This is a genomic window from Achromobacter maghribensis (assembly GCF_057334215.1).
Window position 1 is genome coordinate 64,903 of the sequence record NZ_JBHFII010000014.1, and the last position, 57,525, is coordinate 122,427.

Here is a 57,525-nt window from a genome sequence, read left to right on the forward strand (position 1 = left end):
CCCCCCCCCCCCCCCCCCCCCCCGGCACGATCAGGTCCGCCGCTTACTTGCGGTTGATCGTGCCCATGTAACTGTCGTAGCTGCCTTCGGCGACGCGGAACCAGGGCAGTTCGTTGTCGCGGAAGTTCTTCATGCTTTCGTAGACTTTCTTGAACACCGGGCTCTTGGCGCTCATTTCGTCGTACAGCTTGACCGATTCCGCGAAGCACGCATCCATGACGGGCTTGGGGAACGATTGCAGCTTGGCGCCCTGGGCGATCAGGCGGCGCAGCGCGGCCGGGTTCTCGGCATCGTACTTGGCGATCATGTCGTTGGTCGCCGCGGCCGATGCTTGCGCCAGGATGGCCTGGTAGTGCTTGGGCAGCTTGTTGTAGGCGTCCTGGTTGACGTACAGGGACACTTGCAGCGTGCCTTCCCACCAGCCCGGGTAGTAGTAGTGCGGAGCCACCTTGTTGAAGCCCAGCTTTTCGTCGTCATAGGGGCCGATCCACTCGGCCGCGTCGATGGTGCCCTTTTCAAGCGCCGGGTAGATATCGCCGCCGGCGATCTGCTGCGGCACGACGCCCAGACGCGACAGCACCGCGCCCGCGAAGGCGCTGACGCGGAATTTCAGACCCTTCAGGTCGTCGACGGTTTTGATTTCCTTGCGGAACCAGCCGCCCATTTGCGTGCCGGTGTAGCCGCAGGGGAAGTTGACGATGTTGTAGGTCTTGAAGACCTCGCGCAGCAACGACAGGCCGTCGCCGTGGCGCATCCACGAATTCATCTGGCGCGTGTTCAGGCCAAACGGAACGGCGGCGTCGAAGCTCAGGACCGGGTCCTTGCCGTAGTAGTAGTACGACGCGCTGTGGCCGCATTCGATCGTGCCGTTCTGCACGCCATCCAGCACTTGCAAGGCCGGGACGATTTCGCCGGCCGGGAACACGCGGATGGAAAACTTGCCGCCCGTTGCCTCCGACACGTACTTGGCGACGCTTTCACCGCCCGAAAAGATGGCATCGGCGCTACGCGGGAAACTGGACGCCAGGCGCCAGCTCAGCGTGGGGGCCTCTTGGGCGATGGCGGGCACCGCCAGGGTGGCGCCGCCTGCTGCGGCCCCCAAGGTGGCTTTCTTCAAAAACGAACGGCGTTGCATGCAAGTCTCCCAACTTTGGATAAAGTTTGTGCTGGTCCCGGGGCGATTTGGTGGAGCCCCTGGCGCGATCCAGTGGGTAACAAATGGTCGCGCTTTATGATTTTGGGGGCGATGCTATCGGCAAATTTATGCCGGGACGTAGCGGGAAAACCCTTGCCGTAAGTTTCGTGAAATCTTTCTCGTGGGTGTCGCTGGTATGACCAGCGCATGCCAGAAGCACCATCTGCTCTGCTTAAGAGACCATATCAGCTGGCATTCCGGGGGCCGGGTCGCCCGAATAAGCGGCCGCCCCTATATAACTAGAAAATATTTAGCACAGGGGTGCCGGCGCCGGGCAAGCGGCGGCCCCCTGCCCGGCCTCAGGCCTTGGTCATCAGCTTCTTCCAGCCTTCCAGACCCAGCTTGTTCATCGTCTCGATGTTCTTTTCGTAGATCTCGGAGGCGTCCGGGAAGGACTCCACCGCGCGATCAATGCTGTCTTCGCGCAGCAGGTGCAAGATGGGATATGGCGACCGGTTCGTGTAGTTCTCGATATCGTCCGGCTGCGTCTCGGCAAACTGGAACTGCGGGTGGAAGGTTGCCACCTGCAGCTCGCCCACCAGGCGCATGCGCTTGAGCAGGCGATCGGACAACTCTTCGAAATCGTTGAAATCCAGAAAGTCGTCCAGCGCGTCGGGAATGATCAGCAAGGTCGTGTCGACCTTTTCGGGGTCGGTCTCGGCCAGTAGCGCCAGTTCGTCCTGCAGGTCGGTCAACACCCCTTCGGCATCGGTGGCGTCGCTGACGGCAAAGCGGATCTGGTCTTTGACCTGAACCGCCTTGGCGAACGGACAGAGGTTCAGGCCGATCACGGCCTTGGTCAGCCAATCGCGGGTTTCGGCCACTACATTGGCGTAAGCGTCGGAAGTGGAAATCATGCCGGCATCGCCGCCATGGTCTGGGCGACGGCAGCCGTCAGCTTCTTGCCGTAAGGCACGTGCAGGAATTCATTAGGGCCGTGGGCGTTGGACTTGGGGCCCAACACGCCGCAGACCATGAACTGCGCCTTGGGGAAGCCCTTTTGCAGGATGCTCATCAGCGGAATCGTGCCGCCTTGACCGATGTAGCCGCACGGCTGGCCGTAATACTGCTGCGATGCCGCGTCCAGGGCCTGGGTCAGCCACGGCACGGTAGCCGGGGCGTTCCAGCCGGTGGCGGCGCCGTCATTGGCCTTGAAGATCACCTTGGCGTTGTAGGGCGCGTCGGCTTCCAGCAATTCCTTGATTTCCTGCGACGCGGCCACGGCGTCCACCAGCGGCGGCAGGCGCAACGACAGCTTGAAGGCGGTGCGCGGGCGCAGCACGTTGCCGGCGCTGGACAGCGGCGGCAGGCCTTCCGCGCCAGTCACCGACAAGGTCGGACGCCAGGTGCGGTTCAGCAGCGCCTGCTCGGGCTCGGTGGTCATCGGCAGCACGAAGCCGCCTTCGGCGCCGCAGCTCCAGGGGAAACGGCGCCAGACTTCGTCGCCCAGGATGCGCGCGGTGGCGGAAACCTGTTCGATGCGTTCGGCGGGGATCTCGCAGTGCAGGCTTTGCGGCAGCAGGCGGCCGGTGCCGCTGTCTTCCAGGCGGTCCAGCAGATGGCGCAGGATGCGGAACGACGACGGCACGACGCCGCTGGAGTCGCCCGAGTGCACGCCTTCATCCAGCACCTGGACTTCCAGCGTGCCAGACACCATGCCGCGCAGCGACGTCGTCATCCACAGCTGATCGTAGTTGCCGGCGCCCGAATCCAGGCACACCACCAGCGCCACGTTGCCCAGGCGGTCGCGCAGCGCGTCCACATAGGGCAGCAGGTCGTAGCTGCCGGATTCTTCACAGGTCTCGACGATGCCCACGCAGCGCGGGCGGGGAATGCCCTGCTTGTCCAGCGCCATGATGGCGGTCAGCGAGGCGTATACGGCATAGCCGTCATCCGCGCCGCCACGGCCGTACAGCTTGCCGTCTTCGTATTTGGGGGTCCACGGCCCCAGGCCCGCGCGCCAGCCCGAGAATTCCGGCTGCTTGTCCAGGTGGCCATACAGCAGCACGGTGTCGCCGTTATCGCTGCGGGTAGCGGGCGCATCAAAGAAGATGACGGGCGTGCGGCCCGGCAGACGCACCACTTCCAGCACCAGGCCTGACACCTTCTGCGCTTCGACCCACTGCGCCGCATCGCGCACCACGCGTTCAATGAACGCGTTCTTTTCCCAGTCGGCGTCAAACGCCGGGCTCTTGGCCGGCACGGCGATGTAGTCGGTCAGGGCGGGGATGATCTCGTTGTCCCATTTGTCGTCGACAAATTCCTGGAGGGCCTTCGGGTCCAGGGTGGGCGGCAATGCGTCTTCGGGGATACGTGCGTTCATGGCGCGGGATCCTGTATGTGCGTGGTCGGGCGGGGATGGGGTAATCCGGCATTTTATGCCTGCGCGGGCCCGCTGGCACCTTTTGTCCCCGTTTGAAGTTCGCAGGCGTGAATTCGGTGTCGCTATCTGGCCGCGTACGCTTCGATTCGGCTCCATACCTGACGGGCCAGCGGTTTGGCATTGTCGACCGACTGGTACAGCCGGATCTCCATATGGATGTCGTTGCGGGCGCTGTCGGCGCGCACCAGCGCGCCCGTCCGCAAGTCGGCTTCGATCAGCGTGTGCGGCAGCCAGGCCAGGCCGAAGCCCTGCCGCGCCATCGCGTGCAAGGCATCGGCCAAATCCGATTCATACATGGTGTGCAGCAGCGGCACCACGCAAAGCCCGCGCAGGCGGTCATGCAGGATGCGGCCCAGCGACATGCTGTCGGCGTACGCCAGGAACGGCACGGCAGGGTCCGAGGCCAGCTTGGGCACGGCATGGCGTGGATGGCGTCCGCCTGGCGACACCGGCGCGCTGACTGCCACCAGCTTGTCGGCCCCGACGCGCCGGCACCGATACCCCGGGTTGTCGATCTTGGCGTACAGCGGCTCGTGCGCGTGGCACAGCAGGAAATCCACCTCGCCATCCGCCAGCATGTCCACGCCGTAGTTCAGCGTGGTGGTGATGACCTTCAACTGGAACGCCGGCATGCCCTGCTGCACGCTGGCCATCACGCCCGGCAGCACGGAATGCGCCAGGGTCTTGCCCGACGCGATGGTGATCTTGCGATTGCGCTCCTGCTCGGGCTTTTGCAGCGCCTGGCGGGTGTCGCGCAGGATATCCAGCACGTCGATGGCGGCAGCCAGCATGCTGCGCCCGGCCGGGTTCAGGGTCGTGGCCTGATGGCCGCGCTCAACCAGCGGCACGCCCGCCCATTCCTCCAGCGCCTTGATGCGGCGCCCGAACGCCGGATGCGTCACGCTACGCGCCTCGGCCGCCTGGAACATGTTGCGCGACTTCGATAAGGCGACAAGGTCTTCCAGCCATTTGGTGTCCATATCTCTTCCAGAACGGGTGCAGCGTGGAGGTTCAACGCCTGTGCCGATCTGGCACAAGGGATGCTCATTTTGCACAACCCAGATACATCTGGCAACTAACATCCCGGCGTCCACTCCTTGGTAACGCCGATGTCCGACACCCCTGTCCTGCTCAAATCCCTCCGCAGTCATTTCCTGGGCGGCAGCGAAGCCGTGGCCGGCGGCGTGCCGATGCTGCAGAAAAAGGTGGTGGACAACGCGTCGCCCCGATTGATCGACATGAACGGCGGCTACAGCGTCGGGCAGCTCTACGTGCAGGAATACCGGTTGGCGCAACCGCGGCATCCCTACCCGGTGTTGCTATGGCATGGCGGCGGCATGACGGGCGCGCAATGGGAAAGCACGCCCGACGGCCGCCAAGGCTGGCTGTGGCGCCTGCTGCAAGCCGGTTATGACGTGTTTGTCTCGGATGCGCCCGAACGCGGCCGCGCGTCGTGGGCGATGTACCCGCAGGTCTATGACAGCGCGCCAATCTTCCGCTCAAAGGAAGAGGCGTGGCGCCTGTTCCGCATCGGCCCGGGCTCGGGCTACGCGCCTGCCGGTGAACCGCGCCAAGCCTATCCGGGGCAGCAATTCCCCACCGAATCCTTCGACACCTTCGCCAAACAGTTCGTGCCGCGCTGGCTCACCCATGGCGACATGGCGCTGGACGCCTACCGGCAGCTACTGGAACTGGCCGGCCCCTGCATCGTCTTCGGCCACAGCCAGGGTGGCGGTTTCGCCACGCTGCTGGCGCACGAATACGCCGCCACCGTGCGCGCCGTGGTCGCGCTGGAACCCACCGGCACCCCGGCCTGCGTGCCCTGCCAGTTGCCACCGCATCTGCTGGTGTGGGGCGACCACTTTCAGGCGGACGACACCTGGCTGCGCTACCGCGGCCAGACGGACGCCTATTGGCGCGCGCTACGCGCGGCCGGCGTTTGCACGCAGGTGTTGGACCTGCCCGCCGCGGGCATCGCCGGCAATTCCCATTTCTGCATGCTGGACCGCAATAGCGACCAGATAGCGGGATTGATCCTCGATTGGCTCGACCGCAGCCTCGACTAACCTTCACCTGGAGACACAGATGAATTTCAAGAAATCCACCATCGCGCTGGCGCTGCTGACCGGCGCCACGCTGGCCGCCGGCGCCGCTTCGGCGCAGCAAGCCGCGGACTACCCCTCCAAGCCCGTGCGCCTGATCGTGCCGTTCGCCCCGGGCGGCACCGCCGACATCATCGGCCGCGTCTTCGCCGCGCAATTGGGCACCGAACTGGGCGCCACCGTGGTCGTCGAGAACAAGGCGGGCGCAGGCGGCTCCATCGGCACCCGCTTCGTGGCCGACTCCGCCCCCGACGGCTACATCCTGCTGCTGGCCTCGTCCAGCACGCACGGCACCAATCCGGCCGTATACAAGTCGCTGACTTATGACGCCACGCAGGACTTCACCGCGATCACGCAACTGGTGACCGTGCCGGGCGTGCTGAGCGTCACGAAGGATTTCCCGGCGGCCGACCTGAATGCGCTGATCGCAACGTCCAAGGCGAATCCGGACCGCTACACCTACGCCTCGTCAGGCGCGGGCGGCCTGGGCAACCTGGCCATGGAATTGATGAAGTCGATGACGGGCGCCAAGCTCATGCACATCGCCTACCGCGGCGCGGGCCCGGCGTTCACCGACGTCATCAGCGGCCAGGTCTCGATGATCTGGGAACCGGTGCCGGCATCGCTGCCCTACATCAAGGGCGGTCAGATCCGCCCCATCGCCATCGCCGCCGATACGCGTTCGCCCGAACTGCCCGACACGCCGACCTTCAAGGAAGCCGGCCTGGCGCGCTATGAGGCCAACGCGTGGAACGGCCTGCTGGCGCCCAAGGGCTTGCCGGAAGACGTGAAGAAGAAGCTGCACGACGCCTCGGTCAAGGCGCTGAACGCCCCGGACGTGAAGGCCAAGATGGCCAGCCTGGGCGGCACGGTCGTGGCGGGCACCTCGGACGCGTTCCAGCAAGTGATTGCCAGCGACGTGAAGAAATGGAAGAACGTGGCCGCCGACGCCAAGATTCAACTGGACCAGTAAGCAGGACGAAGCGGAGTAACGCATGTGCCCGATCCGGGCAGCGTGCTCCGCGCCCCCTGCGGCGATAAGACGGCCACCGGCAATGTGCCGATGGCCGTTGCCGTCAGGCGCCGATCAGCGCCGGTTCCTGGCCGCGTCCCAACGCGGGAGCATCGGCGTCGATCACCTGGCCGCCGGCTTGCAGCTTGAACACCGCCACGGCCTCGCGCAGCCGCTGCGCCTGCGTCTCCAGCGACGCCGCAGAGGCCGCGGCCTGCTCAACCAGCGCCGCGTTCTGCTGCGTCACGCTATCCATTTGCGACACGGCCTGATTCACCTGCTGGATGCCTTGCGACTGCTCTTCGGACGCGCTTGAGATCTCGTTGATGATGTCCGTCACGCGGCGCACCGACACGACGATCTCCTGCATGGTGGCGCCAGCGGCTTCCACCTGGTCCGATCCAATCGACACCTTCTGCACGGACTCGTCGATCAGCCCCTTGATTTCCTTCGCCGCCTGACCGCTGCGTTGCGCCAGCGCGCGCACTTCGCTGGCCACCACAGCAAAGCCCTTGCCTTGCTCACCCGCGCGCGCCGCTTCCACCGCGGCGTTCAGCGCCAGGATGTTGGTCTGGAACGCGATGCCGTCGATCACGCCGACGATGTCGGCAATGCGTTTGGAACTGTCGGCGATGCCGCGCATCGTGCCCACCACGTCGCCCACCGCCCTGCCGCCCCGCGTGGCCACTTCCGAGGCCGCCGTGGCCAATTGCGATGCGCTGCGCGAACTGTCCGCATTGTTCTTCACGGTGGACGACAGTTCGTCCATGCTGGCCGCGGTTTCCTCCAGCGAGGCCGCCTGCTGCTCGGTGCGGGAAGACAGGTCGATGTTGCCCGCCGCGATTTCGCGCGAACCGGTGTGGATCTCTTCCACGCCCAATCGCACGGCCGATACCGTGCGGGCCAGGCTGTCCTGCATGCGCTTGACCGCGGCATACAACACGCCGATCTCGTTGTTGCCACGCTGTTCGATGCGGTTGCTGAGGTCGCCCGCGGCGATGCGGTCGAACAAACGGCCGGCGTCGTGCATGGGGCGGAACACCGAGCGCGCGAAAATCACGTACAGGCTGACCACCAGCACGGCCACCACCGCCAGCAGACCGACAAGCAGCACGATCGCCCCGTTGATGCGCGCGGACGTGTCGCGCGCAACGCGCTGGCCCACTTCGTCGGCATAGTCCACATACTTCTGGATGGCCTGCGTGAACGCGATGCCCAGCGGCGTGACCTTTTCAAGGTTCAACCGGCTGGCGTCCTGCGGCTTGCCGGCACGGATGGCGGCCACCATGGGCGCGATGGCATCCCGCTGGTAGACGTCGTAGGCAGCCAGCGCGGCGGTGAACAAGGGCTTGCCCTCGGCGGACGTCTCGGGCTGCTTGCGGGCGATATCGACCAGGTCGGACGCCTTTTTGGTGTAACCGTCCAGTCGCTGCATGCTGGCCATACTGTCGATGCTCTTGCCTTCCAGCAGCGCGCTTTGCGCCGCCAGCAGCACCAGGCGCGCGCGCAGCAATTCGGCGGCCGCCGAGTCCACGGCGTTGGCGCGGACCAGATTCGTGTCCAGCAGCAGCTCAATGGACGTGCGGTTGGACGTCAGTTGCTGATACACGGCGACGCCGGTTACCAGGAAGAGCGCAAAGAAGACGCCCAGGGCGGACGTGAGGATTGCTCGGATACTTAAATTCTTGAACATGAAAGGCCACTCCGGAGTTGCATAACGCTTGTCCGGTTAACGGCTCAATGCAATGAAAAGTTAAATATCTCATTGGGTTACATCTGTTTGACATCGGTCAACCGCTGCCCGGCCCAAGGTTGCCGGGCACGGGTTAATGGACTACGGTCATTCACCCCATAACAGGCGGCGTGGGGCCCGCTCAGAACAGGCACACCGAGTGATCCCGGGGAGACATCAAGATGAAGCTGCAGCAGGTATTCGATTTCCTTGCCGTCACGCAACACGGCAGCGTGCATGCGGCGGCGCGCGCCACCGGACAGACCCAGCCCGCCATGACCAAATCCCTGCGCAGGCTGGAAAACACGCTGGGGTTGCCGCTCTTCGAGCGTCACGCCAAAGGCATGCGCCCCAACGACTATGGCAAACGCTTTCTGCCGCACGCGCAGCATCTGGTGCACGAAACCAAGCGCGCGCGCGACACCATGGCGCAAATGCGCGGCGACCGCAGCGGCAAGGTGCAATACGGCATTTCCGCGGTGGCTTCCATGCTGCTGGCGCCGTCGGCTATCCACCGATTCCGTCTGATTTATCCCGACGTGGAACTCAGCAGCCGCAGCGGGCTCTGCCATACGTTGACGCCGTTGCTGCGGGACGGGCTGCTGGACTTCGCCATCTGCCCGCTTGGCCACGACCTGTCCGACGCGCAGGTGAAGGCGCGCACGCTGATGAACAGCCCGATGGCCGTCGCCGCGCGCCGCGGCCATCCCATGCGGCATGCGCGGTCCCTGAAGGCGTTGCAGGACGAGCTCTTCGCGGTGGCCGGCCCGCCCGGCCAGCCGGGCGCATCCGTGTATCAGGTGTTCGAGCAGGCGCGGCTGGGCTCGCCCCGCGTGGACATGCATACGGACGGACTGATCGACGCCGCCGCGCTGGTGGCCAACAGCGACCGCATGGCGCTGCTGCCCACCGCGCTGATCACAACCGGATTGCTGCGCGAGCAACTGGAAATCGTGCCGGTCGAAGAGCCGCTGCCCGCCTATGTCATCAGTCTGCTTCAGCGCGCCGGGCAACCACTGACGCCCGCCGCGGAGGAACTGGCCATGCAGTTCGCCGGCCAGGCATCATCCCTGCACGGCGCCCTGCCCTGATCCAGGTGCATCCCAGCCACACGCCAATCGCGACGATAAAAAAACGGGCCGAAGCCCGTTTTCTGCCTGAGCCCGGTTAGCGGGTCAGAGTTGGCCGCAGCCGGGCTTTACTTCAGCCAGACGCGCGCGTTGCGGAAGATGCGCATCCACGGGCTGTATGCACCGCCCTTGTCGGCGTTGCCCCATTGCTCGGGTGCCCACGACATCATGACGTTGCGGGTCACGCGTTCCGGGTGCGGCATCATGACCGTGAAGCGGCCATCGGCGGTGGTAACGGACGTCAGGCCGCCCGGGCTGCCGTTCGGGTTGAACGGATAGGCCTCGGTGGCTTGGCCACGATTGTCGATGTAGCGCGCGGCGGTCAGCACACGGCTGGCGTCGCCTTGCTGCGAGAAATCGGCAAAGCCTTCGCCATGGGCCACGGCGACCGGGATGCGGGCGCCTTCCATGCCGGCGAAGAAGATGGACGGCGACTTGGCCAGTTCCACCATCGACAGGCGCGCTTCGTACTTTTCCGACTGGTTGCGCGTGAAACGCGGCCAGTGTTCGGCGCCCGGAATCATGGGGGCCAACGCCGCCATCATCTGGCAGCCGTTGCACACGCCCAGCGCGAACGTATCCGGACGCGCGAAGTACGCGGCGAATTGGTCCGACAACTGGTTGTTGAAGCGGATGGTCCGCGCCCAGCCTTCGCCGGCGCCCAGCACGTCGCCGTAGCTGAAACCGCCCACCGCCACCAGGCCTTGCATCTGCGCCAGGTCCACGCGGCCGGCCAGCAGGTCGGTCATGTGGACGTCGATGGCTTCGAAGCCCGAGGTGTCGAACGCCCAGGCCATTTCCACCTGGCTGTTGCAGCCCTGCTCGCGCAGGATCGCCACGCGCGGACGCTTGCCGGTGTTGATGAAGGGCGCCGCGATATCTTCTTGCGGGTCGAACGACACGTTCGGGCTCATGCCCGGGTCGGTCGTATCGTTCCAGACGTCCAGTTCGGCTTGGGCGCAGGCGGGGTTGTCGCGGCGCGCCATGATGCGGTAGGACACTTCGCTCCAGGCGCGGCCCAGGTCAGCACGCGGCTGGCCCCAGACCTTCTTGCCGTCGCGGTAGAACTCGACTTCGTCGGCGCCGTTCAGGCCGCCGATGACGTGCGAGTGGGCCGACAGGCCCGCGCCGCGCAGCACTTGCATGACCGCGTCGCGCTGCGATGCCGGCACCTGGATGACGGCGCCGGCTTCTTCCGAGAACAGCGCCTTCAGCGTCAGTTCTTCGCGCTGCACCTTTACCTGGTCCGGGCGGATCTTGTAGTCGCCCCAGTCCGCCGATTGCGGATCGAACGTCAGCATGTCCAGGTTCACGGAAATACCGGTGCGGCCGGCGAAGGCCATTTCGGTCAGCGTGGCGAACAGGCCGCCGTCGGAACGGTCGTGATAGGCCAGGATGGTGCCGGCTTCGGCCAGCGTGCGGATGGTGATGAAGAACGCGCGCAGGTCTTGCGGCGCGTCGATGTCCGGCACGGTTTCGCCGATCTGGTTGTACGTCTGCGCCAGGATCGAACCGCCCATGCGGTGACGGCCGCGGCCCAGGTCGATCAGGATCAGCACGCTGTCGCCGGCGTCGGTACGCAGTTGCGGGGTCAGGCTGGCGCGCACGTCGGCCACGGGCGCGAACGCCGTGACCACCAGCGACACCGGCGCCACCACCTGGCGCTGCTCGCCGTCCTGTTCCCAGGACGTTTTCATGGACAGGGAATCCTTGCCCACGGGGATGGACAGGCCGGTGGCCTGGCACAGTTCGCTGACGGCGGACACGGTGTCATACAGGGCGGCGTCCTGGCCGTCCACGCCGCAAGCGGCCATCCAGTTGGCGGACAGCTTGATATCTTCCAGGCGCGCCACGTCGGCGGCGGCCAGGTTGGTCAGGGCTTCGGCCACGGCCATGCGGCCGGACGCCGGGGCGTCGAGCATGGCGATGGGGGTGCGTTCGCCCATCGACATCGCTTCGCCACGGAAGCCTTCGTAGTCGGCCAAGGTAACTGCGCAGTCCGCCACCGGCACTTGCCACGGGCCAACCATCTGGTCGCGGCTGGACAACCCGCCCACGGTGCGGTCGCCGATGGTGATCAGGAAGGACTTGTTGGCGACGGTGGGGTGACGCAGCACGCGGTAGGCGGCTTCCGTCAGGTCGATGCCCGCCAGGTCCAGCGGCGCGGACACGCCCGGCAGGCGGCGCACGTCGCGCGTCATGCGCGGCGGCTTGCCCAGGATGACGTCGATCGGCACATCCACGGGGCGCACTTCGACCTCGCCTTGCGGGCGAATGGTATCCAGGCCGGGCAGGCCCTCGCCATCCACCACGCGCAGCTGGCGTTCTTCGGTGGCCACGCCCACCACCGCATACGGGCAGCGTTCGCGGCGGGCGATGGCGTCAAAGCGTTCCAGGTCTTTGGGCAGGATCGACAGGACGTAGCGTTCCTGCGATTCATTGCTCCAGACTTCAGCGGGCGACAGGCCGGACTCTTCCAGCGGCACGCGCTTCAAGTCGAAGATGGCACCGCGGCCGGCGTCGTTGACCAATTCCGGGAAGGCATTGGACAAGCCGCCCGCGCCCACGTCGTGGATGGCGATGATGGGGTTGTTTTCGGCCTGCTGCCAGCAGCGGTCGATGACTTCTTGCGCGCGGCGTTCGATTTCCGGGTTGCCGCGCTGGACGGAATCAAAGTCCAGTTCGGCCGAGTTGCTGCCCATGCTGATGCTGGACGCGGCGCCGCCACCCATGCCGATACGGAAGCCCGGGCCGCCCAGCTGGATCAGCAGCGCGCCGGGGGGAATCACGTCTTTGTGGGTCAGACCGGCGTCGATGCTGCCCAGACCGCCCGCGATCATGATGGGCTTGTGATAGCCCCAGCGCGTGCCGCCCGCCGTCTGCTCGAACGAACGGAAGTAGCCCAGCAGGTTGGGACGGCCGAATTCGTTGTTGAACGCCGCGCCGCCGATGGGGCCGTCGATCATGATGGACAGCGGCGAGGCGATGCGCTCGGGCAGGCCGTGGTGGTCGGCTTCCCAGGGTTGCAGCGCGTCATCGAAACGCAGGTGCGACACGGTGAAGCCGGTCAGGCCGGCCTTGGGCTTGGAGCCACGGCCGGTGGCGCCTTCGTCGCGGATTTCGCCGCCCGCGCCGGTCGACGCGCCCGGGAACGGGGCGATCGCGGTCGGGTGGTTGTGGGTTTCCACCTTCATCAAGGTGTGCACGGTGGTGTCGCGGCGGATGTACTTGGCGCCGTCGGCGCCCTGCCCCGTGACGCCGGGCACCCCGGCCTGGAAGCGCTGCGCGGGGCCACCGGCCATGATGGCGGCGTTGTCCGAATAGGCCACGACCGTGCCTTCCGGCTGCGCCTTGTGCGTGGCGCGGATCATGCCGAACAGCGTGTTGGGCTGTTCCTGGCCGTCGATCACCCATTCGGCGTTGAAGATCTTGTGGCGGCAGTGTTCGCTGTTGGCCTGCGCGAACATCATCAGTTCCACGTCGGTGGGGTCGCGCCCCAGGTCCGTGAACGACTTGGCCAGGTATTCGATTTCGTCTTCGGACAAGGCCAGGCCCAGCGACACATTGGCTTCGGCCAGCGCCTTGACGCCGTCAGCCTGGACGCCGACGGTGCGCATCGGCTTGCCAGCCAGCGCCTGGAACAGCGCCTGGCCGTCAAAGCTGGCGTCGACCACGGTTTCGGTCATGCGGTCGTGCAGGCAATCCGCCGCGCGCGCCAGCATGGCGTCGTCGAAAGACTTGGTGCCCAACAGGCCGCGTTCCGGAGTAATCACGTAGCGCACGCCGCGTTCGATGCGGTGCACCGACGACAGGCCGCAATTGTGGGCGATGTCGGTGGCCTTGCTGGCCCACGGGGAAATGGTGCCCAGGCGCGGAATGACCAGCAGGGACAAGCTCTTGGCGGGCGTTTCAGCCGTGCTGGGGGTGCCGTAATCCAGCAGTTGGGTCAGGTGTTGCTGCTGTTCGGCCGTCAGGGCGGCGTCGGTGCTGACGAAGTGCTCGTAGCGAGCGGAGATGTCGGCCACCGGCAGGCCGGCTTCCTTTAGTTGCGCCAGCAGGCGATCGCGACGAAAGGAGGACAGGACAGAGGAACCAGGCAGATGCTGAACTAGGGACACGATGCGGGCGCCGTATAAGGATGGGTGCAAAAAGTGATTTTACCTGTTTAGGGGGTTTTCCCGGAGCGCTTGTTCAAGAAGCGTTCGAACCCCCTGCTTTCCCTATTGTTACAAAAGAATTCCAGCGGATACGCACCGGAATGGTGCGCAGCAATATCCGAACAAAGGCACGCCCCCGGTGTGGTTTATCCGGCGGCTTCGCGCGCAACATTGCCATTCCCTGCTGCGACGCAGCATGTTGTTGCCGCCCCGCACCACGGGAAAACACGAACTACCGCGTCCGCAGGGCAACGGTAGGATGCAGCGACTTATTCATAGAACGCGCGTCAAGCGCCGAAGCCGTCGCCTCACCCCATGTCCCGCCCCGAAGCCCCCGTCGAGCCTGTCGAACCGATCATCCCCGTTGAAGCAGATCCCGCCGTAAAGGTGCCCCTGGCCATCGAAGACTGGCTGGCGGTGATCCTGCTGGCCACGCTGGCCCTGATCACCTTCATGAACGTGCTGGTGCGCTATTTCACCGACCAGTCTTTCGCCTGGACGGAAGAGATCTCGGTGTTCCTCTTGATTGTGCTGACGATGGCGGGCGGCAGCGTGGCCTTTGTTCGCAACCACCATATCCGCATCGAAATCCTGGCCGACAACGGTTCACCGCGCCGCCAGCGCATCATGGCGCTGATTTCGAACAGCTGCGTGCTGGCGTTCTTCCTGCTGCTGACCGTACTGTCGGTGAAGCTGGTGTCGGACGAATTCATCTATGAAGAGACGTCCCCGGCGATCGGCGTGCCAACCTGGTGGTATTCGATCTGGCTGCCCGTGATGGCCGCGGCGATCTCGCTGCGCACCATCGGCATCATTCGACGCATCGCACGCGGCGCCCGGAGCGACGCCAAATGATCGCCACCATCCTCTTCGTCGTCTTCATCGTCCTGATGCTGATCGGGGTGCCGGTCGGCGTGGCGCTGGGTATCGGCGGCACCGTCGCCATCGTGCTGTCGAACCTGGACACGCCCTGGTATGGCCTGTTGACCGTGCCGCAGAACTTCTACGCCGGCCTGGCCAAGTATCCGCTGCTGGCCATCCCCATGTTCGTGCTGGTCGGCTCCATTTTCGACCGGTCCGGCGTGGCCAAACGGCTGGTGGACTTTGCCATTGCCATCGTCGGCCGCGGTCCGGGCATGTTGCCGCTGGTATCCATCGCGGTGGCCATGTTCCTGGGCGGCATTTCGGGTTCGGGTCCGGCTTGCGCGGCGGCCGTGGGCGCCGTGATGATCACGGCCATGTCGCGCGCGGGCTACCCCGGTTCGTTCTCGGCCTCGGTCGTGGCCGCGGGCGCCGCCACCGACATCCTGATCCCGCCGTCGGTCGCCTTCATCATCTATTCGGTGCTGGTGCCGGGCGCCTCGGTGCCCGCGCTGTTCGCCGCCGGCATGATCCCCGGCATTATGGCGGGCCTGGCGCTGATCGTCCCGGCCGTCTGGCTGTCGCGCAAATACAAAATGGGCGCGCTGGAAGCGCACTTGCCGCGCCCGCCCTTCTGGGCAAGCCTGCGCGAAGCGTCTTGGGGCCTCGCCGCCCCCGTGCTGATCCTGGGCGGCATGCGCTTGGGTTGGTTCACGCCCACCGAGGCGGCGGTGGTCGCGGTGTTCTACGGCTTGTTCGTCGGCGGCTTCATCCATCGCACCATCAAGTTCCGCGACCTGTACACCATCCTGCGCGAAGCCGCGGAGCTATCCGCCGTCATCATGCTGGTGGTGACCCTGGCCGGCATCTTCGCCTGGGCGCTGTCCACGCTTAGCGTGATCGACCCGATCACCAACGCCATCGTCAACTCCGGCCTGGGCGAATGGGGCGTGCTGTCGCTGCTGATTCTGCTGCTGATGACGGTGGGCATGTTCCTGGACGGGATTTCCATCTTTTTGATCTTCGTGCCGTTGCTGATGCCGATCGCCAATGCCTATGGCTGGGATCCGGTGTGGTTCGGCGTGATCCTGACGTTGAAGGTGGCGCTGGGCCAGTTCACCCCGCCGCTTGCCGTGAACCTGATGGTGTCGTGCCGCATCGCGCGCGTGCCGATGGAGTCCACGGTGCGCTGGGTGGTGTGGCTGCTGGGCGCCATGTTCCTGGTGCTGGTGGCGGTGCTGGTGTTCCCGCAGCTGGCGCTGTGGCTGCCGCACAAGTTGGGCTATTGACGCTGGGTTATTGACGCTGAGTTATTGACGCTGCTGGGCTATTGCAGCGGGGTTATTGAAGTGCTGGATCTCAAGACAACAACAGACACACTCGCAGAGAGAGGAGACATCGCATGAACTTCCGCAACCTGATCGGCGCCGCGCTGTGCGCCGCCGCCGTGGTCGGCACGGCGCCCGCCATCGCGCAGAACTACAAACCCGAATACAAGCTGTCCATCGTGGTGGGCACCACCTTCCCGTGGGGCCAGGGCGCCGAAATCTGGTCCAACCTGGTGCGCGAGCGCACCCAGGGCCGCATCAATATCAAGGTCTACCCCGGCACGTCGCTGGTCCAGGGCGACCAGACTCGCGAATTCACCGCGATCCGCCAGGGCGTGATCGACATGGCGGTGGGGTCCACCATCAACTGGTCGCCCCAGGTCAAGCAGCTGAACCTGTTTTCGCTGCCGTTCCTGATGCCCGACTACGCCGCCATCGACGCGCTGGTGCAAGGCGACGTGGGCCGCGAGATGTTCAAGCTGATCGAAAAGGCCGGCGTGGTGCCGCTGGCCTGGGGCGAAAACGGCTATCGCCAGCTTAGCAACTCGAAGCGCGACATCAAGAAGCCCGAAGACATGAAGGGCATGAAGCTGCGCGTGGTGGGTTCGCCGCTGTACATCGACACGTTCACGGCGCTGGGCGCCAACCCCACGCAGATGAGCTGGGCCGATGCGCAGCCGGCGCTGGCCAGCGGCGCGGTGGACGGCCAGGAAAACCCCCTGTCCATCTACACGGGTTCCAAGCTGTACACCGTGGGCCAGAAGTACCTGACCTTGTGGAACTACGTGGCCGACCCGCTGATCTTCGTGGTCAACCGCGAGGTCTGGAATTCGTGGTCGGAAAAAGACCGCGACATCGTGCGCCAGGCCGCGCTTGACGCGGGCAAACAGCAGATCGTGATCGCACGCAAGGGCGTGACGCCGGAAGACCCGTCGCTGCTGAAAGAAATTGCAGGCCATGGCGTCACCGTGACGTCGCTGTCTCCGGCCGAGCACGACGCCTTCGCCAAGGTCACCCAGCCCGTCTATGACAAGTGGAAGAAGCAGATCGGCGAAGACCTGGTCAACATGGCCGAAAAGTCGATCGCGGCGCGCAAGAAATAAGCGGCGCGGATCAGCGGAATTGAATTAGCAGCAAGCCCCAGGGGAACGGCGGCGAAAGCCGCCACAGACCGAGGCAGGGACGTCAGAGCCCTCCCAACCAAACAGGCGCCAGCCACAAGCTGGCGCCTGTTTCCTTTTGGGCTACGGGTAGCGGACTTCCAGGATATCCAGCTCTTCGATTCCGCCCGGCGTGCGAAGCACGACGGTGTCGCCTTCACGGGCCTTGATCAGCGCGCGCGCCACCGGGGAAATCCAGCTGATCTTGCCGGCTAGCGGTTCGGCTTCGTCCACGCCCACGATGGTGACGGTGTGCGCTTCGCCGGCCTTGTCCGAGTAGGACACGGTGGCGCCGAAGAATACCTGGTCGCGGTTGGGCTGCGCGGCAGGGTCGACCACTTCGGCGATGTCCAGCCGCTTGGTCAGAAAACGCATGCGGCGGTCGATCTCGCGCAGGCGCTTCTTCCCGTACAGGTAGTCGCCATTCTCGGACCGGTCACCATTGGATGCCGCCCAGGACACCACTTGCACGACGGAGGGGCGCTCGACGTTCATCAGATGCGTCAATTCGCCGCGAAGGCGCTCATAGCCTTCCGGGGTCATGTAGTTCTTGGTGCCCGCCGGCAACGCCTGGGTTTGCGGCAGATCGTCGTCGTCCTCGTTGTCGGACTCTTTAACAAAGGCTTTGTTCATGGCGGATGCGCCGCAGGGGCGCGCTCAAAATCGGTGGCTTGCAAGATGGGCGGCGATGGCCGCCCGCGTCAGAACCAGTCGTGCCAGACCGGCTTCAAGTCGGAGGGCAGCGGGGGCAGACGGCCCAGGTCCATCCGGCTTTCCTTGGGGCTATGGAAATCCGACCCGCGCGATGCCAGGAACCCGTAGCGTCGCGCGACGCCGGCGTATTGGCGGGCTTCTTCGGCGGTGTGGCTGCCGGTGTTGACCTCGATGCCCAGCCCGCCCAGTTGCAGGAATTCGTCGAACAGGGCGGCGAATTGCAGCGGGGTGTACTTATAGCGGCCGGGGTGGGCGATGACGGCCACGCCGCCCGCGCCACGGATCCAGCCCACCGCTTCGGCCAGGCTGGCCCATTGCATGGGCACATGGCCGGGGCGGTCGTCGCCCAGGTGCTTGGTAAACACGGTTTGCACGTCGGGGCAGTAGCCGGCTTCAACCAGATAGCGGGCAAAATGGGTGCGGCTGATCAGTTCCGGGTTGCCGGCGAACGGCAGCGCGCCTTCATAAGCGCCGGGCATGCCCATGTCCGCCAGACGTTCGCCGATGCGCTTGGCGCGTTCGGCCCGGCCCGACCGGGTCTTGCGCAGGCCTTCGACCAGCGCGGTGTTTTCAGGGTCGAAGCGCAAGCCCACGATATGCACGGTGAGGCCGGCCCAGGTCACTGAAATCTCGACGCCGGTGGCAAAACGCATGCCCAGGTCCTTGGCCGCGCTGGCGGCTTCGGCCAGGCCGCCCACTTCGTCGTGGTCGGTCAATGCCCAGACATCCACGCCATTGGCATGTGCGCGCTGCGCCACGTCGCGGGGCGCAAGCGCGCCGTCCGAGACGGTGGAATGGCAGTGCAGATCGATGTTCAGGGTGGGCGATGTCATGGGGCTATTGTAAAGAAGGCCCGGCAGCATGGATAGCGCCGGGCTGTCCCCTTCATCGCAGGGCGGACGGTCAGGCCAGCAGAAAGGCCGCGACCGGGTCCACCTGGCTGTCGGCGATCAGCGTGGGCGCATGCCCCACGCCCGGCACTACCAGCGCCTGGGCGCGCGGATTGCGCTTGAGCATTTCTTCAACGGTGGCGGGCGTCAGCAGGTCGGACAGCGCACCGCGCACGATCAGCATCGGGCAGGTCACCGCATCATAGGAACGCCACAGGATCTGTTCGCCAGCCGCCAGTTCTTCGGGCGTCTGGGCCGCCAGCGGCTGCGCCAGCGCCAGGTCATAGTGCTTGACCCATTTGCCGCCATATTCCGGATACAGGTATTGGGCCAGGTCCGCCCATTGCGCGTCCGTGTGCGGCCCGAACGTCCCGGAATTGGCGCGCATGGTCGCCACGGCCTCTTCGAACGTGGCGAATTCGCCCGGCTCGCCCACATATTGGCCGATGCGCGACAGCGCCCCGGTTTCCAGGCGGGGGCCCACGTCATTCAGCACCAGCTTGTCCAGCCGGATGCCCTGCCCCGGCGGCAGCATGCCCGCGTGCGGACGCATGAGCTGGAGGGCGCCGGCGAACGCGGCGGCGCCCGACAACGCCAGGCCGACCAACCCGCCCATCGACGTGCCGACCCAAGCCAGCCGGGCCGGCCGCAGGCGCGCGATCAGCGTGACCATGTCGGACACGTATTGGGGCACGGTATAGAACGCCGGGTTGGCCAGCCAGTCCGACCGGCCGCGGCCCACCACGTCGGGGCAGACGACTCGGTACTGGTCGGCCAACCGGCGCGCCAGCGCGTCGAAATCCCGGCCGCTGCGCGTCAGGCCGTGGACGCAGACCAACACCCGGTCATTGGCGGGGTCGCCCCATTCCCAGTACGCCATGCGGTGCAAGCCGGCCGGACTGGCGCAGGTGACGAATTCCAAACGGGGTTGCAGGCTGGCGTCCACCATCAAAACACTCCACGAGTCGGCGCAAGCCGACACGGCGGCGCACTGGGCGGACTAGTGTAATCGCGCCGGTCGAACAATCACATGAACGGCAGGGACTGGCGCCGCCCCGCCGCCCGTGCTGGACACCCGGCCCGCGCCTCGCTACGATCAAGCCCATCCTCTTCGAAGCACTCCCCGGCGCGGTGGGAAATTGCCGTTTCCTATCGGGGCGATCCAATCATTAAATTGGAGTTGCCCGCCCGTTGGGGCGAGAGTAATGAGCTTCAGGCGTTGCCAGATCAGTCATCCCAAAATTGATATGGAGTCCGTATGCAGCAAAGCAGTCCTGTCTCTCCGCTGACCACCGACCATTCTTCCCCCGCCGTCAGCCCCCCTCCCCCCGAACCGCCCAAAGTGCTCCAGGACGTGCTGTCCCGAGCCGATGTCCTGATCAACGGCACGCGCCCCTGGGACATCCAGGTACACGACAAGCACATGTACGAGCGCGTCTTCGCCAGCTGGTCGCTGGGGCTGGGCGAGTCCTATATGGACGGAGAATGGGATTGCGAGCAACTGGACGAGCTTTTCACGCGCCTGCTGCGCGCGGACATGGGATCGGCGGCGCTGGGCGTTGCCCGCATCAAGCTGATCGCCGAACACTTGCGGCACAAGCTCTTCAACCTGCAGTCCAAGCACCGCGCCTTTGAAGTCGGCGAGCAGCACTACGATGCTGGCAACGACGTGTTCGAGGCCATGTTGGACAGCCGGATGATCTATTCCTGCGCCTACTGGGAAAACGCCCAGACCCTGGAAGACGCCCAGCTTGCCAAGCTGGACATGATCTGCCGCAAGCTGCAGTTGAAGCCCGGCGAAACGCTGCTGGATATCGGCTGCGGCTGGGGCGGCCTGGCCAAGTTCGCCGCCGAGAACTATGGCGTCACGGTCACCGGCGTGACCGTATCGAAAGAACAGCTGGCATTGGCGCAGGAACGGGTCAAGGGCCTGCCGGTGCAGTTGCTGCTGCAAGACTACCGCGACCTGCAAGGCAGTTTCGATAAAGTGGTGTCGGTCGGCATGTTCGAGCACGTGGGACCGAAGAACTACGACACCTACTTCTCCAATGTGCAGCGCCTGATGGCGCCGGACGGCATCTTCCTGCTGCATACCATCGGCATCGCCGCCACCAGCCAGAGCACCGACCCCTGGATCGACCGTTACGTGTTCCCGAACGGCAAGCTGCCGTCTGCCCGCGAAATCGCGGCGGCCGTCGAACACCGCTTCATCATTGAAGACTGGCACAACTTCGGCGCCGACTACGACCGCACGCTGATGGCCTGGTGGGACCGCTTCGAACGCGCGTGGCCCGCGTTGCAGGAACGCTATGGCACACGTTTCTACCGCATGTGGAAATACTATCTGATGTGCTGCGCGGGGTTCTTCCGGTCGCGCGAGGGTCAGCTTTGGCAGGTGATGCTGACCCATCCGCAGCGCAAGGAAACCTATCGTTCCTTGCGTTGAACGCCCGCCTCTTCGCGGATCATGTCGGCGGCGCGCTCCGCGATCATGATGGTCGGCGAATTGGTGTTGCCCGACGTGATCAGCGGCATGACTGACGCGTCGGCGATGCGCAAGCCCTCCAGTCCGAAGACCCGCAGCCGCGCGTCCACCACCGCGCCGCTGTCCGCGTCCTTGCCCATCGCGCACGTCCCCACCGGGTGGAAGATCGTCGTGCCGATCTTGCCGGCCGCTTCGCGCAACTGTTCGTCGGTCTGGTAGGCCGGGCCGGGCAACCATTCCTGCGGTTGATAGCGCTGCAGGGCCGGCGCCGCCGCGATACGGCGCACCAGCCGGATCGAATCGGCCGCCACCTGGATGTCCGCTTCGGTGCTGAGGTAGTTGGCCGCGATGACCGGCGTGGCGGCCTCGGGCGTACCGGGCGCCCCTTGCGCATGGACGTTGCCGCGAGACGTCGGCCGCAGATTGCATACGCTGGCCGTAAACGCGTCGAAGGCATGCAGGGGTTCACCGAAAGCGCCCAGCGACAGCGGCTGCACATGGAATTCCACGTTGGCGCGCGTCTGGCTGGGGTCGGATTTGGCGAATGCCCCCAGTTGCGACGGCGCCATGCTCATCGGACCGCTGCGTTTCAGCAGGTATTCCAGACCGATGCCGGCCTTGCCCCGCCACGACGAGGCGATGCGATTCAGCGTCTTGACCCCGTTGACCTTGAGGATGACCCGCAATTGCAGGTGGTCTTGCAGGTTCTCGCCCACGCCTGGCAAGGCGTGGCGCAGCGCAATGCCGCTTTCCCGCAGCCGCGCGGGTTCGCCGATGCCCGATAATTCCAGCAGATGCGGGGTGTTGACCGCGCCCGCCGCCAACACCACTTCGCGGGTTGCGCGCACCGTCAGGCTTTTTCCCCCGCGCCGCAGTTGCACGCCGACGCAGCGCTTGCCCTCGAACACCAATTGTTCGGCCTGGGCGCCCGTCATGACATGCAGGTTCGGGCGTTTAAGCACGGGGCGCAGAAATGCCTTGGACGTGTTCCAGCGCCAGCCACTGCGCTGGTTCACCTCGAAATAACCGCTGCCGAAGTTGTCGCCCCGGTTGAAGTCCTGCACGCGCGGAATGCCTTCCTGTTCGGCGGCGCCCGCGAACGCTTCCAGGATGTCCCAGCGCAACCGCTGGGATTCGACCCGCCACTCGCCGCCCGCGCCATGGAACTCGTCGGCGCCGCGATGGTAGTCCTCGCTGCGCTTGAACACCGGCAGCACCTGGTCCCAGCTCCAGGCCGGGTCGCCGGACAGCGCGGCCCAATCTTCGTAGTCTTCGCGCTGGCCGCGCATGTAGATCATGCCGTTGATGGACGAGCAGCCGCCCAAGACCCGGCCGCGCGGATAAATCAGTGAACGGCCGCCCAAGCCGGCCTCTTTGACCGTCCGGTACATCCAGTCGGTGCGTGGGTTGCCGATGCAATACAGGTATCCCACCGGAATATGGATCCAGTGGTAGTTGTCACGGCCGCCGGCCTCCAGCAGCAGCACCCGAGTGCCCGGGTCCTGGCTCAGGCGGTTGGCCAGCACGCAGCCGGCCGACCCAGCGCCAACGATGACGATGTCGTATGTCTCCATAAGCTCTTCTTATCTGGTTGGCGGCGCTTTAGGGGCTGCCGCCACGGTGAGCCGACCCGGCTGCGGCGTCCGAACGCGCGCCGGGCATCTGGCGTGACTCTGGCTCAGCAGCCCGGAACTGTCCAATGAAATGTTGAAAATCGCCTTATAAGCATCTCTAATAATGCTCACCCCCCTCTTGCGGACATCGCCATGGACCTGAAGCACATCCGGACGTTCGCCGCCGTGGCGCGCGAAGGGAATCTGACGCGCGCGGCCGAACACCTGCACCTGACCCAGCCTGCGCTGAGTCTTCAGTTGAAGAATTTCCAGGAATCGCTGGACCTGACCTTGTTCTCGCGCACGGCGCAAGGGCTGGCGCCGAATGCCGACGGGCGGGCGTTGCTGCCGTCCGCGCTCCGTATCCTGGACGCGCTGGAGGATTTCCAGCGGGCCATCGGCGCCCTGCGCGACACCGTGCAGGGCGAATTGCGCATCGGCACGATCCTGGACCCCGAATTCCTGCGCCTGGGCGCCACGCTGCAATACCTGGTGGAGCATTACCCGAAGATCCGCCCCACCCTGCGCCACGGCATGTCGGGATCGGTGGGCCGGCAGGTGCGGGCCGGCGATCTGGATGTGGGTTTCTCATTGGGCCCCCAGACTTCCGCGGCCGCCCAGCCCGGCCTGGACGCGCTGCCGCTGGCTTCGTTCGCATACTACGTGGTGGCGCCGAAAGGCTGGAGCGCCCAGGTGGCGGGGCGTGGATGGAGCGAGATCGCCGCGCTGCCATGGATCTGGACCCCGCCCGACTCCGTTCACCATCGCCTGCTGTCGGACAAATTCAACGCATTGGGGCTTACGCCCAACGCGGTCGCCGAGGTGGATCAGGAAGCCTCCATGCTGGATCTGGTGCGGTCCGGCGTGGGCCTGTCGCTAGCCAGGGACTCCATCGCGTTACGGGAATCCCAGGCCAATGGGCTGCTGCTGGTGAAGGGGCTGGCCATCCAGGCGGGGCTCTCCTTCATCACCCAGGCCGGACGGCGCGGTGATCCGCTGGTCGCCGCCGCCTTCGATGCCGTGCAAGCGGCGTTTGCCTGACGGCGCGCCCGCCCCCATTTCCCTTTCAACCCCCGTTTCAAATGTCACGATTTTGGACGCGACCCGGGCGCGGCGGAAGTTCAATAATGTCCCAATCTTGATCAGCCCCCACGCCAGCGCCTGCCGTGCCGCGCGCCGGCCTGAGTGGCGGCCATCCCTGGCCGCGTGCGCCGCCAGGCACGCGGCGCAACGGCAGGATATCCACCCAGGAGACACACGATGCTCAGCAAAAACACGATTTGCCTCTGGTACGACGGCGCCGCCCTGGAGGCCGCGACGTTCTACGCCAAGACCTTTCCGGACAGCGCCGTGCGCGCGATCCACCGCGCCCCCGGCGACTATCCTTCGGGCAAGCAAGGCGATGTCCTGACTGTTGAATTCACGGTGATGGGCATCCCCTGCCTGGGACTGAACGGCGGCCCTGGAATCCAGCACAACCAGGCGTTTTCGTTCCAGGTCGCCACCGACGATCAGGAAGAAACGGACCGCCTGTGGAACGCGATCATCGACAACGGCGGCAGCGCGAACGTCTGCGGCTGGTGCCAGGACAAGTGGGGGCTGTCGTGGCAGATCACCCCGCGCATTCTGTCCGCCGCGATCATCGACCCGGATCCGGCCGCAGCCAAGCGCGCGTTCGAAGCCATGATGACCATGGGGAAGATCGACATCAGCGGGATCGAGGCTGCGCTGCGCGGCTGACGTGTTTGACAAGCCACGGCAGCGCGCATCGCGCCAAACCAGTGCGCCGCGCACACTTTCCTGCACCGATTTGAAGCACGGCTAGCGCGCCGCACGGCAAGGCGATGGGCGCGTCCCAGCCCCCCATCGCCGCCCTTTTCCCTATGAAAACCCACGCGTAGCGCCCCTGCCAGGACGCTACGCCGTCCCCTGGCACGGACTTTGCTTAAGTGTTCATGCAGGCCGCAAGGCAAGCACCACAACTTGAGCAGTCCCGGCAAAGGCGCCCAGACCGAAAGGTCCAGGGCGCCTTTTGCCTTTTTGATTCACTTATCCAAGCCTGGGGAACTCCATGAAAGCAACGGCCACTCCCGATTCCTTGCAGACGCTGGTCGTGATCGGCAACGGCATGGTGGGACACCATTGCGTCGAACAGCTGATCGCCCGCGGCGCGCTTGCCCGCTATCGCATCCACGTCTACGGCGAAGAGTCCCGCCGCGCCTACGACCGCGTGCATCTGTCCGACTACTTGAATGGACGCGATGCTGAATCGATGGCGATGAGCGATGCGGCGTTCTATGCGCAGGAAGGCTTGGTGTTGCATCTGGGCGAGCCGGTGCTGGAGATCGATCGCCTGGCCCACGAAATCGTGACTGCCAACGGCCGCGTGCGGTATGACAAGCTGGTTCTGGCCACCGGCTCGTACCCCTTCGTTCCGCCGATCGCGGGCGCCGAAGGCGCGTCACGGTTGGTGTATCGCACGATCGACGACCTGGACCTGATCCGGGCCGCGGCCACCGGCGCCCGGCGCGGCGTGGTGGTGGGCGGCGGGCTGCTGGGGTTGGAAGCCGCCAACGCGTTGAAGTCGCTGAATCTGGAAGCCCATGTGGTGGAATTCGCGCCGCGCCTGATGCCGGTGCAACTGGACGACGCCGGCGGCGCCGCGCTGCGCGCCCGCATCGAAGCGCTGGGCGTGGGCGTGCATCTGTCGCGCGCCACGCAGGACATCAAGCCGGGCACGCACTACCGCTACCGCATGCGCTTCGCCGAAGGCGAGCCGCTGGAGACCGACCTGATCGTGTTCTCGGCCGGCATCCGCCCGCACGTGACGCTGGCGCGCAAAGCCGGCCTGGCGCTGGCGGAACGCGGCGGCGTGGTGATCGATGATCGCTGCCGCAGCAGCGACGACCACATCTACGCCATCGGCGAATGCGCGGCCTGGAACGGCACCGTGTTCGGCCTGGTGGCGCCGGGTTACCAAATGGCGCGCATCGTCGCGGCCGAGCTGTGCGGCGCGGAGGAACAACCGTTCACCGGCGCCGACATGTCCACCAAGCTGAAGCTGTTGGGGGTGGACGTGGGTTCCATCGGCGACGCCCATGGCACCACCCCTGGCGCGCGCAGCTACCGCTATATCGACGAGGCCGGGTCCAGCTACCGCAGGCTAATCGTGTCCGCCGACGGCAAGCGCGTGCTGGGCGCGGTGCTGGTGGGCGACAACCGCTATTACGACACCCTGCTGCAGTACGTGCAGAACGGCATCGCGCCGCCGGCCGATCCCGCCAGCCTGATCCTGCCGCTGGGCAAGGCCGCGCCGGCACTGGGCGTGGATGCGCTGCCGGCCACCGCCACCATCTGCTCCTGTCACAACGTCAGCAAAGGCGCGGTCAGCGCGGCCATCGACGGCGGATGCACCGATCTGGCCGGCGTCAAAAGCTGCACCAAAGCGGCCTCTGGCTGCGGCGGCTGCGCCAGCCTGCTCAAGCAAGTGGTGGAACATGAACTGGCGAGCCGCGGCGTCGCCGTGGACAAGAGCCTGTGTGAACACTTCGCCTATACCCGCCAGGAGCTATACGCGATCGTGCGCGTCGGTGGCATCGAAACTTTCGAAGCCTTGCTGGCCAGCCATGGCAAGGGCCATGTGGGCTGCGATATCTGCAAGCCCGCCGTGGGTTCCATCCTGGCGTCGTGCTGGAACCGGCCGATCCAGGACCCGCACCTGGTGCCGCTGCAAGATACCAACGACACCTTCATGGCCAACATGCAAAAGAACGGCACCTATTCCGTGGTGCCGCGCATTCCCGCTGGCGAGATCACGCCGGATGGCCTGATGGCCATCGGCGCGGTGGCCAAGAAGTACAACCTTTACACCAAGATCACGGGCGGTCAGCGCATCGACCTGTTCGGCGCACAGTTGCACGAACTTCCCGACATCTGGGGCGAACTGATCGCCGCCGGCTTCGAAACCGGGCACGCCTACGGCAAGTCCACCCGCACCGTGAAGTCCTGCGTGGGCAGCACCTGGTGCCGCTATGGCGTGCAGGACAGCGTGCAGATGGCGCTGGACATCGAGCACCGCTACAAAGGCCTGCGCTCGCCGCACAAGCTGAAGTTCGCGGTGTCAGGGTGCACGCGGGAATGCGCCGAGGCGCAAAGCAAGGACATCGGCGTCATCGCCACCGAGAACGGCTGGAACCTGTATGTGTGCGGCAACGGCGGCATGCGGCCCCGCCACGCCGAACTGTTCGCCACCGACCTGGACGACGCCGCGCTGATCCGCACCATCGACCGTGTGCTGATGTTCTACATCCGCACCGCCGACAAGCTGCAGCGCACCTCGGTCTGGCGTGAATCCCTGGAAGGCGGCCTGGACTATCTGAAGGACGTGGTGCTGAACGACAGCCTGGGCCTGTGCGCGGAACTGGATGCGCAGATGCAGCTGGTGGTCGACCGCTACGAATGCGAGTGGGCGAACGCCTTGAACGACCCGGAAAAGCTCAAGCGCTTCCGCACCTTCGTGAACGAGCGCGGCGGCGACCCCGACATTCAATTCGTGCAGGAACGCGGCCAGCCCCGTCCCGCCCCCGCGCGCGTGCCGTCCCGTGTCATTCCCATCGCAGAGGAGATCGCCTGATGAACGCCCCCCACCCTACCCCCACGTGGCGGCCCGTCTGCAAGCGGCAGGACCTGGTGGCCCAGTCTGGTGTCGTCGTGCTTGTGGACGGCGAACAGATCGCCCTGTTCTACCTGCCCGGCGCGGACGGTCCGGATCTTTACGCCATTGAAAACCGCGATCCGAAATCGGGCGCGAACGTCATCGGCCGCGGCCTGATCGGCCATCTGGGCGGTGAGCTGGTCGTGGCCTCTCCCCTTTACAAGCAGCGCTTCCGGCTGGCCGACGGAAGTTGCGTGCAATACCCGGAACAGCGGCTGCGCACCTGGCAGGCGCGCTTGAACGGCGACGCCGTGGAAATCGCCTGACTACCGGGCCCCGACACTGACTTCACGATAGCAACGCAATAGGAAACAACATGTCCTACCTGGTACCTTCCGAATTCGTCACCAAAATGGTCGACGCCGGCGAGTCGAAAATCTACATGGCGACCCGCGACGTCCTCATTCGCGCTTTCATGGCCGGCGCCATCCTGGCGATCGCCGCGGTGTTCGCCGTCACCGTCACCGTGCAGACCGACTCTCCCATTTTGGGCGCCGCGCTGTTTCCGGTCGGCTTCTGCATCCTGTACCTGATGGGCTTCGACCTGCTGACGGGCGTCTTCGTGCTGACGCCGCTGGCGCTCTTCGACAAGCGGCCCGGGGTCACCGTCAAGGCCATCCTGAAGCACTGGGGCCTGGTCTTCATCGGCAACTTCCTTGGCGCGCTCACCGTCGCCCTGCTGATGGCCATCGTCTTCACCTACGGCTTTTCGGTGCCGCCCAACAAGGTCGGGCAAGTGATCTCGCACATCGGCGAGAACCGCACGCTGGGCTACAAGGAATACGGCGCCGGCGGCATGCTGACGATCTTCATCCGCGGCGTGCTGTGCAACTGGATGGTGTCGCTGGGCGTCGTGGGCGCCATGATCTCGACATCGGTCAGCGGCAAGGTCATCGCCATGTGGATGCCCGTGATGCTGTTCTTTGCGATGGGGTTCGAGCATTCCATCGTCAACATGTTCCTGTTCCCGTCGGCGCTGATCATGGGCGGCAATTTCTCGATCATGGATTACATGATCTGGAACGAAATTCCCGTCGTGCTGGGCAACCTGATCGGCGGCCTCTCGCTGACCGGCCTGACGCTCTACACCACCCACATGAAGACCGCGCCCAAGCGCCGCTTCAACTGATCCCGCACGCGGATGCCGACCTTGACGGAACGTCAGCCCGCCGCCGCCTCCTTGCAGGTCGCGGTGGGCCAGCACACCGAGCCGGGCCGCAAGCCCGTCAACCAGGACTTCCACGGCCTGTGCGTGCCCGGCGAACCGCTGCTGGGCGCCAAGGGCATCGCCATTGCGCTGGCCGACGGCATCAGCAGCAGCAACGTCAGCCACATTGCCAGCGAAACCGCGGTGGCCAGTTTCCTGGAAGACTATTACTGCACGCCCGAAACGTGGTCGGTGAAGAAGTCCGCGCACAAGGTGCTAAGCGCCGCCAACGGCTGGCTGCACGCGCAGACGCGCCAGCGACAGCATCCCGACCAGCCCCGCGACGCCGACCGGGGCTATGTCTGCACCATGACCGTGATGGTGCTGAAAGCCACGACCGCCCACATCCTGCACATCGGCGACGCGCGCATCTATCGGCTGCGCGGCGGCAAGATGGAGCAACTGACCGACGACCATCGCGTCTGGATATCGCAGGACAAGAGCTATCTGGGGCGCGCCCTGGGCCTGGCGCCGCACCTGGAGGTGGACTACCACACTCAACCGGTCGAACAGGGCGACGTGTTCCTGCTGGCCACCGACGGCGCGTATGAACACCTGGGCGCGGCCGACGTGGCGCGGGCCCTGGACGCGCATCCGGACACGCTGGACCAGGCGGCGCGCAGCCTGGTCCAGTTGGCCTATGAACGCGGCAGCGACGACAACCTGACCGTGCAGATCGTCCGGGTCGACGCGCTGCCCCCGCGCCGCGCCGACGAAATCGCCCGCTACAGCCGCCACCTGCCCTGCCCGCCCCTGTTGACCGCCGGCATGACGTTCGAAGGGTTCCACGTCCAGGAGGAATTGCGCGCCAGCCACCGCAGCCACGTGTATCTGGCCCGCGACATCGCCAGCGGCGAACCCGTCGTGCTGAAGATCCCGTCGCTGGACATGCGGCACGATCCCGCCTACCTGGAACGGCTGTTGACCGAGGAATGGATTGCCCGCCGCATCGACAGCCGCCACGTCGTGCGCGCCTGGCCGATGCCGCGCCCCCGCCATTACCTGTACACCGTCAGCGAGCACATCCCGGGACGTACCCTGACGCGCTGGATGGCCGAGCATCCCCGGCCCACGCTGGAGGAGGCGGTCGCGATCATCGAACAGGTCGCGCGCGGCCTGCAGGCCTTCCACCGGCTGGAAATCGTGCACCAGGACCTGCGCCCGGACAACATCCTGATCACGGAAGACGGCCAGGCGAAGATCATCGACCTGGGTTCCGCCCAAACGGCCGGTCTGCTGGACCGCGCGGCGCAGGAAGACGACGCGCCCCCCATGCTGGGCACGGCGCAATACGCCGCGCCCGAGACTTTCCTGGGCGAAGCCGGCACCGTGCGCTCGGACCTGTATTCGTTGGCGGCAGTGCTCTACCAGATGCTGTCGGGCCGCCTGCCCTATGGCGCCGAGGTCGCGCGGGCCCGCAGCCGCGCCGCGCAACTGCGGCTGAATTATGTATCGGTGCTGGATGCCGAGCGCGAGCTGCCCGCCTGGATCGACGGCGTGCTTAGCCCTGCGCTGCACCCGGACCCCGCCGCGCGCACGGCAGAGCTGTCCGAGTTCACCCATGCGCTGCGGCATCCGCCCGACGCAGCGCGGCGCGGCGAACGCCTGCCGCTGCTGGAACGCAATCCCGTCGCGTTCTGGAAAGGCCTGTGCCTGGTCCAGTTCGTCGTCATCCTCATCCTTTCCATCACTCTTTGAAACCTGGAGCGTGCCGTTATGAATCCCACCGTGTGGCTGATCGGCGCCGGCCCCGGCGACCCGGAGCTGCTGACGCTCAAAGCCGTCAAGGCGCTAAACCAGGCTGATGTCGTCCTGATCGACGACCTGGTCAATCCGCAGGTGCTCGACTATTGCGCGCAGGCCCGTCTTGTGCGCGTCGGCAAGCGCGGCGGTTGCCGTTCCACGCCGCAGGCATTCATCCAGCGGCTGATGTTGCGATACGCCCGCCAGGGCCTGCGGGTGGCACGCCTGAAAGGCGGAGACCCGTGCATCTTCGGCCGCGCGGGCGAAGAGGCCCAATGGCTCAGCGACCACGGCGTGGCCTGTGAAGTCGTGAACGGCATCACCGCGGGGCTGGCGGCCGCCACCGCCTGCGGCATTCCCTTGACGCAACGCGGCATGGCCCAGGGCGTTACACTGATCACCGCCCATTCCCAGGACGGCACGGTGCCCGACTGGACGGGGCTTGCGCGCAGCGGCACGACGCTGGTGGTCTATATGGGAGTGGCGAAACTGCACGACATGAGCAGCCAATTACTGGCGGCCGGCATGGCCGCCGACACCCCCGTCGCGATGATCGAGCGCGCATCCCTGACCGACCAGCGCGAATGCCGTTCCACGCTTGCCGCCATGACGCGCGATGCCGACGCCTTCCGCTTGCGCAGCCCGGCCGTGCTGGTCATCGGCCAGGTTGCCGCCTGCCAGATGTTCGGCGCCAGCGACGCGCGCTTGCCGGCGCTTGCCGAGCCGGCCCTGCGCCGGCACGCCTGAATCCAGGACTCCGATGGCCGAACGCCGCCTGCCACCGCCATTGCGCTTCTTGCTCGCCGCCCGCCGCAGCGAACTCCAGGGCCTGGAGGCCTTGTCGGGCACCTGCGAATTGGTGGTGCGCGTCAGCGCGCTGGTGCACGCGCTGCAGAAAGAACGGGGCTATTCCAACCTGACGCTGTGCAGCCCGCAAGACCGCCTGCAACCGGCCCTGGCCGGGCTGAGCCAGGACGCCGTCGGCGTCGAAGCGGACGCGCGTCAATTCCTGGACACCCACGCCACCGATTCCAGCCACGGCGCAAGCCGCGCGCGCCTGCTCAATTGCATCGCTTTTGCGCTGTTCCGCCTGGACGAGCTGCCCGCGCTGCGCCGACAGGTCCGCGACCAATCCGTATCCGCCGACGAGACCGATTCACGCTTCACGCAGGTGATCGGCAGCCTGCTGGCGGTGGTCTTCGAAGCGGCCGATTCCGCGCTGGATCCCGGCGTCACCCGCATCCTGGTGGCGCTGCTGAATTTCATGCAGGGCAAGGAACTAAGCGGCCAGGAACGCGCCTGCGGCGTGATGGGCTACACGGCGGGCTTCTTCACCGACGTGCAAAAAGCCCGCATGCTGGGACTTGCGGCCAACCAGCGGCGCAGCTTCGACACTTATTCCCAATATGCGGAAGGCGCAGCGCTGCAATGCTGGGAACGGATCCAGCAGCAGGGCCAGCCCGTGCAACGCATGCGCGACATGGCGCAGCACACTTCCAGCGCGCAACGCGTCGACGGCGCCCTGGCCGAACTGTGGTTCGACCTGTACACCGCGCGCATCGACGCCATGCGCGAAGTCGAAAGCCTGCTGGCCCAGGCGCTGGCGCAGCAATGCGCCCGCCGCATCACCGAGACCCGCCAAGAGCTGGACGATCGCCGCCTGCTTTTAAGCCGCTATGCCGACCATGCCAGCGGCCGCGCGCCCAGCATGCTGTACAGCGTGCAAAGCCGCATTGTGGATACGCCGCCCGCGGATGGCGTGGGCAGTGAATTGGAACGGTCGATTCTCGACATGATGCGCGAACAGACCCTGCGCATGCAACGGACCGACGACGCCTTGAACACCGTGCGCGGCGCGCTGGACGAGAAAAAGCGCATCGACCGCGCCAAGCTGCTGCTGATCAGCCAATACGGCCTGACTGAACAGGCCGCGCACGAACGCCTGCAACGCGCCGCCATGGATGGCGGACTGTCGCTGTCCGATGTCGCGCGCCAGGTGATCGGTCAGTTGGGCGGAAATTAAGGCCCGCTCTACCGGAATACGCGTTGCCTCAGGCTGACCAGGGCGCCGGCCGCCGCCAGCACGGCCAGCACCCGGAAATGGTCCAGATTCGCCAGCAGCACGGATTGCTGGTTCAGCATTTCAGAGATCTGCGCCATGGCCATCTGCTGCGCGTGCGCCGGGTCCGCCACCGCGGCGTACACGCTGCTCAGGCGCGCCTTGGCCGCTTCGAAGTTGGCATTGCCCGTGGCGATGCTGGCTTGCAGCACGTTGTAGTGTTCGGATGTCAGCCACTGCTGCCCCACGGTAGCCACCATGATGCCCAGCGCCTGACCGATTTGCGCCAACATGTTCTTTACCTGCTGGGCGTGCGCGAACACGGCCGGGTCGCGGGTCAGGCCGGCGAAGGTGTTCATGGCCGTGGTGGGCATGATGATCATGATGAACACGCCATAGCAGGCCAGCGCGGGCAACACGTCGGTCCAGGCATCGGCCGTGGGCGACAGGCGCGACATCAGGACGCCGAACGCCGCCAGCGCCACGAACCCCGTCACGAAAAACTTGCGCGGCGAGGGCCAGCGGGCAAGCAGCTGCGACATCACGGCGAACGTCAGCACGCCGGCCCCCAGGCCCATGGCGAAGAACACGCCCGTATTGGCCCAGGAGTGGCCCAGCGCGCGTTGCAGCATCAATGGCACCAGATAGCCATTGGCGCCCAGCATCAGATAGCAGAACATGAAGAGCGCCAGCCCGCTTACGAACCGCGCCTCTTTCATGCCGCCCAATTTCAGCAGCGGCGCGCCGTTGCGCGTTTCCGACCAGACGAAGTATCCCAGCGCGACCATGCCGGCCAGCGCAGACAGCACCAGCAGATGACGGTCGCTGAAAAAATCGTAATAGGACCGCTGCAGCGCGTGCAGCAGCAGGAAGCTGCCCAATCCCAGCGCGGCGATCGGCGCGATGCGGGCCTGCCCGGCCACCGTCGCGTGTCCTTCCTTCCCAGGCATCGACCGGACGACCGGGATCATCGCCAGCACCGACAGCGCGGCGACCAGCCAGAACATCAACGGCCAGCCATCGTGGTCGACCGCCACCGACGCTACCCACGGCGCCAGCGCCGTTCCCGTGCACAACCCCGTCGCCAACGCATTGATGCCCTGGAACCGCATCGGGCCCGGCGCAATCAGATTCACGCTTAACCGCGACGACGTCAGCATCGCCGCGCAACCGGTGGCCATGAGGACGCGGCCCAGCAGGAACCCCGTCTCGCCCAGCGACAGCGCGCACACGACCGCGCCCGCCGCCGCCGCGCCCAGCGACGCCAGCAGATAGCGGCGCAATCCCAAGTGATGCACCAGCCAGCCTTGCAGCGCGATCAGCACCACGGCCACGCAGGCGTAGATGACCGCGACGGTGGTGTATTCCTCGGGGCTTGCGCCGATCTCGCCCATGATGGGGGCTGCGGCAAACGTGACCATGCCGTTCTGCAGGAAATCGATGAACGTCAGCGCGCCGATCGTCATCAGCAACGCGGGTGGGACGGGGGAGTGACTTGGCGCTGGGGCGGAACTCATGGCGGTGGGCAACGTAGCAGTTAATCTAGGCCCAGGCTGTATATGCCTAGGCAGGTAAAAGGATAAAAAAAAGCGGACTGAATAACCTCAGTCCGCCGCAGCGTTCACCAGCAGCCGCGACAACAGCTTGTGCAGCGTCTCGGCATCCTCTTCCGAAAAACCGGTCAGCAAGCGCCGCATGGCGACGTCGATGGCGTCAAGCACCTGGGGCAGCGCGGCTTGTCCCTGTTCGGTCAGCTCGATCAGATGGCTGCGCCGGTCTGCTTCGTTTTCGACCCGACGGATGAACCCCTTGGCCGCGATACGGTCCAGCAGCCGCGTCATGGCGCCCGAGTCGTACGCCAGTACGCGGCAAAAGTCGCTAAGCGTGCGGCCCCACCCCTTTGCCAGGCAATTCAGCACCACATACTGCGGGGTGGTGAGTTCGAACGGCGCCAACTCGCGTTCCAGGGCGTCGTAGATGCTGTTGCGCACGGACGTCACCATGAAGCCAAGTTCACCGGTATGAAAACGGTCCAGCATGGAAGGTTTGACGCGGGACATAGTCGCCTTGCCGCAGCGTTTGAGATTGATTTCCGAAGTTTAACTGCCTAGGCAGTTAAAGTGCAAGCGAGGCATCAAGCGGATGCGCCACGGACCCCGAGACAGCAGGCGTCTGCCGCTCATTCACGGCAAGGCATGGCGACCTACGGCAGGTTCTCGCGGAAAATCACCTGGCTGCGCGCCAATTCCACCCCGTTCATCGCGCTGCGCTTATCGCGCAGATTGCAGAAGATGCGCACGCAGCTCATCAGCGCTTCCATCGGGCTTTGCGTGATGACGGCGTCCATCGTGCCGTCGATCAGCAAAGACCGGGTGTCGGGCGTCAGCCCGTGGCCGATGAACACGACGCGGTGCTGTAGGCCCGCTTCTTTCAGCGCGCGCGCCACGCCGTCGGACGCCCCGCCGATGTTATAGATGCCGGCCAGATTGGGATATTGCTCCAGCAACTGGCGCGTCTGCTCGTAGTTGCGCTGCGCGTCGTCGTAGCCTTCGCGCAAGTCCACCACCTGCATGGCCTGAAACTGTTCGGCATACAACTGCAGGAACCCGCTTTCGCGCTCTTCGTGAGCGCGGTAATGGCGCGAACCGGCGATCAGGGCCACATGCGCGGCACGCGACCCGATGAAGCGCGCGATCAGGTAGCCGGCGGTACGTCCCGCCGCGCGGTTGTCCAGCCCCACATAGGCCGTGCGCGCACTGTTGGCCAGATCGGAAATCAGCGTCACCGTGGGCACGCCCTGCTCCGCCAGCATATTGACCGCTTCGCGCACCACGGGATGCTCAAGCGCCATGAACGCGATGCCGTCCGCGCGCTTGCCGTGCTTGGCCAGCGCTTGCGCCAGCGCATCGGGGTTGAAGCTCTCCACATATTCGATCTGGCACTTGGCGTTCAAGGGCGCGAAGTGCTCGTGCGCATAGCTGACCGTGTCGCCCAGCATGCGCAGGTAGCGGTTGCTGCCGCGCGGCAGCAGGAACACCAGCCGCATGGGCTCGGCCGGGGCTGCGGCCAGTTCCTGCTCCGGCAGATAGTCCAGTTCGATGGCAGCCTTGAAGACCTTTTGCGCGGTATTGGCGCGCACCCCGGGCCGGCGGTTCAACACGCGGTCGGCCGTGGCGGTAGAGACGCCGGCGCGCGCGGCCACATCGGCCAGGCGGGCAAGCTTACGTTCGGGCAGGGCTCTATTCACATCAAAAACCATCATGAATAAGGTTTGACGATGATACTGCCTATTCACTATTGTCCACACTGCCGCATGGGTTTGGCGTTTTTGTGGCACATCAAAAAACATCATAACTACGATTATGGAGACAACCATGAAGCTGCTGACACGCCGCAGTGCCCTGCGTCGCCTTTGCGCCGTTCCCGCCATGGCCGCCCTGGCCGGCGGATTCCCGCTGATTGCTCGCGCAGCCGACTACACGCTCAAGTACGGCAACAACCTGCCCGTTACCCACCCGCTGAACATCCGCGCCCAGGAAGCCGCCGAACGCATCCTGAAGGAAAGCAACGGCCGCGTCGACATCAAGATCTTCCCGAACAACCAGCTGGGCGGCGACACCGACATGCTGGCGCAAGTGCGCTCGGGCGGCATCGATTTCTTCACGCCGTCCGCGCTTGTGATCGCCACCCTGGTACCGGTAGCCGCCATCAACGCCGTGGGCTTCGCGTTCAAGGACTACAACCAGGTCTGGGGCGCCATGGACGGCGCGCTGGGTGCGCACGTGCGCGCCGCCATCGCGCAGCGCAAGCTCTACGCGTTTGAAAAAATGTGGGACAACGGCTTCCGCCAGACCACCAGCAGCAAGGCGCCCGTGGCATCCGCGTCCGACATGAACGGCTTGAAGATCCGCGTGCCGGTCAGTTCGCTGCCGATCTCCATGTTCAAGGGCCTCGGCGCAGCACCCGCCAGCCTGCAGTTCAGCGAGGTGTATTCGTCGTTGCAGACCAAGGTGGTGGACGCGCAGGAAAATCCGCTGCCCATCATCCAGGTCGCCAAGCTGTACGAAGTGCAGAAGTACTGCTCGCTGACCAACCACATCTGGGACGGCTACTGGTTCATCGCCAACGGCCGCATGTGGGAAGGACTGCCGGAAGACCTGAAGACCGTCGTCGCCCGCGGCATCAACGAAGCCGGCCTGGCGCAGCGCGAAGACATCAAGAAGCTCAACGCCTCGGTGCAATCCGATCTGGAAGCCAAGGGGCTGCTGTTCAATCAGCCGGCCGCCGACAGTTTCCGCGAACAGCTGCGCACCGCGGGCTTCTACAAGGAATGGCAAGGCCGTTTCGGCAACGAAGCCTGGTCGCTGCTGGAACAAAGCGTCGGCAAGCTGGCCTGAGGTCGCGCCATGTCTTCCTTGTCCGCCCCCCACGCCGCGGCCCCGGTGCTGCCGGCCAATCCCCTGCGCCGGGCCGCCAGCTCGCTTGACGGCGCGCTGGGCTGCGTGGTCGAGCACGCGGCCGCCGCCATCGTGCTGATCGAGATCGTTGTGCTGTTCGCCGGCGTCGTCGCGCGCTACGTGTTCCACAGCCCATTGGTCTGGTCCGACGAACTCGCCTCCATCCTGTTCCTGTGGCTGTCCATGCTGGGTGCCGTCGTGGCCCTGCGCCGCGGCGAGCACATGCGGATGACGGCCCTGGTCAACAACGTCAGCCCCACGCGGCGCGCGCAGCTGGAAACCGTGGCGCTGGCCGCGTCGCTGGCCTTCCTGATCCTGATCCTGGCGCCCGCGATTGAATACGCGCACGAAGAGCATTTCATCATCACTCCCGCGCTGGAACTCAGCAACGCCTGGCGGGCCTCCGCCATTCCGGTGGGCATGGGGCTGATGGCCGTCGTGGCGGTGCTGCGGCTGCTGCGCACGCAGCCCTTGCCGCAAGTGCTGATGGCGCTGGCCGCCGTGGCCGTGGTGGTCGCCGTATTCTGGCTGGCACAGCCGCTGTTCAAGGGGCTGGGCAAGCTCAACCTGGTGATTTTCTTCGTTGGCATCGTGGCCGCCACCGTGTTTTCGGGCGTGCCGATCGCGTTTTCGTTCGCACTGGCAACATTTTCCTATCTGGCGCTGACCACCAACACGCCGATGGAAGTGATGGTCGGGCGGCTGGACGAAGGCATGTCGCACCTGATGCTGCTGGCAGTGCCGCTGTTCATCTTCCTGGGATCGTTGATCGAGATGACCGGCATGGCGCGCGCCATGATCCAGTTCCTGGCGAGCCTGCTGGGCCATGTGCGCGGCGGGCTGTCTTATGTGCTGATCGGCGCCATGTACCTGGTGTCGGGCATCTCGGGGTCGAAGATCGCCGACATGGCGGCCATCGCTCCCGTGCTGTTCCCTGAAATGCAGAAGCGCGGCGCCAAGCCGGGCGATCTGGTGGCGCTGCTGTCGGCCACCGGCGCCCAGACCGAGACCATTCCGCCGTCCATCGTGCTGATCACGATCGGATCGGTCACCGGCGTATCCATCGCCGCGCTGTTCACGGGCGGCCTGCTGCCCGCGGTGGTGCTGGGCCTGGCATTGTGTTCGGTGGTGTGGTGGCGTTACCGCAGGGAAGACCTGAGCCTGGTGCAACGCTTCAGCGCGAAGGAAATCGGCCGCTTCTTCGTGATCGCCCTGCCCGCCGTCGCCCTGCCCTTCGTGATCCGCGCAGCGGTGGTCGAAGGCGTGGCCACGGCCACCGAGGTATCGACCATCGGCATCGTGTATTCCGCCGTCGTCGGCATCCTGGTCTACCGGCGTTTCGACTGGGCCCGCTTGCGGCCCATGTTGATCGAAACGGCCTCGTTGTCGGGCGCCATCATGCTGATCGTGGGCTGCGCCACCGCCATGGCCTGGGCGTTGACGCAGTCGGGATTCTCGGGCGACCTGGCCCGCCTGATGGCCGGCATGCCCGGCGGCAGCTACGGTTTCCTGGCGGTGTCCATCGTCGCCTTCATCATCCTGGGCAGCGTGTTGGAAGGCATTCCCGCCATCGTGCTGTTCGGGCCGCTGCTGTTCCCGATCGCGGTGCAGGCCGGCGTGCATGAAGTCCATTACGCGATGGTCGTGATCTTCGCCATGGGGATCGGCCTGTTCGCGCCGCCCTTCGGCGTGGGTTACTACGGCGCCTGCGCCATCAGCCGCGTCGACCCCAACGAGGGCATCGGCCCGATCTGGGGCTACATCGCCGCGCTGCTGGTGGGGCTGATCGTCGTCGCCGCCTTCCCCTGGTTCTCGATCGGTTTCCTATGACGCGACGCGGCAGGCGCCCGCCTGCCGCACGCGCTTCGCCTCTTCCGCCACCTTTCATAAAGATCCATCATGAGTCGTTTCCTGGGCGAAATCCGCCAACTCGGTTATGTGGTCCACGACATCGAAGCCGCCATGGACTACTGGAGCACCACGCTTGGCGTGGGCCCCTGGTACTACAACCCGCGCGTGCCGATCGTGAATTACCAGTACGACGGCGTCAGCCACGAGCCGCACAATTCGGTGGCATTGGCCAACTCGGGCTTCGTGCAGGTTGAACTGATTCAGACGCGCAACGACGTGCCCTCCATGTACCGCGATTTCCTGCAAGCCGGCCGCACCGGCCTGCAGCACGTGGCCTACTGGACGGAAAGCTACGACGCCGATCTGGAACGCCTGCTGGCCCAGGGCTTCAAGCCCAAGATGAGCGGTGAGGTCGGCGAAAAAGGCCGCTTCATCTATTTCGACACCGAATACCACCCGGGCACCGTGATCGAGCTGTCCGAAGTCGCCGGCCCCAAGGGCCGCCTGTTCGACCTGATCCGCAATAGCGCCACGGACTGGGACGGCAAGGACCCCGTGCGTCCGTTCCCCGATCTGAGCCGCCTCTGAACGCCCCCTGCCCCGACACTGTTTGCCGCCCGCCACCATGAATTCCCAATCGTTTAGCGCCACCTATCTGATCGAAACGCCAATGGATCCCACCCGGGTCGCCGAGGTGATGGCGGGCGAGCAGTCCTGCGGCACCTTCACCCGCGTCCAGGGCGAAACCGACGAGCTGCGCGCCCGTGCCCGCGCGCGGATCGAATCCGTCGAACTTCTGGACACCGTGGCCACGCCCAGCCTGCCAAACGCCTGGCTGGCGCGCCAGCCGGGCGGCATGCCGGGGCAGTACCAGCGGGCCCGCGTCCGCATCGCCTTTCCCGTCGCCAATGTCGGCGCCAACCTGGCCACGCTGGCGGCCACGGTCGGCGGCAATCTGTACGATCTGGGCGAAGTCACCGGGCTGCGCCTGGAAAGCATGGAGCTTCCTGCCAACTACCGTGCCCAATTCGACATGCCACGGGTCGGCATCGCCGGCACGCGGCAGCTGACGGGCGTGGCCGCCGGGCCGCTGGTGGGAACGATCATCAAGCCCAATGTCGGGCTGTCGCCCGAACAGACCGCGCATCTGGTCGCGCAACTGTGCGCGGCGGGCGTGGACTTCATCAAGGACGACGAAGTCTGCGCCAACCCCACGCACGCCCCGCTGGCGCAGCGCGTCGCCGCCGTCATGGCGGTGGTGCGGGCGCATCGCGAACGGACCGGCCGGCAAGTCATGGTGGCCTTCAACATCAGCGACGAAACCGACGCCATGCGCCGCCACGCCGACCTGATTGAACGCGAAGAAGGCACCTGCGTCATGGCCAGCCTGAACTGGTGCGGCTTCTCGGCGATCCAGACTCTGCGCCGCAGCACGCCGCTGGCCCTGCACGGCCACCGCAACGGCTATGGCGCCCTGTCGCGCGCGCCGCTCTTGGGCATCGGCTTCCAGGCCTACCAGACGCTATGGCGGCTGGCAGGCGTGGACCACATGCACGTGCATGGATTGCAGGGCAAGTTCGCGCAGGACGACCAGGAAGTCGTCGACTCGGCGCGCGACTGCCTGGCCTCGTTGACGCTGGGCATCGACGATCCGGTCATGCCGGCATTCTCGTCCGGCCAATGGGCCGGCACCGTCCCCGCCACCTGGTCCGCGGTGCGCACCGACGACCTGATGTTCATGTCCGGCGGCGGCATCCTGGCCCACCCGGACGGCCCCGCCGCCGGCGTGCAGAGCATCCGCCAGGCCTGGCATGCCGTGCGCGAGGGGCAGTCGCTGGAAGACTTCGCGCGAAACGCACCCGAACTGCAACGCGCCCTGGCCTTCTTCGGAAACCGCGCATGACTGGCGTCGAAGGCGGCGCGTCCGCGCCACGCGTGTGTTGGTATGGCGATGACTTCACGGGCGCCACCGACACGCTGGCGGAAGTGTCCCGCGCCGGCCTGCGCAGCCTGCTGTTTCTGGGCGTGCCCACGCCCGAACAACTGCGCCGCGCCGGTCCGCAGGACGCCTTGGGCATCGCCGGCGCCGCGCGCGCCATGGCACCGGACCAGATGGAAATCGAGCTGCGCGCCGTCGGCCGCTTCATGGCGGGCACCGGCGCGCGTGTGCTGCACTACAAATGCTGTTCCACCTTTGATAGCGCGCCCCACGTCGGCAGCATCGGCGTGGCCATCCGCGAACTGCGCCGCCACATGCCGAACCCGCTGGTGCCCATCCTGGGCGGGCAGCCGGGAATCGGGCGCTATTGCAGCTTTGCCCAATTGTTCGCCCGCGCGGGCAGCGCGCCCGAGATCCATCGCATCGACCGTCATCCGGTCATGAGCCAGCATCCCGTCACGCCCATGCACGAGGCCGATCTGCGCCTGCATCTGGCGGCCCAGGGCGTGGCCGATATCCGCTCGCTGCCGCACATCGCCTACCCCCGCCTGCGACAGGCCGCCGACGCCCCAGGCGTGGAAGACTGGATCGATGGCGTGATCGAAACGTCCGACGGCCCCGTCCTTTTCGACGTGACCGACGACGAGCAATTGCCCGTCATCGGGCGGCTGATCTGGCGCGCAGCGGCGTGCGTGCCGCTGCTTGCGGTCGGCCCCAGCAGCGTGCAGCAAGCGCTGGCCCGCGCCCACGCGCCCGGCCACGCGAACACCCCTTGCGCCGCCTTGCCGCCTGCGGCCGGCCCGGTCCTGATCGTGGCGGGCAGCCTGTCGCCCGTTACCGCGCGGCAAATCGCCGCCTGCCAACAGTACACACGCCAGCCCTTGCATGTGCAGCGGCTGCTGGACGACCCCGACTACGCCGCGCAGCAGGTCCAGCTGGCGGCCTCGTCGCTGGCCGACGGGCGCAATGTGCTGGTCCACACGGACCGGCCCGCGCAAGCCGTCACCGCCCAACAGGCCGCAGCCACGGCAAGCGGCACCGCACGGCTCGCGGCAGCGATCGTGGCGGCCAGCGCGCAAGCGGGCAAGCGGCTGTCGCGCATCGGCATCGCGGGCGGCGACACCTCCAGCCAGGCCACGCTGGCGCTGGGGTTGTGGGGCCTGGCATTTCGCAGCGTGCTGGCGCCGGGCGTCACCGTCAGCGTCGCCCGCAGCGACGACCCGGTCATCGACGGCGTCGAACTGATGCTCAAGGGCGGCCAGATGGGCGGCGACCGGCTGTTCGACGACCTGGCGGCGGGCACGGCATAACGCACGGATGACGTCGGTTATGCTGCCGGGATTCGTCCGGCAGATAGGCCGACGGCCCCAGCCCAGGAGATTTCCCCATGCATTGGCGGTACCGCGCCTTCCTCATTGCCGCGCTCGTCTTGGGCCTGCCCGTCCCCTTGCTCGCCAACACGCTGAATACGCAGGTCGAATGGCACACCGCCATCCGCCAGCAGCTGCAACGCAACATCGTGGCCCCCCGCGAGATCCATGAGGCCAATTCGGACCTGAACCTCCAGGTGCGCATCGTCGTCCTGCCCACTGGCGCCGTCGAAGGCGTGACGCTGGCCCGGTCTTCAGGCAACGTCGCGGTGGACAAGGCGACCTTGGCCATGATCCGGCGCGCCGGCCGGCTGCCCGCCTTCACGCCAGACATGGCGCCGGACAAGCAAATCGTCATGCTGCCCGTGCGCTATGTCGTCGAGAAAAGCGACATCGCTCCTCCGCCGTCGCCCCCGCCTGCCGTCAAGCAAACCCGCAAGCACGCGCCGGGCTGAACCGGGCCCGCACGCCCCGGCTCGCGTGCGCGGCCTGCCGGGGCAGCGCGGCCCTTTGCGCCTAGCGCCCGTGCCAATACCGACGGCCGCGCTCCCGCTGCGACCACACATCCAACCCTTGCGCGGCAGACTCCGCCATCACCGCTCCGTCCCGGTCGCTGCGCCAGAACGCCGCCCCCGCGCGCAACCAGCGCCGCGCGACCGCCGGCGCCGGATGACGAAAGCGGTTCAGGTGACCGGTTTGCGCCACCGCGTGGCTGGCTTGCGTCGCAGCCACCCAATCCCGCCCGGACGACGACGCCGAGCCATGATGCGCCGCCATCACCACATCCGTCGGCGGCACGCCTCGCGCCACCAGCGCGCGCTCCTGCGCCACCCCGATGTCACCGGTCAACAGTAGCGAATGGCTGACGCCCTCCACGCGAAGCACGCAGCTATCGGCATTGCGGTCGGCGACCGCCCCGCTGCCGCCACCGGCCGGATGCAGGAAGGTGAACGTCACGCCGTCGACGTCCCAGGCGTCGTCAGCCTGGCACCGCAGCATCTCTTGCGGCAAGGCGGGTGGCAAGACGGCCGCGGGGCCACCGCCGGCTTTTGCTGCACCGGCGGCGCGGGAAGCGGCGCCCGGAGCGGCCCCGCCAGTATCCGGCCACAACCGCGCATCCCGCCGCACAAACGCCGCCACATCGAACGACGCGTAGCTGCGCCGGACCGGCGCCGCCGCAAGCACCGCCCGCGTGCCGCCCACGTGGTCCTGATCGGCATGCGACAACACCAGCACATCCAACGCCCCGATACCGCGCGCCCTTAAGAACGGCGCCACCACGCGTTCGCCGGCATCGCTGCCGCCGTAATGGCGCGGACCGGCATCGAACAGCAATGTCTGGCTAGCCGTCTCCACCAGGATGGCGCTGCCCTGCCCCACATCCAGCGCGCTCATCCGCCAATGGCCGGGGTCCGGCCGGTCAGGCCGCCAGCACAGCAGCGGCAACATGCACACCCACCCCACGTGCCGCGCCGGCCAGCCGCGTACTTGCAAGGCCCACGCCATCCCCGCTACCGCCAACAGCAGCCAGGGCCACGGCGCGGCCGCCACCGCAAAGCTGGCCCATCCTGCATTGCCCACCCACGCCACCGGCACCATCGTGTAGTCGAACGCCGCCAACCCCAATTGCCCCACCCAGGCAGCGATGCCGCCCGCGCCCGGCAACACCGACAGGGCCGCGCATAGCAACGCCAGCGGCGTCACGATAAACGTCACCGAAGGAATCGCCACCGCGTTGGCCAACGGCGACCCCACCGAGACTTGATACACCAGGAAGGCCAGCAAAGGCGTCAACCCCAAGGTGACCAGCAATTGCAAGCGCGTGGCCTGCTCCAGCCTGGCCATCCACCGCCTGCGCCAATCCGCTTCCGCATCAAACGGCGCGTCCGCGATGCGCAGCAGAATCGCCACTGCCCCGAACGACAGCCAGAACCCGGGCGACAACGGCGCCCAGGGATCCAACGCCACCACCCCTGCCGCGGCGCAGGCCAACACCCGGCCCGCCGTCAACGGCAACCGCGACATCGCCGCCGCCAGCACCACCGACAACATGAAAAACGTGCGCCGCGCAGGCACGCCCCACCCTGCCAACAAGCAATACAGCAAGGCCACCATCGCCGCCGCCGCCCCGCCCGCCACCCGCGACGGCGCATATTCCGCCAACCCCACACCACGCCAGCGCGCCCGCCGCCACAGCGCCGCCACCAGCACGCCCGCAATCCCGGCAATCGACGTGACATGCATGCCGCTGATCGACACCAGATGCGTGATGCCACTGCGGTTGAAGATACGCCAATCGTCGCGCGCCACACCCGCCTGATCGCCGATTGCCAACGCAATCAGCACGGGTGCATAACGATGGCCGCCCAAGGCCTTGCGCAATCCCTCGCGCACCCGATGCCGGGCACGTTCAATTGCGATGCCGGGCGACGCCCAGGGTTGATCGTCCAGCAGCCTGGGCTGGCCGCGAACGGTGCCCACGGCGCGCAAGCCGCGCGCGAACATCCGCGCTTCCGCGTCGGGCCCCGCCGGATTCAGCAGGCCATGCGGACGCCTCAACACCAGCGCCATGCGCCACACCTGGCCAGGCAGCAACTGCGGTATGTCCTGCAACGTTCCGCGCTTTGCCCCGGGCGGCGCTTGCCACGTCACCTGGATGCGCGACGGAATGCCGGGCCGGGAAGGTTCCGCCAGCTCGGCCACGAAACGTTGATGCCGATCGTCTCCGTCCGGCAGTTCAGCCACCCGCACGATCAGCCGTGACACCTGGTCCTGGTGCGCATCCGCCAGGGCGTCGTCCAGCCGATACCCGGCTTGCAGGCTGGCGTTAAGCGTGCCGGCGCACAGACCCAACACCATGGCTGCGGCAATACGAACCGCGTCCTGGCGCAAGCGCGCCCAGCAAACCGAAGCCAGCACGCCCAAGCCCGCGGCCAGCAACAACAGCATCCGCCCCGGCAGCGCAGGCAGGCATTGCACCCACGCCGCGCCAGCCACGAACGCCCAGCAGAATGAACGACCGGTGATGTCCCTCTCCCAAAGCCTGGAGCGTAGGACGTAGCGGCATGGAGCAGGCCAGCGGGTGAACGGATCCGCCCACCTCGGGAAACCGCAAATACGGTCTATGGATAGCGATCAGCAAAGTACAGACATCGACATTGCAGTCGACACCGTAATCCTCGGCGGCACTTCGGCGCCCGGGCATTCCGTCACCTGGCCTTAAACGGCCAGGCCCTTCGCCCGCAGCAGCGAATCAAACCGCTCCGGGTCGGACGTGCCGGAACGATTTTCTTCACGAATCCTTGCCTCTTTATCCAGATGGCGACGCGTGCGCTGCAACACATCCTTGGCGTATGCGGCGGGAATGGCGATCACGCCGTCCGCATCACCCACGATCACGTCCCCCGGCGCCACGTGCAGGCCAGCGCAGGCGATCGGGACGTTGATCTCCCCCGGACCGTCCTTGGTCGGGCCGCGATGGGTATGGCCTTTGGCAAAGAGCGGCATGCCGCCTTCGGCCCACTCGACCACATCGCGCACGGCGCCATCGATGACCAGGCCGGCCAGCCCTTGTGCGATGCAGGTGGTGCGCATCAGCCCGCCAACCAGCGCCTGGGTCAGGTCGCCACCGCCGTCAATGACAAGCACGTCGCCCGGCCGCACCATGGTGAGCGCCTTATGAATCATCAGGTTGTCGCCTGGCCGCACGCGCACCGTAAAGGCGTTACCACAGAGCACGGTATTGAGGTCCGCGTGATATTGGCGCAATCCAATCGCGCCGATATGACGGCTCATCGCGTCGCCGATAGCGGCGACCGGTAGCGAGGAAAAGGCGGCAATGGTGTCGGCATCCGCGCCCTGCTGGCGCGGATGGATGCCGTAGCCGGCCGGCCATGCGACGGCGGAGGAAGAAGGGTTCATGTTTGAATATTCCCAATGCGGGTCTGGACGATCAAAGCTGAATGTCCGCGTTTTTGACCAGGCCGCCCCACTTGGCGCGGTCAGCCTTCAGGAATGCGGCGAATTGTTCCGGCGTGCTTCCGACCGGCTCGATGCCATCGCGCTGAAAGCGTTCACGTATCTCGGGGTCCGCCAATACCTGCGTGGTGGCCTGCTGCAGCGTTCTCACGGCCTCGGCAGGAATGCCAGGGCCCGCGCACAACCCGGTCCAGGGCGTGGGATTGAAGTTCTTCAAGCCGGCCTCGTCCGTCGTGGGAAGGTCCGGCAAGCCACGCAGCCGATGATCGTTCGCAACCGCCAGCGCCTTCAATGCACCGGATTGGATGTAGGGCAGCGAACTGACGGCCTGGTCGAACATCAGCGATACCCGACCGCTGTTCAAGTCGACCATCGCCTGGCCCGCCCCCTTGTACGGCACGTGCACGATATCGATCTTGGCGTTGGCACGCAGCATCTCGCCCGCCAGGTGCGCGGTGGTGCCGTTGCCGGATGACGCGTAGTTGACCTTGCCGGGATTCTCGCGTGCGTACTTCAAGAATTCACCTACCGTGGTTACCGGCAGGTCCTTGCTGACCAGCATCAGATAGGGCGTGTTGCCAATCTGCGTGATGGGAGTGATCGTCTCCACATCAAACGGCATGCGTTGGGGCAGGAAGGGTTGAATGGACAGCGTGCCCGTGGTGCACATGAACACCGTGTGCCCGTCGGCGGCCGCTTTGATGGCCGCGTCCGCGGCAATGTTGCCCGCGGCGCCGGGCCGGTTCTCGACTACGACGGACTGCTTCAACACCGCTTCCAGCTTGGGAGCCAGCAGCCGCGCGATGATGTCGTTGGATCCGCCCGGGGCAAAACCCACGATCAAACGCACGGGCTTGTTGGGATAATCCGCGGCGTGCGCAAGCGGTGCGCACGCAATCAAGACGGCCGCGACGGTCTGGGTGACGCTTAGCGTCAGTGCTTGTTTTTTGTTCATGGTTTTCCCCTTGTGATTTTTAAACAGTGCAACAGGTCAGGCCAGCTGCGCCCGTGCCTGCGCGATACGACGGCAACCTTCCTCCAGCACGGCGTCGCTGGCGGCAAATGAAATTCGAAAATGCGTGTCAACGCCATAAGCCGAGCCTTGCAGCACCGCCAGGTTCTGCGCATTCAGCAAATGCAGCACCCATTGCTCGCTGTTTTGCAGCTTGCTGCCATCCGGCAAGGTCAAGCCGTACAGGTCGGCACACTTCGGAAAGACGTAGAATGCGCCCTCGGGGCTGGCGCAATCAATACCGTCAATGGCGTTCAGGGCCTGGACGATACGGTCCCGCCGCGCCTGAAAACGCTCACGGCTCTGCGCGACGAAGTCTTGCGGGCCGGTCAACGCCGCCAATGCCGCCGCCTGGCTCACGGAGCTTGGATTGGATGTGCTTTGCGATTGCAGCTTGGTCATTGCCTTGATCAACGCCGCCGGCGCCCCGGCATAGCCGATTCGCCATCCGGTCATCGCATAAGCCTTCGATACGCCATTCAGCGTCAGCGTGCGATCTTTCAGGTCTGGCGCCACCTGCGCCAGCGTGTAGAACCGCCGGCCGTCATAAAGCAGATGTTCATAAATGTCGTCCGTCAGAATCCAGACGTGCGGGTGCTTGCGCAAGACTTCCGCCAGGGCCTGCAAATCGGCTTCAGTGAAATTGGCGCCGCTGGGGTTGTTCGGGCCGTTCAGGATCAGCCAACGCGTCTTCGGCGTGATCGCGCGTTCAAGTTCTTCCGCCTGCAAACGGAATCCGTTTTCCGCGCGCGTCTCGACGATCACCGGCGTGCCGTTGGCCAGCAAGGTGATGTCGGGGTAAGACACCCAATACGGCGCGGGCACGATCACTTCGTCGCCGGTATCGACGGTGGCCATGATGGCGTTGAAAATGATCTGCTTGGCGCCAGTGCTGACGATGATTTCGTCCAGCCCGTAATCCAGTCCGTTTTCACGCGCAAACTTGGCGCGGATGGCTTCACGCAACGCGGCCGTGCCGCCCACATCGGTGTAGCGCGTTTGGCCGTCGTTCATGGCACGATAGGCGGCCTCGCGAATGTGTGCCGGCGTATCAAAATCGGGTTCGCCCGACGTCAGGCCCACGATGTCCCTGCCCTGGGCGCGCAGCATGCGGGCATGCTGGCCCGCCATCGAACTGGGTGAAGGCTTGATACGCTGAAGTCTTGCGGCGGTTTGCATGGTCCATCCGGAGTCTATTGAACAGTGGACACATTATGGATACGATCACTTTCCAGGCGGTAGCGACTAATCCGCATACCCCGCCATTCCAGATTGGCATGGGTTCCTGGATCTTCACGGCCCCTCGCCCGCCCTACCCATGAATCCAACCTTCAAACAACTCGAGGCGTTCTATCACAGCGCCAAGCTGGGTAGCCTGAGCGCCGCCGCGACGACGCTGCACACGACCCAGTCCGCGATCTCCAAGCGAGTCAGCGACCTGGAAGCCGAATTGGGCAAGCGTCTGCTCCATCGCGGCGCCACCGGTATTGTTCTGACCCCCGACGGCGAACGCCTTTTACCCATGGCCGAAGAGGCGCTGCGGCTGCGGCTGCGCATGGCTGAAGCGGCGGGCGGCTCGGCGCCGCTGGAAGGCAAGGTCCGCATCGGCGTCACCGAACTGACGGCGCTTAGCTGGCTGGGCCTCTTGATCAGCACCGTGGTGAAAGAGAGTCCGGGTTTGACCTTGGAGCCCAGCGTGGCGCCCGGCCTGCAGTTGATCGATCAGCTGCGCCAACATGAACTGGACCTGGCCATCGTGCCAGGCACGTACTGGGGCGAGGACTTCCAGCTGATGCCGGTGGGCGTCGTGGAAAACGTCTGGATGGCCAGCCCCGCGCTAGGCGTGCCGGAAGGCCCGTTGAAGCCCATGGACTTTGCGCTGTACCCGTTTCTTGAGCAGTCCCACGATTCCAGCAAAAGCCTGTTCTATCGGCCCTGGCTGGAGGAACACGGGTTCCGATTCAACCGCGTCTTCGCCAGCAACAGCCTGGCCGTGCTGGGCGAACTGACCATCGACGGTTTCGGCATCAGCCAGCTGTGCCCGGCGTATTTCAGGCCGGAACTGGAAGCCGGCCTGCTGAAGATCGTTCACAGCGTCCCCATGCCGCCGCCGATGATCTACAACGCGGTCTTTCACCAGGGCTCGCTCGATACGCGCGCCGAGTACATCGCGCGGCGGGCCGCCGAGCTCTGCGACTTTTCGCGCCGTCGCAATGTGCCCGCCAGCGACTTTTCCGGTCGGCCATAAGCGCTTACGCATCCGCGTCATCCCGCGCATTGACAAAACCCTTTCCGGTGTCTTAGGATTCTGCCTCTTCTTTCCCCCCCTTTTCATTTGAGTGCAACCGTGTCTGCCATCCGTCACTACGCCTAAACGCCGACGACTACCGCCCTGGTAATCGCGGTCTGCCTGCGCGCCCCGTGCTGCTCGACACCTGAGTCTTGAGCGCACACCATGGGGTCCAGGCGCGGTTCCAGGAAGCACACACCCACTCGCTTTCCTTTCCCGTCCAGACTGCGTCGTCGGCTTTTCCATCACACTGGAGAAGATCCCATGACGCAAGATTTCTGCGCTTACGCGCAATCGCTGGACCTGTTTCGCTATCCCCGCACCCCCCACCTGGAAGGCTCGCGCCTGCAAGACGGCGACGAAGGCCACGACCACGTGCCGTACCGCCAGTTGGCCGGCCTGCACCTGATCGTCGAGGAGAAGCTCGACGGCGCGAACACCGGCATCAGCTTCAGCCCATCGGGCGAACTGCTGCTGCAATCGCGCGGCCACTACCTGGTGGGCGGCGGCCGCGAACGGCAATTCAGTTTCGTAAAAGCCTGGGCCGCGGCGCACACCGACTGGCTGCTTGACCGCCTGGAGGATCGCTACGTGATGTATGGCGAAACGCTGTCGAAGAAACACTCGGTTTTCTACGACGCCTTGCCGCATCATTTTTTCGAGTTCGATGTCCTGGATCGTCACAGCGGCGACTTCCTGTCCACCCAGGCGCGCCGCGCCCTGCTGGCGGATGGCCCCGTGCTGTCCGTGCCCGTCCTGTATGAAGGCGTGGCGCCGCCCAGGCTTGACACGCTCAAGGCCCTGCTGCGGCCGTCGCTGGCCAAGACACCAGACTGGCGCAAGGCATTTGAAGCCACCGTGCAGCGAGAAGGCTTGGACCTAGAGCGCGCCTGGAAACAATGCGACAAATCGGACCTGTCGGAAGGCCTGTACGTCAAGGTGGAAGCCGACGGCAGGACGATCGCCCGCTACAAGTGGGTACGGCGAGATTTCGTTCAAGCCATCCTGGATTCGGACAAACACCATTCCGAGCAGCCCTACGTGCCCAACCAGTTGGCGCCCGGCGTTGACCTCTACGCGCCGCGTCTCGCGGTGGACTGGGACACGCTGCGCGGCGCCGCCGGACAATAAGGAATAGATCATGCAATACGAAGCACTGCGGGCACTGACGCCTGCTCCGGGCAAGGCGCCGGATTTCAACGCCTGCCTGGCGGCATTTCCCGCGCTGGAACTGGCCAAGGCCACGCCGCAAGACCCGCGCTATCACGGCGAGGGCGACGTCTGGACCCATACGAAAATGGTGATGGAAGCGCTGCTGGCATTGCCGCAATACCAGGCGGCGGAGCGGGCCGACCAGGAAATCGTATTTCTTGCCGCGCTGCTGCACGACATCGCCAAGCACAGCACGACCGTCATCGACCCGGTCACCGGCGCCATCGGCCAGCCCGGCCACTCCCGCAAGGGCGCCATCGACGCGCGTATTGCGCTGTGGGATGCGGGCGTGCCCTTTGCCGTGCGCGAAGCCGTGTGCAGGTTGATCGCGGTCCATCAGGTGCCGTTTTTCGCACTGGAGGGCTCGCGCCGCGGCAAGACGCCCGAGTTCATCGTGCGCGAACTGTCCTGGCAGGTCGACATTCCATTGCTGGCCATGCTGGCCGAAGCCGACATGCGCGGACGCATCTGTCCGGACGGTCAGCGCGTGCTGGACAACATCGCGCTGTTCTGCGAACTGGCGCGCGACGAACGGTGCTTCGGTCAGCCACGTGCCTTCGCCGATGCCCATACCGCGGTCAGCTATTTTCGCGGCGCCGACGTCCATCCCGATTACCCGTTGTTTCAGGAACCTGGATCGCGGGTGATTGTGATGTCCGGACTGCCCGCGTCGGGCAAGAACACCTGGGTAAGCCGGCATCATCCCGAGCTGCCGGTGATTTCGTTCGACGATGCGCGAGAAGAGCTGGGCCTGCGCCACGGCAAGAACGAAGGCATGGTGGCGCACCTGGCTATCGACCGGGCGCGCGAACTGCTGCGGCGCAAAGCGCCCTTCGTCTGGAACGCCACCCACCTTAGCGAGCTGATGCGCAAGAAAACGCTGGATCTGCTGTATTCGTATCATGCGCAAGTTGAACTGGTCTATCTGGAACAACCGCGCGCCGAGCTGCTGCGCCGGAACACCCGGCGCGACACATCGCTATCGAACAAGACGTTGACCGGCATGCTGCACCGCTGGGACCTGCCGCTGCCAACCGAGGCGCATCGGGTGACGTATGCGGTGTGACAGGGCGCGCCCGCTACGCATGCAGGCCCTTATGCGGTGGCGATAGACCTTTAAGCACATCGAGCAATTCGCTGACAGGACGGCGCATCGTTTCCGGCCCGCTCCGCGTCAGCATGGCCAATGGCGGCATCGTGGCGCTTGGCCGCACATCGAGAATCACCAGGTTCTTGTTGATCGTTGTCTCTTCCAGCGCGTGCTGCTCGCGCATCGGCCCGATGCAGCCCGGGTCCTGACGCAGGAACGTCAGCACCGTCAGCGTGGACAGGCATTCGATGCGGGGTTGCGGCGGCGTGACGCCTTCCGTCAGGCAGGCGGCGATCACCGCGCGCCGAAGCAACGAGCCGCGCGGCGGCAAGATCCAGGATTGTTCGGCCAGATGCGCCCAGGTGACCTTTCGCCGTCGCGCAAGGGGATTCGTGCGGGAAGCCACGACGCTGAGGCGGTCGCTGGCAAGCAGATCCACTCGCAACCGATCCAACCGTTCGTTGTTGAACTCGTCCGGCGCCAGTGCGCCGACAATGCAATCCAGCTCGCCGCGCAGCAGCTCGGAAATCAATACGTCGATCTGCGTCTCTCGAATCTGCACCTTTAAACCGGGCATCCGGCGGCACAGCTCCACGATGCCCGTAGGAAGCATGGAAGACCCCGAAAAAGTGCCGATCCGAACCAACCCCGACGCCCCCGCCCGCATGGCGGCGGTTTCTTCCTGCGCCGCCAACAAGCCGGCCAACAAGACGTCCGACCGGCGGATCAATTCCGCCCCGATGTGGTTCGCGGCAATGCCGCGCGCCATGCGGTCAAACAGCGGCCCGCCGAAGATCTCTTCAATCTCTTTGATCATCCTGGTCGCCGCCGGCTGGGACAAGTGCATGCGTTCAGCCGCGGCGTGGACCGTAGACACCTCGCGCAAATGGCAAAGCAATTCCAGATGCCGAATTCGCAGGCGCCTCAGCAGGTTGGGATCAGGGTTTTCCATCATTACATCGATCCGATTTTCGTATCGATCTATCCGATTAAATGAATAGTCGATTATTGCTCGGATTCCTAGAATTTGGGTCACCGCGTACCTGAGATGACACCGTGACCTCCTTGCCCCTATCCATACCCGCCGCGTCCATTGTCGAACGTCTCGACGCATGCGGCGTACACAAGATCGTGACCGTGCCCGATTTCGTTCAGTTGTCGGTCCACGATCTGATCGACCAGACGCCGACGTTCCAAGTGATTCGATGCGCCGACGAAAACCAGGCGATCCACGTCGCGGGCGGGCTCCATATCGGGGGCCACCGCGTCGCCGTGCTGATACAGAACCAGGGCTTGCTGAATTGCCTGAACAGCTTGCGGGCAATCGGCCTGGATGCGGGCCTGCCCATGCTGTTGGTGATCGGTCAATTCGGGCGGGAATTCTCCAATGTCGGCCACGACCCCGCGCTATCGCGACGCCGCGTCGTCAATCTGGTCGAACCCGTCCTGGACGTCATGGGAATCGCCCACTGGCGTCTGGACACGCCACAGCAACTGTCCAACATCGATGCGGCAATCGATGCTTGCAACCAGCGCCAAGCGCCTGCCGCGCTACTGATCGGCCACTACACTGCCTGGGACCCGTCATGACCCTTTCCACATTGGAAGCCTGCAAGGCCATTCAAGAAGCCCGGGCCGATGCCATCGTGATCAGCACGATGTCGGCCATGCAATGCATGGACCAGATCGACCCTGACTACCCGTTCGGCCTTTCTTCGGTGCCGCTGATGGGGGGAGCCGCGGGTCTGGGGCTGGGCCTGGCACTGTCTTGTCCGGATCGGAAAGTCATCGTTCTTGATGGCGACGCCAGCCTGCTCATGGAACTTGGCGTGCTTGCCACGGTCGCGGGGATGCGGCCGTCCAACTTCTATCACTTCGTGTTCGCGAATGGCGTCCAGTTCAACGGCGGCGCAAACCTGCCCGTCGCTGGCGCCGGGAAAGTGGACTTCTGCGCGATCGCGCTGGCCTCGGGCTATGCGGGCGCGGCACGGTTCTCACAAGCCGAGGCATTGCGAGCCGAGATATCGGCTTGCCTGTCGGCGCCCGCACCGGCATTGATCGAACTGGATATCGCGCCCACCCCGCCTCGCTTCGGGCCGCAGCTTACGCAACCTGAACAAGGCGATGCCCGATTCGAACGCATGGGGATGGAAGCCCGACGGCTGATGCGCGCATTGGGAACGTCACGATGAACGCCCCTCACACCGTGGACTACATCGTGGTGGGCGGGGGCTCGGCAGGCTGCGCGATCGCCGCCGGGCTTGCCCGCTCGGGCAAGCACAGCGTCATGTTGCTGGAAGCCGGAAATGCCAAGCGAAAAATCTGGATCCGGGTGCCGGCAGGCGTGGCCTATCTTATCCGTGACGAAAACGTCGTCCGAAAGTTCTTCACCCAACCCGAGGCACAGCTCAAAGCCCGGCCGATCTACTGGCCCCGTGGCCGCGTGCTGGGCGGGTCATCCACGGTAAATGGCATGATCTGGGTACATGGCGACCCCAAGGAATACGATCTTTGGCGGGACGAACATGGCTTGGCCGATTGGGACAGCGCTTCATTCAAACCCTACCTGCGGCGTATCGAAGCTTTCGCAGGTGGCGACCCGGCGGTCCGCGGCCGCAGCGGCCCGGTCAACATCAGTGAATACGGCCCGCGCCAACCCCTGATGGACGCCTTCCTGAACGCCTGCGTCCAGGCCGGCATTCCGAGAAACCCCGACTACAACGGGGACGCCTACGAAGGCGCCGGGTACTTGCAATTGAACACCCGGCGCGGGCTCCGGGTCAGCGCCCGCGAGGCGTACCTTGCTTCGTTACCGCGCAAAAGCGCGTTACAGCTTCGCACGGGCGCCCTCGCCGAACGCATCCTGTTCGAAGGCACCCGAGCGTGCGGCGTCGAGTACCGCGAAGGCGGGTCGCTTCGCCGCGTGTTCGCGGCAAAGGAAGTCATCATTTCAGCCGGCGCGCTGCAATCGCCGCAATTGCTGGAACTCTCCGGCATTGGCGATGCGCAACGGCTTTCCCAATTGGGAATCCCCGTGCGGCATCACGCGCCGTCCGTGGGCGAAGGCCTGCGCGACCATCTTCATGTGCGGCTGACTTACGAATGCCGCAATGCGCTGACGCTCAACCAGATCGTGCCCAGCCCATGGCGCAAGGTTCTGATGGCCATGCGCCTGGCCGTCCACGGCGATGGGCTGATGAGCAGCGCCAGCGCCGTCGCCCACGCGCTGGTCCGAACCGATCCCGCCTACACGCAGCCTGACGCGAAGCTGCAGCTGCACTATCTTTCCAGCGCGGACGCCAGAACGGCCGGCAAGCTGGTCCTGGATGACTTCCCCGGCATTTCCATCGGCACGTTCGCATTACGGCCGAAATCCCAGGGGTCCGTGCATATCGTGTCGACCGATCCGGCGGAATCCCCGGTCATCCACGCCAATTACCTTCAACACCCCGACGACGTGCGCTCGACGCTTGGCGCGCTCCGCCTGGCGCGCCAGGTCGCCGAACAATCCGCGTTAAAGGCGTTCATCGTGCGCGAAACACGGCCGGGCCCCGCCAGCATGTCGGACGAGGCCCTGCTGGACTACGTCGGCTCGCTTGGCCAGACCTCGTATCACCCCATCGGCTCGTGCCGCATGGGGACCGATTCCGGCGCCGTCGTGGACGCGCGATTGCGCGTGCGGGGCGTCTCGTGCCTGCGGGTGGCGGACGCCTCGGTCATGCCGACCATGCCTTCCGCCAATACCAATGCGCCGTCGATCGCCATCGGCGAGAAAGCGGCGGACCTGATCCTGGAAGACGCTCGTCAACAATAATGATTATCTGGAGACAAACCATGAAAAAGCACATCGGGAAACTGATCGTCCTGGCGTCACTCTGCAGTCTCACGGCGGTGGCCTCTGCACAAGACAATGCCGGCTATCCGGCCCGGCCGATCCGGTTGATCGTCCCTTCGCCGGCCGGGGGAGAGCCCGACACCCTGGCCAGGCTGGTCGCCCAGCAAATGAGCGCGGATCTGCGCCAGCCGGTCGTTGTTGAAAACAAGCCCGGCGCGGGCGGGCTGGTGGGCATTGCCGCCCTGGCCAATGCGAAGCCCGACGGCTACACGATAGGCGTGTCCTACCAGGCGGCATTGGCGTTGTCCCCCCACCTGCTGGTCAAGAAGCTGTTCGATCCGCTGACCGACATCGCGCCGGTCGGGCTGGTTTCGGTCTCCGGCAATGCGTTGATGGTGCCGGCGAAATCTCCGATTTCCTCATTCGGCGACCTGGTCAAACACGCCCAGGCCAATCCGGGGAAAATGAACTTCGGGTCTTGGGGGGATGGCAGCGCCGGACATATCAGCGGTGAAATAATGAAGCGGTCCGCCCGCATCGAAATGCAGCACGTTGCCTACAAGGGCTCGAGCGAAGCGCTGATGGCCATGCTGGCCGGCGACATGGACGCGACATTCGGCGGCTGGGCGCTGGCATCGGCGCAGGCCAAGGCGGGCGCCGTCCGGGTCTTGGCCGTGACCTCGCCCGAACGGGCCGCCGCATTCCCGGAAGCGCCGACCTTTCAGGAACTGGGCATACCGTTTGGCCTGAATTCCTGGTACGGCATCATCGCGCCCGCTGGCGTTCCGCCCGCCATCATTCAGCGCCTGGAACGTTCGGTAAAAATGGCCGTCGCCCAACCGCCGGTGGCCGCCGGCCTGACCAGCATGGGCATGCTGCCGCAATCGTCGACCGCCGCGCAATTGGGCGACCGCATCCGCAACGACTATCAAATCTGGGGCAAGGCCATTACCGATGTCGGTATTCAGCCTCGCTAGGAAATCCCGCGGTTGAGTCAGGCGCTTCGGTCACGCCAAAGCGGCATGGCCGTAGCGCCAATCCCGCCTTCCAGGGGCAGTGCGCCCTTCCCCTCGGCCATCCGTCCCCCCGCCCGGTGGATTCGCGCGGAATTTCGGCGTAGAGTCTTCCTTTCCCTATCGATCTGAACGCGTTTTTCCGCAGAACCCCGAGATGGGCATGGATGCTGCCGCAGGTTCGCCCAGCCATCCCGGACAGACCCTCAATCCCTGACCCTACGGAGACCCCATGGCCGATTACCCGAATACCCTTCTTTTGATCGACAACGAATGGCGCGAAGCGAAAGGCGGCGCGCGCATTGATGTCGTGAACCCCGCCACCGGCCAGAAGATCGGCCAGGTCGCCCACGCCAAGCGCGAAGACCTGGATCTGGCGCTGGCTGCCGCGCAGCGCGGCTTCGAGACCTGGCGCGACACCTCGGCCCATGAACGTTGCGCGGTCATGCGCCGCGCGGCCGCCCTGTTGCGCGAACGCGCGGATTCGGTGGCCCGCCTGCTGACCCAGGAACAGGGCAAACCCCTGGCCGAAGCGCGCGGCGAAGTGTTGGCTGGCGCTGAAATCATCGACTGGTTCGCCAACGAGGCGCTGCGTGTCTATGGCCGCATCGTGCCGTCGCGCAACCCGCTGGCCCAGCAATTGGTCATCAAGGAGCCGGTTGGCCCGGTTGCCGCTTTCACGCCGTGGAACTTCCCGGTCAACCAGATCGTGCGCAAACTGGGCGCCGCGCTGGCCACCGGCTGCTCGTTCCTGGTGAAGGCCCCTGAAGAAACCCCGGCGTCCCCCGCCGCCCTGCTGAACTGCTTCGTCGACGCCGGCATCCCCAAGGGCGTGCTGGGCCTGGTCTTCGGATCGCCCGCCGAGATTTCCAGCTACCTGATCCCGCATCCCGTGATCCGCAAGGTCACGTTCACCGGGTCGACCCCGGTTGGCAAGGAACTGGCCGCGCTGGCCGGCCGCCACATGAAGCGTGTCACGATGGAACTGGGCGG

General features: G+C 65.5%; 46 protein-coding genes and 2 pseudogenes (1 of these 48 only partly in view). 30 read left to right on the plus strand and 18 right to left on the minus strand.

Translation table 11 applies throughout. The features are described 5' to 3' along the window. Window positions 1-43: 43 nt before the first annotated feature. From ACE039_RS05385 to ACE039_RS05400, 4 genes are all read right to left on the minus strand, one after another. Window positions 44-1,135, minus strand: a complete 1,092-nt coding sequence (locus ACE039_RS05385; protein WP_448709486.1) for a TRAP transporter substrate-binding protein — start codon at window positions 1,133-1,135, stop codon at window positions 44-46. A gap of 359 nt (window positions 1,136-1,494) precedes the next feature. After that, on the minus strand, window positions 1,495-2,052 hold the full coding sequence (locus ACE039_RS05390) for a DUF1415 domain-containing protein (RefSeq protein WP_105557751.1): 558 nt from the start codon (window positions 2,050-2,052) through the stop codon (window positions 1,495-1,497). Further along, window positions 2,049-3,518: a M20 family metallopeptidase gene (locus tag ACE039_RS05395; protein WP_310029316.1), complete on the minus strand. Its 1,470-nt coding sequence runs from the start codon at window positions 3,516-3,518 to the stop codon at window positions 2,049-2,051. Before ACE039_RS05395 ends, ACE039_RS05390 begins: the two co-directional genes overlap by 4 nt. Window positions 3,519-3,640: 122 nt before the next feature. Then, window positions 3,641-4,558, minus strand: a complete 918-nt coding sequence (locus tag ACE039_RS05400; RefSeq protein WP_105557749.1) for a LysR family transcriptional regulator — start codon at window positions 4,556-4,558, stop codon at window positions 3,641-3,643. A 129-nt stretch (window positions 4,559-4,687) separates the two neighbouring features. Between ACE039_RS05400 and ACE039_RS05405 the strand changes: the two genes are divergently transcribed. Both ACE039_RS05405 and ACE039_RS05410 read left to right on the plus strand, forming a co-directional pair. After that, window positions 4,688-5,644, plus strand: coding sequence for an alpha/beta hydrolase (locus ACE039_RS05405; protein WP_485821863.1), 957 nt, complete (start codon window positions 4,688-4,690; stop codon window positions 5,642-5,644). Window positions 5,645-5,663: 19 nt separating this feature from the next. Further along, window positions 5,664-6,653 carry a tripartite tricarboxylate transporter substrate binding protein BugE gene (locus tag ACE039_RS05410; protein ID WP_105557747.1) on the plus strand — a complete coding sequence of 330 codons (990 nt, stop codon included), beginning with the start codon at window positions 5,664-5,666 and terminating at the stop codon, window positions 6,651-6,653. Window positions 6,654-6,756: 103 nt separating this feature from the next. Here ACE039_RS05410 and ACE039_RS05415 read toward each other — a convergent pair whose 3' ends face one another. After that, a complete protein-coding gene (locus tag ACE039_RS05415) occupies window positions 6,757-8,385 on the minus strand; it encodes a methyl-accepting chemotaxis protein (protein ID WP_485821864.1) in 1,629 nt (542 codons plus the stop codon). Window positions 8,386-8,606: 221 nt separating this feature from the next. On the opposite strand from ACE039_RS05415, the gene ACE039_RS05420 reads away from it, so the two are divergent. Continuing rightward, window positions 8,607-9,515 carry a LysR substrate-binding domain-containing protein gene (locus ACE039_RS05420; RefSeq protein ID WP_485821865.1) on the plus strand — a complete coding sequence of 303 codons (909 nt, stop codon included), beginning with the start codon at window positions 8,607-8,609 and terminating at the stop codon, window positions 9,513-9,515. Between the two features lie 107 nt (window positions 9,516-9,622). On the opposite strand, the gene purL is transcribed toward ACE039_RS05420, so the two are convergent. Continuing rightward, a complete protein-coding gene (gene purL, locus ACE039_RS05425; RefSeq protein ID WP_485821866.1) occupies window positions 9,623-13,672 on the minus strand; it encodes a phosphoribosylformylglycinamidine synthase in 4,050 nt (1,349 codons plus the stop codon). Between the two features lie 354 nt (window positions 13,673-14,026). Between purL and ACE039_RS05430 the strand changes: the two genes are divergently transcribed. From ACE039_RS05430 to ACE039_RS05440, 3 genes are all read left to right on the plus strand, one after another. Further along, window positions 14,027-14,566: a TRAP transporter small permease gene (locus ACE039_RS05430; RefSeq protein WP_485821867.1), complete on the plus strand. Its 540-nt coding sequence runs from the start codon at window positions 14,027-14,029 to the stop codon at window positions 14,564-14,566. After that, on the plus strand, window positions 14,563-15,861 hold the full coding sequence (locus tag ACE039_RS05435) for a TRAP transporter large permease (protein WP_105557743.1): 1,299 nt from the start codon (window positions 14,563-14,565) through the stop codon (window positions 15,859-15,861). The genes ACE039_RS05430 and ACE039_RS05435 overlap by 4 nt, the downstream gene beginning before the upstream one ends. Window positions 15,862-15,974: 113 nt before the next feature. Next, window positions 15,975-17,003, plus strand: coding sequence for a DctP family TRAP transporter solute-binding subunit (locus ACE039_RS05440; protein ID WP_105557742.1), 1,029 nt, complete (start codon window positions 15,975-15,977; stop codon window positions 17,001-17,003). Window positions 17,004-17,144: 141 nt separating this feature from the next. On the opposite strand, the gene greB is transcribed toward ACE039_RS05440, so the two are convergent. The 3 genes from greB to ACE039_RS05455 form a co-directional block, all read right to left on the minus strand. Continuing rightward, window positions 17,145-17,693: a transcription elongation factor GreB gene (gene greB / locus ACE039_RS05445; protein WP_105557741.1), complete on the minus strand. Its 549-nt coding sequence runs from the start codon at window positions 17,691-17,693 to the stop codon at window positions 17,145-17,147. 68 nt (window positions 17,694-17,761) lie between these two features. Continuing rightward, window positions 17,762-18,607 (minus strand): 3',5'-nucleoside bisphosphate phosphatase, encoded by an 846-nt coding sequence (locus ACE039_RS05450; protein WP_485821868.1) that lies wholly within the window; start codon window positions 18,605-18,607, stop codon window positions 17,762-17,764. Between the two features lie 70 nt (window positions 18,608-18,677). Beyond that, the gene (locus tag ACE039_RS05455) at window positions 18,678-19,613 is read right to left on the minus strand and encodes an alpha/beta fold hydrolase (protein ID WP_485821869.1); all 936 of its coding nucleotides are present in this window, start codon (window positions 19,611-19,613) and stop codon (window positions 18,678-18,680) included. A 309-nt stretch (window positions 19,614-19,922) separates the two neighbouring features. Here ACE039_RS05455 and cfa point away from each other — a divergent pair, with 309 nt between their 5' ends. Next, window positions 19,923-21,110 carry a cyclopropane fatty acyl phospholipid synthase gene (gene cfa / locus ACE039_RS05460; RefSeq protein WP_105557739.1) on the plus strand — a complete coding sequence of 396 codons (1,188 nt, stop codon included), beginning with the start codon at window positions 19,923-19,925 and terminating at the stop codon, window positions 21,108-21,110. Here cfa and ACE039_RS05465 read toward each other — a convergent pair. Beyond that, the gene (locus ACE039_RS05465; protein ID WP_485821870.1) at window positions 21,092-22,723 is read right to left on the minus strand and encodes a GMC family oxidoreductase; all 1,632 of its coding nucleotides are present in this window, start codon (window positions 22,721-22,723) and stop codon (window positions 21,092-21,094) included. The two genes, cfa and ACE039_RS05465, sit on opposite strands and share 19 nt — an antisense overlap. Before the next feature lie 192 nt (window positions 22,724-22,915). Here ACE039_RS05465 and ACE039_RS05470 point away from each other — a divergent pair, with 192 nt between their 5' ends. The 8 genes from ACE039_RS05470 (at window position 22,916) to ACE039_RS05505 (ending at window position 32,449) form a co-directional block, all read left to right on the plus strand. Next, window positions 22,916-23,803, plus strand: a complete 888-nt coding sequence (locus ACE039_RS05470) for a LysR family transcriptional regulator (RefSeq protein ID WP_313462470.1) — start codon at window positions 22,916-22,918, stop codon at window positions 23,801-23,803. A gap of 219 nt (window positions 23,804-24,022) precedes the next feature. Then, complete coding sequence (locus tag ACE039_RS05475) at window positions 24,023-24,502, plus strand: VOC family protein (protein ID WP_105557736.1); 480 nt, start codon at window positions 24,023-24,025, stop codon at window positions 24,500-24,502. Window positions 24,503-24,833: 331 nt separating this feature from the next. Further along, window positions 24,834-27,395 carry a nitrite reductase large subunit NirB gene (nirB, locus tag ACE039_RS05480; protein WP_485821871.1) on the plus strand — a complete coding sequence of 854 codons (2,562 nt, stop codon included), beginning with the start codon at window positions 24,834-24,836 and terminating at the stop codon, window positions 27,393-27,395. Beyond that, window positions 27,395-27,742 carry a nitrite reductase small subunit NirD gene (gene nirD, locus ACE039_RS05485; RefSeq protein ID WP_485821872.1) on the plus strand — a complete coding sequence of 116 codons (348 nt, stop codon included), beginning with the start codon at window positions 27,395-27,397 and terminating at the stop codon, window positions 27,740-27,742. The genes nirB and nirD overlap by 1 nt, the downstream gene beginning before the upstream one ends. Before the next feature lie 50 nt (window positions 27,743-27,792). After that, a complete protein-coding gene (locus tag ACE039_RS05490; protein WP_448710042.1) occupies window positions 27,793-28,605 on the plus strand; it encodes a formate/nitrite transporter family protein in 813 nt (270 codons plus the stop codon). Window positions 28,606-28,617: 12 nt separating this feature from the next. Further along, the gene (locus ACE039_RS05495; protein ID WP_485821873.1) at window positions 28,618-30,381 is read left to right on the plus strand and encodes a bifunctional protein-serine/threonine kinase/phosphatase; all 1,764 of its coding nucleotides are present in this window, start codon (window positions 28,618-28,620) and stop codon (window positions 30,379-30,381) included. 18 nt (window positions 30,382-30,399) lie between these two features. Beyond that, window positions 30,400-31,173 carry a uroporphyrinogen-III C-methyltransferase gene (gene cobA / locus ACE039_RS05500; protein WP_105557731.1) on the plus strand — a complete coding sequence of 258 codons (774 nt, stop codon included), beginning with the start codon at window positions 30,400-30,402 and terminating at the stop codon, window positions 31,171-31,173. Between the two features lie 13 nt (window positions 31,174-31,186). Beyond that, on the plus strand, window positions 31,187-32,449 hold the full coding sequence (locus ACE039_RS05505) for a nitrate- and nitrite sensing domain-containing protein (RefSeq protein WP_448710040.1): 1,263 nt from the start codon (window positions 31,187-31,189) through the stop codon (window positions 32,447-32,449). A gap of 8 nt (window positions 32,450-32,457) precedes the next feature. Here ACE039_RS05505 and ACE039_RS05510 read toward each other — a convergent pair whose 3' ends face one another. Further along, window positions 32,458-33,951, minus strand: a complete 1,494-nt coding sequence (locus tag ACE039_RS05510; RefSeq protein ID WP_485821874.1) for an MFS transporter — start codon at window positions 33,949-33,951, stop codon at window positions 32,458-32,460. A 138-nt stretch (window positions 33,952-34,089) separates the two neighbouring features. Continuing rightward, entirely contained in the window at window positions 34,090-34,545 is a 456-nt protein-coding gene (locus ACE039_RS05515; protein WP_485821875.1) for a MarR family winged helix-turn-helix transcriptional regulator, read from the minus strand. A 125-nt stretch (window positions 34,546-34,670) separates the two neighbouring features. Between ACE039_RS05515 and ACE039_RS05520 the strand changes: the two are divergent. Then, window positions 34,671-34,763 (plus strand): annotated as a pseudogene (locus tag ACE039_RS05520) (hypothetical protein); the annotation flags it as partial. Between the two features lie 24 nt (window positions 34,764-34,787). On the opposite strand, the pseudogene ACE039_RS05525 reads toward ACE039_RS05520, so the two are convergent. Beyond that, window positions 34,788-35,915: pseudogene (locus ACE039_RS05525) on the minus strand (LacI family DNA-binding transcriptional regulator); the annotation flags it as partial. Here ACE039_RS05525 and ACE039_RS05530 point away from each other — a divergent pair. From ACE039_RS05530 to ACE039_RS05555, 6 genes are all read left to right on the plus strand, one after another. Continuing rightward, a complete protein-coding gene (locus tag ACE039_RS05530; protein WP_105557727.1) occupies window positions 35,860-36,882 on the plus strand; it encodes a TRAP transporter substrate-binding protein in 1,023 nt (340 codons plus the stop codon). The pseudogene ACE039_RS05525 and the gene ACE039_RS05530 overlap by 56 nt on opposite strands. A gap of 9 nt (window positions 36,883-36,891) precedes the next feature. Next, window positions 36,892-38,772, plus strand: a complete 1,881-nt coding sequence (locus ACE039_RS05535; RefSeq protein WP_485821876.1) for a TRAP transporter large permease — start codon at window positions 36,892-36,894, stop codon at window positions 38,770-38,772. Between the two features lie 69 nt (window positions 38,773-38,841). Further along, a complete protein-coding gene (locus ACE039_RS05540) occupies window positions 38,842-39,381 on the plus strand; it encodes a VOC family protein (protein ID WP_088591170.1) in 540 nt (179 codons plus the stop codon). 37 nt (window positions 39,382-39,418) lie between these two features. Beyond that, window positions 39,419-40,696 (plus strand): ribulose-bisphosphate carboxylase large subunit family protein, encoded by a 1,278-nt coding sequence (locus ACE039_RS05545; protein WP_313462169.1) that lies wholly within the window; start codon window positions 39,419-39,421, stop codon window positions 40,694-40,696. Next, window positions 40,693-42,042: a four-carbon acid sugar kinase family protein gene (locus tag ACE039_RS05550; RefSeq protein WP_485821877.1), complete on the plus strand. Its 1,350-nt coding sequence runs from the start codon at window positions 40,693-40,695 to the stop codon at window positions 42,040-42,042. Before ACE039_RS05545 ends, ACE039_RS05550 begins: the two co-directional genes overlap by 4 nt. A gap of 77 nt (window positions 42,043-42,119) precedes the next feature. Next, complete coding sequence (locus ACE039_RS05555; protein WP_485821878.1) at window positions 42,120-42,557, plus strand: energy transducer TonB family protein; 438 nt, start codon at window positions 42,120-42,122, stop codon at window positions 42,555-42,557. A gap of 61 nt (window positions 42,558-42,618) precedes the next feature. Here ACE039_RS05555 and ACE039_RS05560 read toward each other — a convergent pair whose 3' ends face one another. The 4 genes from ACE039_RS05560 to ACE039_RS05575 all read right to left on the minus strand — a co-directional run bounded on the left by ACE039_RS05560 (window position 42,619) and on the right by ACE039_RS05575 (window position 48,271). Continuing rightward, on the minus strand, window positions 42,619-45,051 hold the full coding sequence (locus tag ACE039_RS05560; RefSeq protein ID WP_485821939.1) for a DNA internalization-related competence protein ComEC/Rec2: 2,433 nt from the start codon (window positions 45,049-45,051) through the stop codon (window positions 42,619-42,621). A 270-nt stretch (window positions 45,052-45,321) separates the two neighbouring features. Next, the gene (locus ACE039_RS05565) at window positions 45,322-46,023 is read right to left on the minus strand and encodes an RraA family protein (RefSeq protein WP_448710035.1); all 702 of its coding nucleotides are present in this window, start codon (window positions 46,021-46,023) and stop codon (window positions 45,322-45,324) included. Between the two features lie 31 nt (window positions 46,024-46,054). After that, window positions 46,055-47,035 (minus strand): Bug family tripartite tricarboxylate transporter substrate binding protein, encoded by a 981-nt coding sequence (locus ACE039_RS05570; protein ID WP_485821879.1) that lies wholly within the window; start codon window positions 47,033-47,035, stop codon window positions 46,055-46,057. A 36-nt stretch (window positions 47,036-47,071) separates the two neighbouring features. Continuing rightward, entirely contained in the window at window positions 47,072-48,271 is a 1,200-nt protein-coding gene (locus ACE039_RS05575) for a pyridoxal phosphate-dependent aminotransferase (protein ID WP_485821880.1), read from the minus strand. Window positions 48,272-48,410: 139 nt separating this feature from the next. Here ACE039_RS05575 and ACE039_RS05580 point away from each other — a divergent pair, with 139 nt between their 5' ends. The 3 genes from ACE039_RS05580 to ACE039_RS05590 all read left to right on the plus strand — a co-directional run bounded on the left by ACE039_RS05580 (window position 48,411) and on the right by ACE039_RS05590 (window position 51,660). Beyond that, window positions 48,411-49,340 (plus strand): LysR family transcriptional regulator, encoded by a 930-nt coding sequence (locus tag ACE039_RS05580; protein ID WP_485821881.1) that lies wholly within the window; start codon window positions 48,411-48,413, stop codon window positions 49,338-49,340. A gap of 306 nt (window positions 49,341-49,646) precedes the next feature. Next, entirely contained in the window at window positions 49,647-50,513 is an 867-nt protein-coding gene (locus ACE039_RS05585) for an RNA ligase family protein (protein ID WP_485821882.1), read from the plus strand. A gap of 10 nt (window positions 50,514-50,523) precedes the next feature. Then, window positions 50,524-51,660: an AAA family ATPase gene (locus ACE039_RS05590; protein WP_485821883.1), complete on the plus strand. Its 1,137-nt coding sequence runs from the start codon at window positions 50,524-50,526 to the stop codon at window positions 51,658-51,660. Window positions 51,661-51,673: 13 nt separating this feature from the next. Here ACE039_RS05590 and ACE039_RS05595 read toward each other — a convergent pair whose 3' ends face one another. Then, window positions 51,674-52,798 carry a LysR family transcriptional regulator gene (locus tag ACE039_RS05595; protein WP_448710029.1) on the minus strand — a complete coding sequence of 375 codons (1,125 nt, stop codon included), beginning with the start codon at window positions 52,796-52,798 and terminating at the stop codon, window positions 51,674-51,676. A 23-nt stretch (window positions 52,799-52,821) separates the two neighbouring features. On the opposite strand from ACE039_RS05595, the gene ACE039_RS05600 reads away from it, so the two are divergent. The 5 genes from ACE039_RS05600 to ACE039_RS05620 form a co-directional block, all read left to right on the plus strand. Continuing rightward, window positions 52,822-53,274 (plus strand): thiamine pyrophosphate-binding protein, encoded by a 453-nt coding sequence (locus ACE039_RS05600; protein WP_448710028.1) that lies wholly within the window; start codon window positions 52,822-52,824, stop codon window positions 53,272-53,274. Continuing rightward, a complete protein-coding gene (locus ACE039_RS05605; RefSeq protein ID WP_485821884.1) occupies window positions 53,271-53,876 on the plus strand; it encodes a thiamine pyrophosphate-dependent enzyme in 606 nt (201 codons plus the stop codon). The genes ACE039_RS05600 and ACE039_RS05605 overlap by 4 nt, the downstream gene beginning before the upstream one ends. Continuing rightward, window positions 53,873-55,498: a GMC family oxidoreductase gene (locus tag ACE039_RS05610; RefSeq protein ID WP_485821885.1), complete on the plus strand. Its 1,626-nt coding sequence runs from the start codon at window positions 53,873-53,875 to the stop codon at window positions 55,496-55,498. The genes ACE039_RS05605 and ACE039_RS05610 overlap by 4 nt, the downstream gene beginning before the upstream one ends. A 20-nt stretch (window positions 55,499-55,518) precedes the next feature. After that, the gene (locus tag ACE039_RS05615) at window positions 55,519-56,496 is read left to right on the plus strand and encodes a Bug family tripartite tricarboxylate transporter substrate binding protein (protein ID WP_448710025.1); all 978 of its coding nucleotides are present in this window, start codon (window positions 55,519-55,521) and stop codon (window positions 56,494-56,496) included. 268 nt (window positions 56,497-56,764) lie between these two features. Continuing rightward, window positions 56,765-57,525: the 5' portion of an NAD-dependent succinate-semialdehyde dehydrogenase gene (locus ACE039_RS05620; RefSeq protein ID WP_485811530.1), read on the plus strand. 679 nt of this gene lie beyond the right edge of the window; the window shows 761 of its 1,440 coding nt (coding positions 1-761); its start codon is at window positions 56,765-56,767; its stop codon lies beyond the right edge, outside the window.

Excerpts from the sequence above, each read along its gene's own strand:
- ACE039_RS05595 (WP_448710029.1), bottom strand. The coding sequence starts at position 52,798 with ATGCGTCGAGACGTTCGACAATGGACGCGGCGGGTATGGATAGGGGCA.
- ACE039_RS05585 (WP_485821882.1), top strand. The coding sequence starts at position 49,647 with ATGACGCAAGATTTCTGCGCTTACGCGCAATCGCTGGACCTGTTTCGC.
- ACE039_RS05505 (WP_448710040.1), top strand. The coding sequence starts at position 31,187 with ATGGCCGAACGCCGCCTGCCACCGCCATTGCGCTTCTTGCTCGCCGCC.
- ACE039_RS05465 (WP_485821870.1), bottom strand. The coding sequence starts at position 22,723 with ATGGAGACATACGACATCGTCATCGTTGGCGCTGGGTCGGCCGGCTGC.
- ACE039_RS05420 (WP_485821865.1), top strand. The coding sequence starts at position 8,607 with ATGAAGCTGCAGCAGGTATTCGATTTCCTTGCCGTCACGCAACACGGC.
- ACE039_RS05540 (WP_088591170.1), top strand. The coding sequence starts at position 38,842 with ATGAGTCGTTTCCTGGGCGAAATCCGCCAACTCGGTTATGTGGTCCAC.
- cobA (WP_105557731.1), top strand. The coding sequence starts at position 30,400 with ATGAATCCCACCGTGTGGCTGATCGGCGCCGGCCCCGGCGACCCGGAG.
- ACE039_RS05615 (WP_448710025.1), top strand. The coding sequence starts at position 55,519 with ATGAAAAAGCACATCGGGAAACTGATCGTCCTGGCGTCACTCTGCAGT.
- ACE039_RS05610 (WP_485821885.1), top strand. The coding sequence starts at position 53,873 with ATGAACGCCCCTCACACCGTGGACTACATCGTGGTGGGCGGGGGCTCG.
- ACE039_RS05470 (WP_313462470.1), top strand. The coding sequence starts at position 22,916 with ATGGACCTGAAGCACATCCGGACGTTCGCCGCCGTGGCGCGCGAAGGG.
- ACE039_RS05530 (WP_105557727.1), top strand. The coding sequence starts at position 35,860 with ATGAAGCTGCTGACACGCCGCAGTGCCCTGCGTCGCCTTTGCGCCGTT.
- ACE039_RS05450 (WP_485821868.1), bottom strand. The coding sequence starts at position 18,607 with ATGACATCGCCCACCCTGAACATCGATCTGCACTGCCATTCCACCGTC.
- ACE039_RS05590 (WP_485821883.1), top strand. The coding sequence starts at position 50,524 with ATGCAATACGAAGCACTGCGGGCACTGACGCCTGCTCCGGGCAAGGCG.
- nirD (WP_485821872.1), top strand. The coding sequence starts at position 27,395 with ATGAACGCCCCCCACCCTACCCCCACGTGGCGGCCCGTCTGCAAGCGG.
- ACE039_RS05385 (WP_448709486.1), bottom strand. The coding sequence starts at position 1,135 with ATGCAACGCCGTTCGTTTTTGAAGAAAGCCACCTTGGGGGCCGCAGCA.
- ACE039_RS05580 (WP_485821881.1), top strand. The coding sequence starts at position 48,411 with ATGAATCCAACCTTCAAACAACTCGAGGCGTTCTATCACAGCGCCAAG.
- ACE039_RS05510 (WP_485821874.1), bottom strand. The coding sequence starts at position 33,951 with ATGACGATCGGCGCGCTGACGTTCATCGATTTCCTGCAGAACGGCATG.
- nirB (WP_485821871.1), top strand. The coding sequence starts at position 24,834 with ATGAAAGCAACGGCCACTCCCGATTCCTTGCAGACGCTGGTCGTGATC.
- ACE039_RS05495 (WP_485821873.1), top strand. The coding sequence starts at position 28,618 with ATGCCGACCTTGACGGAACGTCAGCCCGCCGCCGCCTCCTTGCAGGTC.
- ACE039_RS05390 (WP_105557751.1), bottom strand. The coding sequence starts at position 2,052 with ATGATTTCCACTTCCGACGCTTACGCCAATGTAGTGGCCGAAACCCGC.
- ACE039_RS05405 (WP_485821863.1), top strand. The coding sequence starts at position 4,688 with ATGTCCGACACCCCTGTCCTGCTCAAATCCCTCCGCAGTCATTTCCTG.
- ACE039_RS05565 (WP_448710035.1), bottom strand. The coding sequence starts at position 46,023 with ATGAACCCTTCTTCCTCCGCCGTCGCATGGCCGGCCGGCTACGGCATC.
- ACE039_RS05570 (WP_485821879.1), bottom strand. The coding sequence starts at position 47,035 with ATGAACAAAAAACAAGCACTGACGCTAAGCGTCACCCAGACCGTCGCG.
- ACE039_RS05455 (WP_485821869.1), bottom strand. The coding sequence starts at position 19,613 with ATGGTGGACGCCAGCCTGCAACCCCGTTTGGAATTCGTCACCTGCGCC.
- ACE039_RS05535 (WP_485821876.1), top strand. The coding sequence starts at position 36,892 with ATGTCTTCCTTGTCCGCCCCCCACGCCGCGGCCCCGGTGCTGCCGGCC.
- ACE039_RS05550 (WP_485821877.1), top strand. The coding sequence starts at position 40,693 with ATGACTGGCGTCGAAGGCGGCGCGTCCGCGCCACGCGTGTGTTGGTAT.
- ACE039_RS05440 (WP_105557742.1), top strand. The coding sequence starts at position 15,975 with ATGAACTTCCGCAACCTGATCGGCGCCGCGCTGTGCGCCGCCGCCGTG.
- ACE039_RS05400 (WP_105557749.1), bottom strand. The coding sequence starts at position 4,558 with ATGGACACCAAATGGCTGGAAGACCTTGTCGCCTTATCGAAGTCGCGC.
- ACE039_RS05475 (WP_105557736.1), top strand. The coding sequence starts at position 24,023 with ATGCTCAGCAAAAACACGATTTGCCTCTGGTACGACGGCGCCGCCCTG.
- ACE039_RS05515 (WP_485821875.1), bottom strand. The coding sequence starts at position 34,545 with ATGTCCCGCGTCAAACCTTCCATGCTGGACCGTTTTCATACCGGTGAA.
- ACE039_RS05430 (WP_485821867.1), top strand. The coding sequence starts at position 14,027 with ATGTCCCGCCCCGAAGCCCCCGTCGAGCCTGTCGAACCGATCATCCCC.
- cfa (WP_105557739.1), top strand. The coding sequence starts at position 19,923 with ATGCAGCAAAGCAGTCCTGTCTCTCCGCTGACCACCGACCATTCTTCC.
- ACE039_RS05395 (WP_310029316.1), bottom strand. The coding sequence starts at position 3,518 with ATGAACGCACGTATCCCCGAAGACGCATTGCCGCCCACCCTGGACCCG.
- ACE039_RS05560 (WP_485821939.1), bottom strand. The coding sequence starts at position 45,051 with ATGCTGTTGTTGCTGGCCGCGGGCTTGGGCGTGCTGGCTTCGGTTTGC.
- ACE039_RS05545 (WP_313462169.1), top strand. The coding sequence starts at position 39,419 with ATGAATTCCCAATCGTTTAGCGCCACCTATCTGATCGAAACGCCAATG.
- ACE039_RS05490 (WP_448710042.1), top strand. The coding sequence starts at position 27,793 with ATGTCCTACCTGGTACCTTCCGAATTCGTCACCAAAATGGTCGACGCC.
- greB (WP_105557741.1), bottom strand. The coding sequence starts at position 17,693 with ATGAACAAAGCCTTTGTTAAAGAGTCCGACAACGAGGACGACGACGAT.
- ACE039_RS05555 (WP_485821878.1), top strand. The coding sequence starts at position 42,120 with ATGCATTGGCGGTACCGCGCCTTCCTCATTGCCGCGCTCGTCTTGGGC.
- ACE039_RS05605 (WP_485821884.1), top strand. The coding sequence starts at position 53,271 with ATGACCCTTTCCACATTGGAAGCCTGCAAGGCCATTCAAGAAGCCCGG.
- ACE039_RS05435 (WP_105557743.1), top strand. The coding sequence starts at position 14,563 with ATGATCGCCACCATCCTCTTCGTCGTCTTCATCGTCCTGATGCTGATC.
- ACE039_RS05415 (WP_485821864.1), bottom strand. The coding sequence starts at position 8,385 with ATGTTCAAGAATTTAAGTATCCGAGCAATCCTCACGTCCGCCCTGGGC.
- ACE039_RS05410 (WP_105557747.1), top strand. The coding sequence starts at position 5,664 with ATGAATTTCAAGAAATCCACCATCGCGCTGGCGCTGCTGACCGGCGCC.
- ACE039_RS05575 (WP_485821880.1), bottom strand. The coding sequence starts at position 48,271 with ATGCAAACCGCCGCAAGACTTCAGCGTATCAAGCCTTCACCCAGTTCG.